Here is a 57,671-nt window from a genome sequence, read left to right as displayed (position 1 = left end):
GGTCGAGTTCGGCGTCGAGGTGGCCGAGGGCGAGAATCACCAGGTCGGCGAGGAGGGGGCGCGCCCGGCCCTCCAGCCAGACCTGCTGGCGCCCCTCGCGGGGACCGCCGACGCGCAGCGCGCGGGTGGGGTGGTGGTGCACGGTGATGTCCGGGGGCAGCTCGGCCAGGGCCCGTTCGTACACGAAGCGCAGGTATCCGCCCTGGAGCCGGCGGTCGGCGAAGGTACGGCCGTCCAGGGCGGCCCACTCGTGCAGCGTGGGCCCCTCGCGCACCGGTCCGTCCATGCGCACCGTGTCGTCGGTGAACATGGTGACGTCCTCGGCGTGCGAGTTCATCCACAGCAGCGGCGACTGCTCCTGGCGCCAGATGCGTCCGCCGCCCGGTGGATGCGGGTCCACGAGATGGATGTCGAGGCCCGAGGCGGCATACAGCTCGGGGGCGTTGGCGGCGATGCGTTCGAGGAGGCCGGTCCCCCGCGGCCCGGCACCCACGATCACCAGCTGGGGCCTCATCGGGTCCCGCCCGTGCCGCGCGCGTAGTGCTTCTCCACGTAGTGCTGGCCGATGCCGAGCACGGTGGTGACGACGGCGTACCAGAGGGTGGCGACCATCAGCAGCGGGATGACCTGGTAGGTGCGGTGGTAGATCAACTGGGCCGAGAACAAAAGGTCGTTGACGGCGATCACGCTGACGATGGAGGTGCCCTTGAGGGTGCCGATCAGCATGTTGCCGGCGGGCGGCACGATGGAGCGCATCGCCTGCGGCAGCACGATCCGCCACCAGCGGCGCCACCGGCTCAGACCGAGCGCCTGGGCGGCCTCGATCTGGCCCCGGTCGACGGAGAGGATGCCGCCGCGCACGACCTCGGCGGCGTAGGCGGCCTCGTGGAGGGTGAGGCCGACGATGGCCACGGCGACCGGGCTGAGCAGGTCGACCGTCTTCACCCCGAGCACCGTCGGGTACAGCGCCCCGATGTTGAACCACAGCAGCAGCTGCACCAGGATCGGGATGGACCGGAACAGCCAGACGTAGCCCCAGCCGACCGCGCGCAGCACGGGGTTGGCGGAGAGCCGGAACGCGGCGAGCAGGGTGCCGAGGGCGAAGCCGAGGACCATCACCACGGCGGTCAGCCAGAGCGTGAGCCACAGTCCGCGCAGCACCGAGCCGGTGGTGAAGTACGCGGCGACCACGTCCCACTGGAACGCCTGGTTGCGCACGACGGAGGTGACGGCGAGGCCGAGCAGGACGAGGACGACGACGGCGGCGGTCCACTGTCCGTAGCGGCGCTGCGGCACGATCCGGGGGACGGCCGCGGGCCCGGGTATCTCCGGGGCGGTGGGTGCTTGGGCGAGGGTGTCGGATGACATGCGAAGGCTCCGTGACGCGATCGGTCGAACGTCGGAACGGGTGGTGCCTTCACACAGGTGCGCCGGACGAGCGGCGCGGTCACGGCCGAGCCCCTCAGCAGGGCCGTACACCGAGAGTACGCAAGCGGTCGCCCACGCTGTCAAGGGTGTCCATAGTGTGGGCGGTACGTCTCAAGTCAGTTGACGCGGAACCGGATGCCTGTTCCACTTGCCCCATGCATCCACAGCAGTGGCTGGTCACCCGCTCCCACATCGACTTCGGTCGCGTGTGGTCCTCCTCCTGTTGAGCTGACCCCCTGCGCTCGCCCGCCTCCGGCGGGCCCGCTTCGCGCTCTGCGCATCTCCGCTCTTCCGCGTTCCCGCGCTTCTCTCGTTGTTCCTCGCCCCACCGCGCCTTCACACGCGCCCCTCCCCTCGCGCTTCCGCACACCCTTTTCCCGTTCAGGAGAACGCCGCCGATGCGTATGCCGAAGTATCGATTTGTCATGCCCTTCACCGCCTTGACCTCGGCCGCCCTGCTCCTCACCGCGTGCGGTTCCGGCTCGGGCACGGGCGGTGCGGACGCCTCGGGGGTGGCGGCCACGCCCGCGGCGGTGCCGACCGCGGACGTGGTGTCGGCAGAGAAGACCGACCCGGCGGCGGCGAAGCTGCTGCCGCCCGGCACCGGCCACCTCACCGTCGCGATCAGCGTCGGCGGCACCCCGCCCGGCACCACCTACCTCGCCGACGGCAGAACGCTGACCGGGCAGGACGTCGACTTCACCAAGGCGGTCGCCAAGGTGCTGGGCTTGAAGCTGACCGTGGACCAGGCGAGTTTCGAGGCGATCCTGCCCGCCCTGGACAGCGGCAAGTACGACTTCGGCGCGAGCAACTTCGGGGTCACCGACGAGCGGCGCAGGACCATCGACTTCGTCACCTACATCAACGACGGCCAGGGCTTCGCCACCCGCAAGGACAGCAAGCTGGGCAAGATCACCGATCTGAAGCAGCTGTGCGGGCTGAACGTGGCGACCGGCGCCGGCACCACCTTCGAGGCCACGCTGGAGGAGAGCAGGCATCTGTGCTCCGACGCGGGCAAGAAGCCGTACCAGGTGCAGACGTACGCCGAGCCGAGCGCGGTCTGGTCCTCGGTGCAGCAGGGCCGCAGCGATGTCGTGATGTCCACGATCAACGGGCTGCGCTACGCCGTCGCACAGCAGCCGGGCCTGAAGTTCCTCGATGAGTTCCACCGCCTGGACGTCGGCTTCGCCTTCAAGAAGGGCACGAGACTCGCGCCCGCCTTCCGGGCGGCGGTGGACCGGCTGATCGCCGACGGGACCTACGACAAGATCCTGAAGAAGTGGGGCACGACGGGCTCGGCGATCACGAAGTCACAGATCTCCCCGCCGGAGATCAAGGGCTGAGCGGGGGTCAGCGGCCCGAGCCGGGCTCAGCAGCCGCAGTCACAGGCACAGCACTCGCAGCATTCGCAGCACTCCATGGCCTCGCAGCACGACCCGTCGCAGTTGCAGTCGCAGGAGGCGCAGCAGCCGTCGCGCCGCTTGCGCGACCACGGCCCCTCGAACGAGTCGGCGCAGCACACCTTGCAGGTGCAGCACACGGCGAGCGCGGCGGCGCAACCGGCCCAGAAACCCCGCTTGTCCGGGCCCTGCGGCCCGCCGCCGTGAGGGGTGCCGTAGGGGTTGCCGTACGGGCCGCCCGGCGCGTACGGCCCCTGAGGTCCCGGATTCCCCGGGTTCCCCGGCGCGTACGGCCCGGTCGGCGGTCCGAACGCGCCCTGCGCGCCCGTGTGTCCACAGGTCGTCGTGCCGAACGCCCGGTCCACCGAGCGCCGCAGCTCGTGCACCAGCAGCAGATGGATCAGCGCGCCGTCGCTGAACTCGGCCTCCTTCAGGGCGAGTCGGACGCCGTGCACCGCGTCGTCGGCGAGCCTGCGGGCCTCGGCGCGGGAGGTTCCGGTGGCGGTGAGCGGGTTCCAGGCGCCGCCGGCCGCGTCGGCCTCCTGGTCCTCCACCGCGTCCAGCAGATGCGCGAGCCGCCCGAAGAGCCGCCCGGCCTCGGCGAGCGGGGCCGCGTTGCCGGGCCGGCCGGACAGCCGCGCGGTGTGCGCGAACGCGGCCGCGGTAGCCGTCTCGGTGGGCTCGGTGACGGTCAGCAGCGGGGTGCCGGGCCCGGCCGGCGTCTCGATGCCGAGCTGCCGGTCGACGGCGTCCACCAGGACACCGGTGTCGAAGCCGACCGCCGCCCCGCCCGCTTCCCCGTCCCGGCTCCAGCTCGCCGCGACCTTGCGGGCGGCGGCGGCCACGGGTCTGCGGGCCAGCAGCCCGTCCCGGTCGGCGACATGGTCGCGGACCTTCGCCGCGGCGAGCACCAGGGAGACGGCGGCCGCGAGCCGCGCGCCCTCGCCCTGCGCGACGGACGCCGTCCGCATCCCGCGCAGCGCGCACGGCCCCGCCAGGCGTCGTCCGCCCTCGCTCCGGCCGAGCTGAGCCTCCGTCAACACGGAGATCAACAAACCGTCATAGTTGGTGACGACACGTGCGAGCTGACCATGGTCGCGGCGCAACGCGAGGCAGAGCCCGCACAGATGCGCCATCCACTCGGATGTGAGGCGGTCACCGAGCCGATGCGAGCACGGTCTGACTATTCCGAACACAGCGTTTCCCCCGTGTGTTGAGGTGGTATCGGCTTCACCCGGACGCACCGGGCATCACCCATCCGCCGCCGACCATCATATTTCACTCACAGTCAGCAGCCGTACGTGTCACAACCCTTGGGGGACAAGGAGTCTCGACGGATCGGCTGTGCACCAGTACCGTCACAAACCCCCCGTGCGGCGACTATCCACTTGGCGCGTTGTCAGCATCATGGATGACCATAGGGGAAGGTGCGGAAGCACGAGAGACCGCTGTGAGAGGAGGCGTCCATGGGATCGGTACGCAAGGCGAGTGCGTGGCTCGGCCTCGTCGACGACAACGATGACGAGCGCTATTACGACGACGACTACGCCGAGGGCCCCACGTCCGGGGACGCCTGGGTGACCGACCCGCGGGTCCAGGTGGCCGCGGACAAGGCCGAGGAGAAGAGCCGGCGGATCGCCACGGTCACCCCGGACAGCTTCCGGGACGCCCGTGCCATCGGCGAGCTGTTCCGGGACGGGGTCCCGGTCATCATGAACCTCACCAGCATGGAGCCCGGCGACGCCAAGCGGGTCGTGGACTTCGCGGCGGGGCTGATCTTCGGTCTGCGCGGCTCCATCGACCGGGTCTCCACGCGGGTGTTCCTGCTGACCCCGGCCGACACGGAGATCATCAGCGGTGACGCGTCCGCGCACCGCACGGACGGCTTCTTCAACCAGAGCTGAGGCGGGGCCGCTCACCGGCCCCGCTCCATCCGGTGGCTCACCGGAACGCGTCGAGCCCGGTGAGCGCCTTGCCCAGCACCAGCTGGTGCATCTCGACGGTGCCCTCGTAGGTGAGCACCGATTCGAGGTTGGTCGCGTGCCGCATCACGGGGTATTCGAGGGAGATCCCGTTGGCACCGAGGATCGTCCGCGCCGTACGGCAGATCTCGATGGCCTCGCGGACGTTGTTCAGCTTGCCGAAGCTGACCTGCTCGGGACGCAGGCGGCCGGCGTCCATCCGCCGCCCCAGATGATGGGCGAGCAGGATCCCCTTGTGCAGTTCGACCGCCATGTCGGCGAGCTTGGCCTGGGTGAGCTGGAAGCCGCCGATGGGCCGCCCGAACTGCTCGCGGGTCTTCGCGTACTCCACGGCCGACTCGAAGCTGCTGCGCGCGGCGCCCATCGCGCCCCACACGATGCCGTAGCGGGCGTGCGAGAGACAGCTCAGCGGGCCGCGCAGCCCGACGACCTCCGGCAGCGCCGCGCTCGCGGGCAACCGCACGTCGTCCAGGACGAGTTCACTGGTGACGGAGGCGCGCAGGGACCACTTGTGCTTGATCTCGGGCGCCGAGAAACCGGGGGTGCCGGTCGGTACGACGAAGCCGCGGATGCCCTCCTCGGTCTGCGCCCAGACGACGGCGACCCCGGCGACCGATCCGTTGGTGATCCACATCTTGCGCCCGTTGAGCACCCAGTCGTCGCCGTCCTTCTTGGCGTGCGTGCGCATGGAGGCCGGGTCGGAGCCGTGGTCGGGCTCGGTCAGGCCGAAGCAGCCGATCACCTCGCCCGCCGCCATCCGCGGCAGCCACTCCTGCTTCTGCTCCTCGCTGCCGAAGCGGTGGATGGCGTACATGGCGAGGGAGCCCTGCACGGAGACCAGCGAGCGGATCCCGGAGTCGGCCGCCTCCAGCTCCAGGCAGGCCAGTCCGTACTGCACGGCCGACGCGCCCGCGCAGCCGTACCCGCTGAGGGACATCCCGAGGGCGCCGATCCCGCCCAGCTCCCGGGCCAGCTCCCGGATCCCGGGCAGCTCGCCCTTCTCGTACCAGTCGGCGACGTACGGCAGCACCCGGTCGGCCGCCCAGCCGCGCACGGTGTCCCGGATCGCCAGGTCCTCCGGGTCCAGCAGATCGTCGATCCCGAGCGGGTCGGCGGCGTCGAACGGGGGCAGCTTCGCGGACATGGGACACCCTCCGGATACGGAAAACTAGCAGCGCTAGTTACGGCTGTGCGGCCGACGTTACGGCGCAGTGTCCCGCACGTCCAGAGGGGTCAGGCGGAGACCCGCGGCTTCTCGGGGACCTGCGGCGTGCCGGAGGCGCGCTGCTTGCCGGAGACACGCGGGGAGGGCACCCCGGCGGCGCCCGGCTCGGCGCCCGCCTCCACGCCGGCCCCCGCCGAAACCCCGGACTCCAACCCGGCGCCGGACTCCGCCCCCGCGCCGGTCTCCGGTTCCGCGCCGGTCTCCGGTTCCGCGCCGCACTGCATGATCCGCGGCAGCCGCAGCGCCATCACCGCGCCCAGCAGCAACAGGCCCGCGCTCACCAGCAGCGTCAGATGCAGCCCGTGCACGAAGGAGTCCCGGGCCACCCGGCGGAGCAGGGTCCCGGTGGGGCCGCCGAGCCGGCCGGCGACGTCGTACGCCTCGCCCAGGGAGTGCCCGGCGGCGGTCGCGTCCGGGGCGGAGACCCCGGGGACCGCGCGCAGCCGGGGCGTATAGGCGGCGTTCATCACACTGCCGAGCAGTGCGATGCCGATGCCGGCGCCCAGCTGGTACGACGTCTCGCCGATCGCCGCCGCCCCGCCGGCCCGGTCCGCGGGGGCCTCGCTGAGCATCGACTCGTAGGCGCCGAACAACGTGGTCTCCAGGCCGAAGCCGAGCAGCACGAAGCCGGACAGCAGCAGCGGGGAGTTGTCGGCGGTGCCCATCGCGGTCAGGGCCAGCACCGCGGCCGCCGTCAGGCAGAAGCCGGTGCACACCATCCGGCGCGGCCCGAACCGGCGCAGCACGCGCGCGCCCAGCAGACCGGCCGCCATCGCCGCCACGGTCAGTGGCAGCAGCCGCAGCCCGGTGGCGAGCGGGGAGAGGCCGAGCACCAGTTGCAGATACTGCGCGGCGATCAGCTCCAGGCCGACCAGCGCGAGCATGGCCAGCACGATGCAGCCCACCGAGGTGCTGAAGGCGGGCCTGCGGAACATGCACAGGTCCACCAGCGGATGCGGCAGCCGCCGCTGGCGCCGTACGAACAGCACCAGCAGGGCCGCGCCGGCCAGCAGCGGCAGCAGGGTGAGCGGGCTCGTGGGGTCCTCGCCGCCGCCGAGCCGCTTCACACCGAGGACGACGCCGAACAGACCCGCGGCCGCCGTCAGCGCGCCGGTCACGTCCCAGGGGCCGTCGGCCGTGCCCCGGGACTCGGGCAGCAGCAGCCGTCCGACGGGGAGGCTGATCAGCATCAGCGGGATGTTGACCAGGAAGACCGAGCCCCACCAGAAGTGCTCCAGCAGGAACCCGCCGAGCAGTGGTCCGACCGCCGCGCCGACCGCGGCGACCGCGCTCCAGACACCGATGGCGAGGGCGCGCTCGCGCCGGTCGGGGAAGACCTGGCGCAGGATCGACAGGGTCGCGGGCATGATCATGGCGCCGCCGACGCCGAGCAGGGCGCGGGCGAGGATCAGCACCTCGGCGGTGTGCGCGCAGGCGGCCACCGCGGAGGCCACGCCGAACAGGGCGTAGCCGAGCAGGAGCACGCGTCTGCGTCCGACGCGGTCGCCCAGGGTGCCGAAGAGGATCAGCAGCGCGGCGCAGACCAGCGGGTAGACGTCGACGATCCAGAGCAGCTGGATGGCGCTGGGCCGCAGGTCCTCGCTGACCGCGGGGACGGCCACGTGCAGCACGGTCGCGTCGAGGGCGACGAGCAGCAGGCTGGCGCAGAGGACGACGAGGACGACCCAGCGGTCGGCACCGGGCCCGGTCGTCCGACGGCGCGGCCGGAGCGCGGCCGTGGTCGTCCCGGACATGTACGTACCTCCCAGATGTTCCCTCGTGCGGGGCGGAGCGACAGGCTCTCCCTTTATGTCGTACGGCCGGGACGGAGCGGTGTTCCCGGACCCCGCTGAACCCACGGGAATGGCTCGTCAGCCTACGCGAGTCCGTCGCGCCCCCACGTGGCGGACCTCTCACCCCGGGGCGGCGGCCCTGTGGGGTGCGCCACGCCGCGGCGGCCCGGCCGCTCCCCGGCGGCCGGCGCGTTCCCCCGTCCGGTCGATAATCGAGCCCGTGACCGATCTCAGCACCGGCGTGGCCGCACCCCACGCCCCGCCCCAGGACCCGCCCGCCGCCCCGCTGCTCCGCCGGGCGGTGCCGGCCGTGCTGGCGTACGCGGCGGTCCGTGCCCTGGGCCTGGTGGTGCTGGCGGTGTGGAGCGCCGCGCGCGGCACGAGCGCGCTGACCCTGCTGACCGCGCGCTGGGACTCCCTCTGGTACACCCGGGTCGCCGAACTGGGCTACGGCTACCAGGTGCGGCTGCCGAACGGCGACATCCACTCGAACCTGGCGTTCTTCCCGCTGCTGCCCTGGCTGGAGCGGCTGCTGCACGCGCTCACCCCGCTGTCGTACCCGCACGCGGGCCTCGTGGTGAGCCTGGTGGCCTCGCTGGCCGCGGCAGCGGGGATCTTCGCGGTGGCGGAGCGGGTGTACGGGCCGCGGGTCGGCATCTGCGCCGTACTGCTGTGGGCGGTGCTGCCGGTCGCGGCCGTGCAGTCGATGGCGTACAGCGAGTCGCTGTTCACGGCGCTGGCGGCCTGGGCGCTGTACGCGCTGCTGACCGGGCGGTGGGTGGGGGCGGGGCTGCTCGCGGCGTTCGCGGGGCTGACCCGGCCGGTGGGCGGCGCGGTGGTGGCGGCGGTGTGGGTCGCGGCCGCGGTCTCGTTCGTGCGGGACCGAAGCGCGGCGCGTGCGGACGGCGCGCGGTCACCGGCAGGCGCCCCCGCGCACTCCACCGTCCGCCGTCTCCTCGGCGTGTCGCTCGCCCCGCTCGGCGCGGCCGGTTACGTCCTGTGGGTGGGCCATCGCACCGGCAGGGGCCCGCTCGGCTATCTGGACGTCCAGGCCGGATGGCGCAACGGCTTCGACGGCGGGTACGCCTTCGCGCGTTTCGTGGCCGAGAAGTTCACGTCGTTCCCCGGCGCGCTCGCGGGCGTCGGCCTGATCGCGGGCGTCGGGCTGCTGCTCTGGCTGTACGTCACCGGCGTGCGCCGGGGCCAGCCGCTCGAACTGCTCGTGTACACCGGTGTGGTGCTCGCGCTCGCACTGTGCGCGTCGAGCTACTTCGGTTCCAAGCCCCGGCTGCTGCTGCCCGCCTTCCCGGTGCTCCTCCCGCTCGCCGCCGCGCTCGCCCGGCTGCGGACCTCCCGATCCGCCCTGGTCACGGTGGGATTGGCGGTCGTCTCCGCGGTGTACGGGGCGTTCTGGCTGAACGGCTCGGGGCCTCCATGATCCACTCCGGCGGGCCGATGACGCCCCGGAGAATTGCGGCCCAGGACCGGGTTAACGCATTTATAAGTGCCATATAAACAACACCCGGCATGATCAAAGGAATTACAGAGGACGGCTCCACCGGATTGCGGAATCCTGTGAAATTCAGCCGCCCTTGAGAGGTTTCCCACATCACATCGTCATCACAAAGACGCTGTTTCGACCGGGACCACAGCTCACTCGCTGTAACGTCGATTGGGTGCGTACCGAACGGAACCTCACCCGGCGTCTGGACCGGGTGTTCGCCAGGCTGGACCGCGAGCCGGAACGGCCGGCCCATATCGATGTGCCGGTGATGAGCCGGCACCGGGTCGTGCTGTTCTCCGCGACCCTCGCCTTCTACCTGGCGATCGTGTGGGCCGTGGTGACCACCTCCTGGCTCGTCCGGCTCGACTGGCAGGTCATGTTCTTCCGGCCGTACCAGCAGTGGCCGCAGATCCACGCCTTCCTCGACTACTACGTGGTGCTCGGCCAGCGCGGCCCCACCGCGGTGATGGTCGCGGCCTGGCTGGGCTGGCGCTCCTGGCGACAGCACACGCTGCGCCCGCTGCTCACCCTCGCCACGTCGCTGCTGCTGCTGAACATCACGGTCGGCGCCGCCAAGTACGGCATGGGACGGCTCGGTCCGCACTACGCGACCGTGATCGGCTCGAACGAGATGGTCAGGGGCGGCGATATATTTCCCAGCGGCCACACCGCCAACGCGGTGGTCACCTGGGGCATCCTGGCCTACCTGGCCTCCACCCCGCGCGCCCGCCGCTGGCTGTCGGCCGTCTCCGCGATCACCTCGCTCGGTGTCGGCCTCACCACCGTCTACCTCGGTACGCACTGGCTCAGCGATGTGCTCCTCGGCTGGGCCGCCGGTCTGCTGATCCTGCTCGCCCTGCCCTGGTTCGAATCACTGATCGCCCGCACCGAGATGTGGCTGTTCGACCTGCGCGACCGCTGGCGCGCCCGGCGCAGCCGGCCCGTGCGCGAACCGGCCGTCCCCGTCGCCCCGGTGGTGCTCACCGGGCCGCGCGCCGCCTCGGCCGAGCAGTCCGCGCCGGCCCGCGAGCCGGTCTCCTCGACCCGCGCCTCCCGGGGCCTGGCGCACCTGGCGCCCGGCCCGCACACGGCCCGTTCGGAGCGCAGCCCGGTCACCCCGGCGGGCCCCCGCCGCCCGCCCGGCGCCGACCGGGCACCGCGCGGCACCTCCCCGGCCCGCCCCCTGACGGGCGGCTGAGGACCCGGGCGGCGAACCCCGGTACGCACACGACGAAGGCCCCGCCCCCTTCCCGGGAGCGGGGCCTTCGCGCCGTCCGCGGGCGCGGCGAGGCCGGTCAGCCCTTCCAGGCGCGGGCCACCCGGCCGTCGCGCACCTCGAAGTTGAGCCGCCCCACGCGGTACTCCATGGTGATGATCGCGCCCGGCGGCAGCGCGCGCACGGTCGACCAGCCGCGCTCCCGGGCGCGCCGCTCGGCCTGCTCGGCGTCGAGGCCGACGTACCCGTCCGGGCTGTCCTGGGGCTCCGCTGGCGGAGTGGGAATCGGTGCCATGGGGCCACGCTAGGGCGACACACGCGGTGACGGAAGCCGGGCGCGGCAGGGTAAGAGCGGGGCCAGACTCCCGTCACACTTCTGTCACAGCTTCCGGGGACCCGTTTCGGTCGAACTTCCTCACACGTTCGGGGGTTTCCGTACCACCCACCGGGGGATTCGAACTGAATTCCCGCGTGTCGTACCACCCCCTCGAATTACCCGGCGGAAAGTGCCGTGGTGAGGATCGGGACGGGCCCGGGAGCATGATTCCCCGGGGGAATCCGGCGCTATGCCACCGGAGCTGACACCGCATGGGAAATTTCACGGATTCCGCACATGCCGGTGCGCGGCCCGGGGCGTGCCGACGCGAAGGGGCGAGCGATGGCGACCGAGACCGCGAGCGCGGCGCCGGGACCGGTGCGCGGCCGGGGGCGGGGGCGGGCGGGCCGGGTGGTGGTGGACTGGCTCACCACCACGGACCACAAGAAGATCGGCCATCTGTATCTGATCACCGGCTTCGGTTTCTTCCTGGCCGCCGGGGTGATGGCGCTGCTGATGCGGGCCGAACTCGCCCGGCCGGGGCTCCAGCTGATGAGCGCGGAGAGGTACGACCAGCTGTTCACCCTGCACGGCACGATCATGCTGCTGCTGTTCGCGACACCGAGCTTCGCGGGGTTCGCCAATGAGCTGATGCCGCTCCAGATCGGCGCCCCGGACGTGGCCTTCCCCCGGCTGAACATGCTGTCGTACTGGTTCTTCCTGTTCGGCGGCCTGATCGTGCTGGGCTCCCTGCTCTCCCCGGACGGGCCCGCCGACTACGGCTGGTTCGCCTACGCGCCGCTCAACGACGCGACGCACTCCCCCGGGGCCGGCCCCGACCTGTGGATCATGGGGCTCGCGCTGTCCGGGTTCGGGACGATCCTCGGCGCGGTCAACTTCATCACCACGATCATCGCGATGCGGGCGCCGGGCATGACGATGTTCCGGATGCCGATCTTCACCTGGAACACCCTGTTCACCTCGATCCTGATCCTGCTGGCGTTCCCGGTGCTGGCGGCGGCACTGCTGGTGCTGGAGGCGGACCGGCACTTCGGGGCGCGGGTGTTCGAGGCGGCGAACGGCGGGGCGCTGCTGTGGCAGCACCTGTTCTGGTTCTTCGGGCATCCCGAGGTCTACATCATCGCGCTGCCGTTCTTCGGGATCGTCACGGAGATCATCCCGGTCTTCAGCCGCAAGCCGATCTTCGGGTATCTGACGCTGGTCGGCGCGACGATGGCGATCACCGGTCTGTCGATCGTGGTGTGGGCGCACCACATGTTCGCCACCGGCGCGGTGCTGCTGCCGTTCTTCTCCTTCATGTCGTTCCTGATCGCGGTGCCGACCGGGGTGAAGTTCTTCAACTGGACCGGCACGATGATCCACGGCTCGCTGTCCTTCGAGACGCCGATGCTGTGGGCGCTGGGCTTCCTCGTGACGTTCCTGTTCGGCGGGCTGACCGGGGTGATCCTCGCGTCGCCGCCGATGGACCTCCATGTCACGGACTCGTACTTCGTGGTCGCGCACTTCCACTACGTCGTCTTCGGCACGGTCGTCTTCGCGGTGTTCGGGGGGTTCGCCTTCTGGTGGCCGAAGTTCACCGGGAAGATGCTGGACGAGCGGCTGGGGAAGATCCAGTTCTGGACGCTGTTCGTCGGCTTCCACACCACGTTCCTGGTGCAGCACTGGCTGGGGGCGGAGGGGATGCCGCGCCGGTACGCGGACTATCTGGCGGCGGACGGCTTCACGGCGCTCAACACCGTGTCCTCCATCGGCGCGTTCCTGCTCGGTCTGTCGACGCTGCCCTTCCTCTGCAACGTCTGGAAGACGGCCCGCCACGGCGAGAAGGTCGACACCGACGACCCCTGGGGCTACGGCCGCTCCCTGGAGTGGGCGACGTCCTGTCCCCCGCCGCGGCACAACTTCGTGACGCTGCCGAGGATCCGCTCGGAGTCGCCGGCGTTCGACCTGCACCACCCGGCGTACGCGGCACAGGCCCCCCAGCCGGAGCCGAGGGGCCATCAGGCGCGGGACTGAGCGCTGCTCAGAAGGCCAGGTGGGTGCCGGGGACGATGAGGTCGGGGTCGCCGCCGATCACGGACCTGTTGGCCGCGTACAGGCGGTGCCAGTCCATGCCGTGGCGAGCGGCGATCCTGGACAGCGTGTCGCCCTCGCGGACGGTGTAGCCGCCGGTACCCCGGGAGGGGTGGCCCGGTGCCTTCGAGGTCGTCGGGGTGGTCGAGGTGTTCGAGGTCCTCGGCGTCCTGGACGGGGCCGGCTTCTTCGTCGTGCTGCCCTTGTCGAGGCTCACCTGCGAGGGGGCGGAGCCCATCGCGCCCGCGCGGCCGGAGCAGACCGGCCAGGCGCCCCAGCCCTGGGCCTGCTGGACGCGCGTCGCGACGGCGATCTGCGCGCCCCTGGAGGCTCGGTCGGCCGTCGAGGCGTAGGCGCCGCCGCCGTACGCGCTCCAGGTGTGGGCGGAGAACTGGAGTCCCCCGTAGTAGCCGTTGCCGGTGCTGATGTGCCAGTTGCCGCCGCTCTCGCACTGGGCGATGCGGTCCCACACCCCGTTGTCCGCGGCGGCGGCGCTGCCGGTCGCGGCCAGCAGCCCCAGCGGGGCCAGCAGCGCGGCGCCGGCGAGTACGGCCGTCGTACGGCCCCTGCGCGCGCTGTCGTCACGGGTGGTGGTACGGCTGATATCGGCACACTCGGACATATGACTCCCTCTCCGACGACCCGGGTTCCCCCGGGCGGAGCGCGCCTCGCCGCGCAGGACCGCGGTTCCTCGCGCCCGCCCCGTCCGTGCCCCCGGTGCCGGCGGTGACGCGTTGCCGGTGCCGGGTGACGGACGAACCCGAGCGGTGCTCGTTGCACACGGCGGAGGAATGTAGGGAAAGCGTGTGCCGGACATCAACCACATGACCGTCGTGCCAGGCCAGTTGGCAGTTACCGCTGGTATCGGCGATTTCCGGACACCCACTACATGCACTGATCTACTGATTTTTCGCCCCTGCCCGGCGACCCCCTGTGACCCACTTCACTCGTTCAAGTAGCTTGCCTCGGCGCGGAGTTGACGATCAGTGTCCGAATCGGCACCCAGGGTGATCGAGTGTGGCGGTTGATTCGAACCGATGCTCCGCCATGCGTGACCCCCACCACAGGACGCCCGTTGTCTTCTTCATGAGCCCGGAACCCTGGGGCTCATCGGCCGGGGGCCACCCGACCGGTCCAGCACGCATCCCGAGGGAGCCACCCGTGCCGCGCATGCTCGACGTCAGCGACGCCGTACGCGCCGAGATCGGCGACGAAGAAGCCGACCGGCTGCTCGCCGGAGAGAACGCCCCGGGCAGTTACGACTGCACGTCCTGCCGCACCCCGGGCGACTCCGAGCAGGAGCGCACCAGCACCGTCCTCTTCGTCGGCGAGGAGACGGCGGTCCTCGCCTTCGCCCACGCCAGCTGCCTGCCCTCGCAGGTCGTCCAGGTGACCGAGGAGCAGTTGCAGGGCGCCGTCCGCTCCATCGGCGCGCAGGCCGAGGGCGGCGCGCCGCCTCGGCCCGTGCCCGAGCAGGCGGTGCTCGGTGTGACCAGCGGACTCGTCCTCATCGAGGGCGAGTTGCACCCCGCCCTGGTGGTCGAGCCCACCTCGCCCATCGTGCGCCCCGGCACCATCGGGCCCGGGGACGACTTCCTGCCGCTCCTCGTCGAGCAGGGCTTCATGCCGGTGACCGAGCTGGCCGCGGTCCCGCCGGTGCTGCACGGCTGGTCGGTGCTGCTGGCCGTGGGCCAGCTGCACGCGGTCCTCCAGCCGGGCCCGACCGGCGGCCACCCGGTCGCCTGGTGGCAGGCCCATCAGCCGCTCCAGGTCACCGACGGCTGGCGGGCCGCGGCCAACAAGCACCAGCAGGTGCTGATGTTCGCCGCGCCGGTGGGCTCCATCGGCCGTCAGCCGCGTGAGGACCTGCTGCGGGACTCCCTCGACAGGGCGGCGGCGGGCGGCAGGCTGGTCGCCGCCGCGCTCCCGCTCGCCGGCACCTGAGCCCGCGCGTCCAAGGGGCCGCGTCCAAAGGAAGGTTGCGAAACCGCATCTCTTCTCGCGCGCTGTCGTTTGGACATACGTGCACGCATACGACACTTCGCCCCGACGGTCCTCGTTCTCCTCCGTTCCGTCCGCCCGGACGGGGCACGAAGGGGCGGGTGGTGCCTCGGCCACGCCGATCTTCGACATGCTCGCCTCGGAGTGGGTCAAGGCCTTCCGCACCCTGCCGGGCGACCGCAGCGGCGAGGAGGGGATGAGGTTCGTCCCCTTCGGCCTGCCGGACCGCACCGGGTGGTCGTACGGCGGCCATCGCGCGGGTTCGTTCAGCAGCTCGTACAGCGCCTACAGCGCGGGGGCCTACAGCGCCCGCCAGCAGTCGCAGTGGCAGCGCGTCGGCACCCTCGGGCGGCCGCAGCAGGACACCGGGATGCACCATGTGCCCGCGGCGCTGCCCCCCGGACCGCGCCGCGGCGCGTGACACCCGCACACACAAGGGCGGCCCCTGCCGGACAGGGGCCGCCCTTCGCGTCGTACCGCGGTTACTTCTTCTTGGCGCCGCGCTTCTCGCGCACCCGCACCGAGATATGGATCGGGGTGCCCTCGAAGCCGAACTCCTCGCGCAGCCGGCGCTCGATGAAGCGCCGGTAGCCCGCCTCGATGAAGCCGGAGGCGAAGAGCACGAAGCGCGGGGGCTTGGTGCCGGCCTGGGTGCCGAAGAGGATGCGCGGCTGCTTGCCGCCGCGGACCGGGTGCGGGTGGGCCGCGACCAGCTCGCCGAGGAAGGCGTTGAGCCTGCCGGTGGGGACGCGGGTCTCCCAGCCGGCGAGGGCCGTCTCGATGGCCGGGACCAGCTTCTCCATGTGGCGGCCGGTGCGCGCCGACACGTTCACCCGGGGCGCCCAGGCGACCTGGGCCAGCTCGGTCTCGATCTCCCGCTCCAGGTAGTAGCGGCGCTCCTCGTCCAGCGTGTCCCACTTGTTGAAGGCGACGACCATCGCCCGGCCCGCCTCCACGGCCATGGTGACGATCCGCTGGTCCTGCACGGAGATGTTCTCCGAGGCGTCGATCAGGACGACCGCGACCTCGGCCTTCTCCACCGCGGCGGCGGTGCGCAGCGAGGCGTAGTAGTCCGCGCCCTGCTGGAGGTGGACGCGCTTGCGGATGCCCGCGGTGTCCACGAACTTCCAGGTGACGCCGCCGAGTTCGATCATCTCGTCGACCGGGTCGCGGGTGGTGCCCGCCATCTCGTTGACGACGACGCGCTCCTCGCCCGCGACCTTGTTCAGCAGGGAGGACTTGCCGACGTTCGGGCGGCCGATGAGGGCGATGCGGCGGGGCCCGCCGATGGCGGTGCCGAAGGACTGCGCGGGCGCCTCGGGCAGCGCCTCCAGGACGGCGTCCAGCATGTCGCCGGTGCCGCGGCCGTGCAGCGCGGAGACGGGGTGGGGCTCGCCGAGGCCGAGGCTCCACAGGTACGAGGCGTCGGCCTCGCCGCTCGGGCCGTCGACCTTGTTGGCGCACAGCACCACCGGCTTGCCGGCCTTGCGCAGCAGTCGTACGACCGCCTCGTCGGTGTCGGTGGCGCCGACCTTGGCGTCGACCACGAAGACCACCGCGTCGGCGGCCTCGATCGCGTACTCGGCCTGGGCGGCCACGGAGGCGTCGATGCCGAGGACGTCCTGCTCCCAGCCGCCGGTGTCGACCACCTTGAAGCGGCGGCCCGCCCACTCGGCCTCGTAGGTGACGCGGTCGCGGGTGACGCCGGGCTTGTCCTCGACGACCGCCTCGCGGCGGCCGATGATCCGGTTGACCAGGGTCGACTTGCCGACGTTCGGGCGGCCGACGACGGCGAGCACGGGCAGCGGGCCGTGGCCCGCCGCCTCGATGGCGCCCTCGACGTCCTCGATGTCGAAGCCCTCGACCGCGGCGAGCTCCATGAACTCCGCGTACTCGGCGTCGCCGAGAGCCCCGTGCTCGTACTCGTGCGCGGCCGAGCCGTCGGGCTGGATGTCGTCGTTCATGAAGTCCGTACCTCGTTGTTCATCGTGGTGATCGGTGGAACAGGCCCTGGTGGGCTTATCCCTCGGTGGGCTGATCCACTACTCAAGTGTCGCCCAGCGCCCGGTCAGGCGCCTGGCGTTTTCCAGGTGGGCGGTGAGCTGCTTCTGGATGCGCTCGGTCGCCTCGTCCAGCGCCCGGCGCGTGCGCCGCCCGCTCCCGTCGCCCGCGTCGAACGGGTCCCCGAAGACGACGTCCACCCGCGAGCGCACCGGGGGCAGCGCCTTTATCAACCGTCCCGGCCGGTCCGAGCTTCCCATGACGGCCACCGGCACGATCGGCGCCCCGCTGCGGACCGCGAAATAGGCGAGGCCCGAACGCAGCGAGGCGAAGTCGCCCTCGCCCCGGGTGCCCTCCGGGAAGATGCCCAGCACTCCCCCGGCCGCCAGGAGGTCGAGGGCCCGGGTGATGGCGGCGCGGTCGGCGGCGGTGCGGTCCACCTTCAGCTGGCCGATGCCGCTCAGGAAGGCGCCCAGCGGGCCGACGAACGCCTCCTTCTTGATCAGGAAGTGCGTCGGCCGGGGTGCCACCCCCATGACCATGGGTCCGTCGATGTTGTGCGAGTGGTTGACGGCGAGGATCACCGGGCCGCTCGCGGGCACCTTCCAGGCGCCGAGCACGCGCGGCCGCCACAGCCCGTACATCAGGCCGACGCCGATGCGCCGACCGACCTCGGCGCCCTTCTCGGAGGGCAGGCCCGCGTCCCGTCTCTCCAGGGCCGGGCTCACTTCCCTGCCCGCTTCTCCTCGACCAGGGTGACGACGCACTCGATGACCTGGGCGAGGGTGAGCTCGGTGGTGTCCACCTCGACCGCGTCGTCGGCCTTGGCGAGCGGGGAGGTCTTGCGGCTGGAGTCGGCGGCGTCGCGCTTGATCAGCGCCTCACGGGTGGCGTGCAGGTCCGCGCCCTTCAGCTCACCGCTGCGGCGGGCGGCGCGGGCCTCCGGGGAGGCGGTGAGGAAGACCTTGAGGTCGGCGTCCGGCAGCACCGTCGTACCGATGTCCCGGCCCTCGACCACGATGCCCCGCTCGGCGCCCACGGCCAGCGAGCGCTGCAGCTCGGTGATCCGGGTGCGCACCTCGGGCACCGCGCTGACCGCGCTGACCTTGGAGGTGACCTCCTGGGTGCGGATCGGGGCGGCCACGTCCACGCCGTCGACCGTGATGGTCGGGGCGGACGGGTCGGTGCCGGAGACGATCTCGGGCTTGCCCGCCACGGCGGCGATGGCGGTCGGGTCCGCCAGGTCGATGCCGTGGTGCACCATCCACCAGGTGATCGCCCGGTACTGGGCGCCGGTGTCCAGGTAGCTGAGTCCGAGCTGTGCGGCCACGGCCTTCGACGTGCTCGACTTGCCCGTGCCGGAGGGACCGTCGATCGCGACGATCACGGGCTTGGCGGTCGGGGCGGCGCCGTTTTCCACGGGGGGACACCTTCCTGGTGCGGTGTGCGGGCGGGGGCGGGGAGCGAGAGCGCCCCGCACAAGGTTACTGGGTGTGGGTCACTCGTCCGGACGCATATCACCGCCGGGCCCCGCCCCGCCCGTGCCGGGCTACTGCCGCAGCGCCCAGCCCCGCTCGCGCAGCGCGTCGGTGAGCGCCGGCACGGCCCCCGGTTCGACCGAGAGCTGCACCAGACCGGCCTGCTGCCCGGTGGCGTGCTCGATGCGCACGTCCTCGATGTTGACCCCGGCGCGGCCCGCGTCGGCGAAGATGCGCGCCAGCTGGCCGGGCTGGTCGTCGATGAGCACGACGACGGTCTCGTAGGCCCGCGGCGCGCTGCCGTGCTTGCCGGGCACCCGCACCTGGCCCGCGTTGCCGCGGCGCAGCATGGCCTCGATGCCGGTGCTGCCGGTGCGGCGCTTGTCCTCGTCGGAGGACTGAAGGGCGCGCAAGGCGCCCACGGTCTCCTCCAGGTCGGCGGCGACGTCGGCGAGCAGGTCGGCGACCGGGCCCGGGTTGGCGGAGAGGATGTCGATCCACATGCGCGGGTCGGAGGCGGCGATCCGGGTCACGTCCCGGATGCCCTGCCCGCACAGTCGTACGGCGGCCTCGTCGGCGTGCTCCAGGCGGGCGGCGACCATGCTGGAGACCAGGTGGGGCATGTGCGAGACGAGGGCGACGGCGCGGTCGTGGGCGTCGGCGTCCATGACGACCGGGACGGCACGGCAGTGCGAGACCAGTTCCAGGGCGAGGTTGAGCACCTCGGTGTCGGTGTCCCGGGTGGGGGTGAGCACCCAGGGCCGGCCCTCGAAGAGATCGCCGGTCGCGGCCAGCGGGCCCGACTTCTCCCGGCCGGACATCGGGTGGGTGCCGAGGTAGGCGCCGAGGTCGAGGCCGAGCGCCTCCAGCTCCCGGCGCGGGCCGCCCTTGACGCTGGCCACGTCGAGGTAGCCGCGGGCCAGTCCCCGGCGCATGGCGTCGGCGAGGAGCCCCGCCACATGGGCGGGCGGGGCGGCGACGATCGCCACGTCGACGGGTCCCTCGGGGGCGGTGTCGGTGCCGGCGCCGAGCGCGGCGGCGGTACGGGCCTGCTCCGGGTCGTGGTCGGCGAGGTGCACGGTGACGCCGCGCCGGGTCAGGGCCAGGGCGGCGGAGGTGCCGATCAGGCCGGTGCCGATGACGAGTGCGGTTCTCACTGGGCGATGTCCTTGCGCAGGGCGGCCGCGGCGCCGAGGTAGACGTGGGCGATGTCGGCGCGCGGACGGTCCGACTCGACGTGGGCGAGGACGCGGACGACACGGGGCATGGCGCCGGCGATGTCCAGTTCCTGGGCGCAGATCAGGGGCACGTCGACGATGCCGAGCGCCCGGGCGGCGGCGGCCGGGAAGTCGCTGCGCAGATCGGGGGTGGCGGTGAACCAGATGCTGATCAGGTCGTCCGCGGTCAGGCCGTTCCGCTCCAGGACGGCGGTGAGCAGGGCTCCGACCCGCTCGCCCATGTGTCCGGCTTCGTCCCGCTCCAGTTGGACGGCCCCCCGGACCGCTCGTACCGCCACGGTGCTGCTCCTCGCTAACCAGTGCTGACAGGTGCCGACAGGTGTTGTCGTGCTCGCCCGTCCAGCCTAGTCAGCCCGCGTGGGCACGGCGCGCGGCGCCCGATCGCTGAGACGATACGTGCGGTCCGGTTCATCCCGGTTTCCACGCTTTCTCTCAGGCATCGGCAACGGTATCCGCATCCCGACATGTGTACGGAGTGGTGACATGAACCAGGGCGCGACGCGGCGCATGGTGATCGCGACGAGCGCGGCGGCGCTCGCGACCGGCTGCGGTGGTGGCAAGAGCGACACGAGCGCGGCCGCCGACGGCACGGACAGCCCCTCGCCGACGGGTCCGACGAGCCCCGCGGCTTCGGCGTCCCCGACCGGTACGGGTACGTCCCCGGAGGCGGACGCGAAGAAGCTCGCGAGCACGGGTGACATCCCCGAGGGCGGGGGCAAGGTCTTCGACGCGCAGAAGATCGTGGTGACGCAGCCGGTGAAGGGGCAGTTCAAGGCGTTCTCGGCGGTCTGCACGCACATGGGCTGCACGGTGAGCCGGGTGCAGAACGGCACCATCGACTGCCCCTGCCACGGCAGCCGGTTCAAGATCGAGGACGGTTCGGTGGCCGACGGTCCGGCGACGAAGCCGCTGGCCGAGCGCCCGATCAAGGTCGACGGAAACTCCATCCAGCTGAGCTGAGGGGCCGCGTAGGCTCCGGGCATGCAGCCCGAGGACCTGGTACGCGACCACACGATCTACGCCTGCGTCATGGGGTCCCGGGCCTTCGGCCTGGCCACGGACGCGAGCGACACCGACCGGCGGGGCGTGTATCTCGCGCCCACCGCCCTGTTCTGGCGGTTCGAGAAGCCGCCGGCGCATGTGGAGGGGCCGGGCGAGGAACAGTTCTCCTGGGAGCTGGAGCGGTTCTGCGAGCTGGCGCTGCGCGGCAATCCGAACATCCTGGAGTGCCTGCACTCCCCGCTGGTGGAACACCTGGACGACACCGGCCGCGAACTGCTGTCCCTGCGCGGGGCGTTCCTCTCCGTGAAGGTGTACGACACCTTCACCCGCTACGCCCTCGGCCAGCGCAGGAAGCTGGACGCCGACGTGCGCACGACGGGCGCCCCGCGCTGGAAGCACGCCATGCATCTGCTGCGCCTGCTGGCCTCCTGCCGCGAACTGCTGCGCACCGGCGAGCTGCACCTCGACGTGGGCGACCAGCGCGAGCCCCTGCTGGCGGTGAAACGGGGCGAGGTCCCCTGGACGGCCGTCGAATCCCGGATGACCCGCCTGGCCACGGAGACGGAAACCGCCCTGCGCCACACCCCACTCCCCCCGGAACCGGACCGAGCCCGGGTGGCGGACTTCCTGTTCCGCACACGCCGTGACTCGGCGTCGGAGCCGCCACGACCGGGGTGAGGCGGACCGGCTTCGGGGGCGGGGGGTACGGCTGCTCGGGGGCGGACGCCGAAAGGGCCAGGCCGGGCCGGCCGGAATGGGCCCGCCCCGTTCCTCAGCTCCCCAGCCTCATCCGTACCACGAAGTCGTGCAGCGCCTCGTGGCCGGTCGCCGTGTCCGGCAGCCAGGACGCGGCCTGGGCCTCGTCGAGGGCTGTGTGCAGGCGTTCCACGTCATCGGCGACGCGGTGCCGGTCGAGGCCGGGGAAGGTGCCGTGTTCCTGGGCGGCCTTGGCGGCGATCAGGTCGGGGATGTAGGCGGGGGCGTCCAACTCCCTTACCAGCGTGGGCAGATGGGGCTGAACCTCGCCGGTGCGCATGAGATGGATGCCGGTGAGCAGGACGCGGAACGTGTAGAGCAGCGGCTTGAGTTCGGCGGTCTTCTCGAACAGGCGCCACTGGGTGACCGCGAACCCCCGGTAGTGGTGGGCGTGATGGCTGGTGATCACGTCCGGGGCGAGCGCGGACAGCTCGCGGTGCGCGTCGGTGGTGCGCACGACCAGCGGCGACAGCAGCTGCTCCAGCACATACCCGTTGCGGCGCAGCATCAGCCGTACGAACTTGCGCAGATCGTGCGTCACGAGGTCCAGCTCGACTCCGTGGTGCACCCACGTCTTCGACCGGGTCTCCTCCGGCTCGCGCAGGCCCACGAGGTCCGCGGCGGGCAGCAGATGGACGCCTCTGAGGTCCACGTCCGAGTCCTGCGAGGGGAAGCCGTACAGATGGGCCCCGGAGACGGTGGCGAACAGCAGGGGATCGGGCTGTCCGGCGACCACGGGCGCGAGGTCTATGTCGAGGTTGTCGATCATGGGCCTAAGCGTCCCAGAGTGTGCCGAGCGCCAACAGATCTTCCCGGTACTCGATCCGGTCGGCCCAGTCCGCCGGCCAGGCGTCCGCACCGAGCCACGCGCCCGCGAAGGCGCCGGTCAGGCAGGCGATGGAGTCGGAGTCACCGGCGGTGCAGGCGGCCCGCCGCAGGGCGGTCAGCGGCTCGTCGGGGAAGAGCAGGAAGCACAGCAGCCCGGTGGCGAACGCCTCCTCGGCGATCCAGCCCTCCCCGGTGGCCCCGCACGGATCGTCCTCCGGGGAATGGGTGCGCACCGCCTCCTGGAGCCGGTCCAGGATGGCCAGGCACTCGTCCCAGCCGCGCGCCGCGAAGTGCTCGGGCGTGGGGTCCTCGGAACGGGTCCACAGATCGCCGAGCCACGTCTCGTCGTACCGGGTGCGGTTCGCGAGGGCGTAGTGACGCAACTCCCCGACGAGTGCGCCCGGTTCGGTGCCCCGCGCCAGCAGGTGGACCGCGCGGGCGGTGAGATCGGACGCGGCCAGCGCGGTGGGGTGGCCGTGCGTGAGCCCGGACTGCAACTGGGCGGCGCCCGCCCGCTGTTCCTCGCTCAGGCCGGGCGCGAGCCCGATCGGCGCGACGCGCATATTGGCGCCGCAGCCCTTGGAACCGAGCCGGCTGGCGTCCTGCCAGGCCCGGCCCCCGTCCTCCAGCAGCCGGCAGGCGGTCAGGCAGGTGTTCCCGGGCGCCCGGTCGTTGTCCGGCGAGTGGTACCAGTCCACGAACTCCTCGCGCACCGGCCGCTCCAGCCGCTTCGGCGCGAGACGGCCGCGCTCCATGGCGGTGCGCAGCCCCCGGCCGAGGGCGAGGGTCATCTGGGTGTCGTCGGAGACGAAGGCGCGCCGCGCGAGCGGCATCTCGCGCCAGGGCCCGAACCTGGCCAGGATCTCGGGCACCTTGGTGAACTCGGTCGGGAAGCCGAGGGCGTCCCCCAGCGCGAGTCCGAGGAGCGAGCCGGTCGCGGGCCGCTTGGACATGTGCATCATCCCCCTTTATCGTCACGGTGACAATAAAGGGGGATGATGATCGACGCAAGGCGCTTTCGAAGCCCGTCCTACAGTTCGACTTCCTTCATCAGCATGCCGACCTCGGTGTTCGACAGCCGCCGCAGCCAGCCGGACTTCTGGTCGCCCAGGGTGATCGGGCCGAACGCGGTCCGCACCAGCTTGTCGACCGGGAACCCGGCCTCCGCGAGCATCCGCCGCACGATGTGCTTGCGCCCCTCGTGCAGGGTCACCTCGACCATGTAGTTCTTGCCGGTCTGCTCCACCACGCGGAAGTGGTCCGCGCGCGCGTAGCCGTCCTCCAGCTGGATGCCGTCCTTCAGGCGCTTGCCGAGGTCGCGCGGGATCGGGCCGACGATGTGCGCGAGGTACGTCTTCTGCACGCCGTACTTGGGGTGGGTCAGGCGGTGCGCCAGCTCACCGTGGTTGGTGAGCAGGATGACGCCCTCGGTCTCGGTGTCCAGCCGGCCGACGTGGAAGAGCCGCGTCTCACGGTTGGTGACGTAGTCGCCGAGGCACTGGCGCCCCTCCGGGTCCTCCATGGTGGAGACCACACCGGCGGGCTTGTTCAGCGAGAAGAACTGGTACGACTGGGTCGCGACCGTCAGGCCGTCGACCTTGACCTCGTCCTTCTCCGGGTCGACCCGCTTGCCCTGCTCGGTGACGATCTCGCCGTTGACCTCGACGCGGCACTGCTCGATCAGCTCCTCGCAGGCGCGCCGGGAGCCGTAGCCCGCGCGCGCGAGCACCTTCTGGAGCCGCTCGCCCTCCTGCTCGGCGCCCGGGAAGGTCTTGGGCAGCTTGATGTCCTTCTTGCCCGCGTACCGGTCCCGGTTGCGCTCCTCGGCCCGCGTCTCGTACTCACGCGAGCGCGAGGGCTCCGTACGGCCGCCCTGCTGGGGCCGCCGCGGGCCGCCCTTGGCGCCGCCGCGCGCCGCGCCGCCGCGCCCGGACTTGGGGCCGTCCTTGGTCGCGCCGGAGCCCACGTCGTAGCGGCGCTCCTCGGGGCGGGGCTTGCTGGGACGGCCCTGCCCCTGGCGCTCGTCCCGGTTGTTGCCGGCGCCGCGGTGGTTACCGCGCCCGCCACTCTTGCCGCTGCCGCTGCTTCGCATCAAAGTTCCGTCTTAGTCGTCTGCGTCCTCTGCACCCGGCGCGTCGGGCGCGTCCGGGTCGAACGACGGGACTCCCTCCTGGGTCTCGGCCTCGATCGCCTCCGCCTCGGGGAGGAAGGGCGCGAGTTCCGGGAGCTCGTCCAGGCCGCGCAGGCCCATCCGCTCCAGGAAGTAGTTCGTCGTCCTGTACAGGATCGCACCTGTTTCGGGTTCCGCGCCCGCCTCCTCGACCAGACCGCGCTGGAGCAGGGTGCGCATCACACCGTCACAGTTCACTCCGCGTACGGCGGAGACCCGGCTGCGGCTGACCGGCTGGCGGTAGGCGACGACCGCGAGGGTCTCGAGCGCGGCCTGGGTGAGCCGGGCCGTCTGGCCGTCCAGGACCAGCCGCTCCACGGCGGGCGCGTAGGCGGCGCGGGTGTAGAAGCGCCAGCCGCCCGCGACCTGGCGCAGCTCGAAGCCGCGGCCCTGCGCGGTGTACTCGTCGGCCAGCGCCCGCAGCGCGTCCGCGATCTGCCGCCGGGGCCGCTCCAGGATCCTGGCGAGGTGCTCCTCGGTCGCGGGCTCGTCCACGACCATGAGGACGGCCTCCAGGGCGGGCCGCAGCTCCAGGCCGGCGACGTCGCCCGGGCCCGCGGGGGCCTCGGTGGTCTCGCTCACGGCTTCCTCTCCTCCTCGGGCCCGGGGAGCTCGGGCGGCCGGTCGAACTCGTCGGTGACCCTCGGCTGCGCCGCCCCGTCCCCGCCGGTCCAGCGCACCAGCAGCTCCCCGAGGGCGGCCTCCTGCTCCAGGGCGACGGCCTTCTCCCGGTACAGCTCCAGGAGTGCCAGGAAGCGGGCCACGACGGTGAGCGTGTCGTCGGTGTCCGCGACGAGCACCCGGAAGCTGGCCTCGCCCAGCTCGCGCAGCCGCTCGACCACGACCTGGGCCTGCTCCTGCACGCTGACCAGCGGGGCGTGGATGTGGTCGACGTACACCCGCGGCTCGGGCCGGGGCTGCATCGCCTTGACCGCGAGCTTCGCGAAGCCCTCGGGCCCGATGCTGATCACGACCTCGGGCAGCAGCTCGGCGTGCTCGGGTTCGAGGCCGACGGTACGGGGGTAGCGGCGGGCCTCCTCGTCGACGCGGGCGCTGAAGATGTCGGCGATCTGCTTGTACGCCCGGTACTGGAGCAGCCGCGCGAACAGCAGGTCGCGCGCTTCGAGCAGCGCCAGGTCGCCCTCGTCCTCCACCTCGGCGGCGGGCAGCAGCCGGGCCGCCTTCAGGTCGAGCAGCGTGGCCGCGACGACGAGGAACTCGGTCGTCTGGTCCAGGTCCCAGTCCGGCCCCATCGCGCGGATGTGCGCCATGAACTCGTCGGTGACCTTGGACAGCGCGACCTCGGTCACGTCCAGCTTGTGCTTGGAGATCAGCTGGAGCAGCAGATCGAAGGGCCCCTCGAAGTTGGCGAGCCGGACCTTGAAGACACCGTCGGGCGCCTCCTCGGGTTCGGCGGCGCCGGACACTTCCTGGTGCGGGCCGCCGCCGTGGGCAGGCGCTGCGCGCGGCGGAACGGGTGGGCGCGGCGGCCCACCGGGCTCCGCCGTGTCCCCGGCCTCGGCCACGGACGCGCCCGGACCCCGGCCGAGCGCACGCCGAGGACCGGCGTTGCCGGAGGGGGAGCGGTCGGACGAGGTCATAGCCCCCGCAGGCTACCGCTAACGCCCCCGCAGCCGCCGTACGAGGATGCTCGCGTCCCCGCGGGACTCCAGGTCGGCCAGCACCACGGCCACCGCCTCGCGCACGATGCGGCCGCGGTCCACCGCGAGTCCGTGCTCGCCCCGGAGCACCAGCCGGGCGTGCTCCAGGTCCATCAGCTCCTCGGCGGAGACGTACACGGTGATCTTCTCGTCGTGCCGCTCGCGCCCGCTGGGCCGCCGGTTCGCCGCCCGGCCCCGCTTGCGCGGCTCGGCTGCGGAACCGTCCGGCGCGGGCCCCCGGCGCCGGGCGCGGGACTCGGCGTCGGCCGGTTCGGCCTCCGCCGCCACGTGCTCCGCGCCCTCGCCGTCCCCGCTCTGCACGGGCACGGCCTGCGGCGCGTCCTCGGCGGCGGCCACGTCGTCGCTGTCCTGCGCGGGTGCCGGCACCCGGGCCTCGGCGCCCCCGGCGCGCCGGGGTGTCGACGGCTGGAGCGCCATCCCCCCTGTCGTACGGAAGAGTTCGTCGGCCCCCGGCAGACTCACTCGGCGTGACACCGGGCGAGCACCTCCCTGGCGAGCTGACGATAGGCGGCGGCACCGACGGAGTTGGAGGCGTAGGTGGTGATCGGCTCACCGGCGACCGTGGTCTCCGGGAAGCGGACCGTACGCCCGATGACCGTGTGGTAGACGTGGTCGTCGAACGCCTCGACCACCCGGGCCAGGACCTCGCGGCTGTGGACCGTGCGCGAGTCGTACATGGTGGCGAGGATGCCGTCCAGCTCCAGGTCGGGGTTGAGCCGCTCCTGGACCTTCTCGATGGTCTCGGTCAGCAGGGCCACACCGCGCAGCGCGAAGAACTCGCACTCCAGCGGCACGATCACCTTGTGCGCGGCGGTCAGCGCGTTCACCGTGAGCAGGCCCAGCGAGGGCTGGCAGTCGATCACGATGTAGTCGTAGTCGGGCAGCAGCGGCTTGAGCGCCCGCTGCAGCGTGGACTCGCGCGCGACCTCGGAGACCAGCTGGACCTCGGCGGCCGACAGGTCGATGTTGGAGGGCAGCAGGTCCATGTTGGGGACCGCGGTCTTCAGCAGGACCTCGTCCGCGGACATGCCCCGCTCCATGAGCAGGTTGTAGACCGTGAGGTCGAGTTCCATGGGGTTGACGCCGAGACCCACCGACAGCGCGCCCTGCGGGTCGAAGTCCACGAGCAGTACCCGCCGGCCGTACTCCGCGAGCGCGGCACCCAGGTTGATGGTCGACGTCGTCTTGCCGACGCCGCCCTTCTGGTTGCACATCGCGATGATCTTCGCGGGGCCGTGGTCGGTCAGCGGGCCCGGGATCGGGAAGTACGGCAGCGGGCGACCGGTGGGACCGACGCGCTCACGGCGCTGGCGGGCCGCGTCGGGCGCGAGCGTGGCCGCGTACTCCGGATCGGGCTCGTACTCGGCGTCGGGGTCGTAGAAGTGCCCCTCGGGCAGTTCGTCGTAGTCGGCGAGTGGGTTGTGGGGCGCGCCACTTCCGTCGCCGGCCATGGCGTTCACGTGATGGCCATCCATGCTCTGGTGTGCTGTCCGGGGCATCTGGGTTCCCGGACTCTGGTGGGCTGCGAAGGTGCGCACAGCTACGGAGCCGACAGCCTCGAATCCCGCGGGCCCCTGGCCCCCTGCGGGCATTCCTGGTTGACCACCCCCGGGAGAAAATGTCGACTCATTCACAAGTCGTCTTACCTCCTTGGTGACCAGGAAACTTCTAGACAAGGTCAGCGTGGCACCATGCCGACGGTTGGCGACTCTATGGCGTGTCGGCGGTCCGCAGCAACACAATCCGCCGGACCCGGCAGGATGTGTCGGCAATGAAACATGTCGCTGTCAAGGGCGTACGGCCGTCGCACAGCAGGTTTCACCGGGGTGCGAATCGGTTGAACGGTTACGTTCGAGGCGAGTTGACCGAGCGTCGCAAAGTGACCATACACACATCCGGCCGGACCTTGTCGGGCAAGGTCCGGCCGGGCGTGGGCGGTTGACGAGACGTGTTGACGAATCGCCTTTTACCAGTGGCGACTCAGTGACTCACCGGGACGCGAGGGTCAGCCGAGCAGCGAGGCCAGCTCGATGTGCTCCAGGCCGTGGGCCTCGGCGACCTCCTTGTAGACGACCTTGCCGTCATGGGTGTTGAGACCCCGGGCGAGCGCGGCGTCGCGGCGCAGCGCCTCGACCCAGCCGTTGTTGGCGAGGGAGACGATGTACGGCAGCGTCGCGTTGGTGAGCGCGTTGGTGGAGGTGTTCGGCACCGCGCCCGGCATGTTGGCGACGCAGTAGAAGACCGAGTTGTGGACCTGGAAGGTCGGCTCGGCGTGCGTGGTGGGACGGGAGTCCTCGAAGCAGCCGCCCTGGTCGATCGCGATGTCGACAAGGACACTTCCGGGCTTCATGCGGGCGACCAGCTCGTTGGTGACGAGCTTCGGGGCCTTGGCGCCCGGGATCAGCACCGCGCCGATGACCAGGTCGGCCTCCAGGACGGCCTTCTCCAGCTCGAAGGTGTTCGACATGATCGCCTTGACCTTCGTACCGAAGATCTTGTCGGCCTCGCGCAGCTTGTTGATGTCGCGGTCGAGCAGGGTCACGTCGAAGCCCATGCCGACGGCGACCTGGGTGGCGTTCCAGCCGGAGACGCCGCCGCCGATGACCACGGCCTTGGCCGGGGTCACACCCGGGACACCGCCGGGCAGCACACCGCGGCCGCCGTTGGCGCGCATCAGCTGGTAGGCGCCGACCTGCGGGGCGAGCCGGCCCGCGACCTCGGACATCGGGGCGAGCAGCGGGAGCGCGCGGTTCGGCAGCTCGACCGTCTCGTAGGCGATGGCGGTGGTGCCGGACTCGATCAGCGCGTCCGTGCACTCCTTGGAGGCGGCCAGGTGCAGGTACGTGAAGAGGATCTGGTCCTTGCGAAGGCGGTGGTACTCCTCCGCGATCGGCTCCTTGACCTTGAGCAGCAGGTCGGCGGCGGCCCAGACCTCGTCGGCGGTGTCCAGGATCTGGCCACCGGCGGCCACGTACTCGGCGTCCGTGATCGAGGAGCCGAGGCCGGCGCCCCGCTCGATGACGACCTGGTGGCCGTTGCGCACCAGCTCGTGCACGCCGGCGGGGGTGATGGCCACCCGGAACTCGTTGTTCTTGACCTCGCGGGGGATGCCGACCTTCACGTCGATCACGGTCCTTGGCTCAGAGGGTTTGGGGGGTGCATATACGGGTGTACCCAGACATGCCCAGGCATACCGGGAGACACCGCGGGGACATGCGGCAGAGCCAGTTTAATGAAGGTGTTCCGCGTGTCTAGCCTTTCATTGCATCAATCTTCATCGGATGCACTGCGGATTTCGCAGGCGTCAGGGTCCCGTTCCGGGCTTGTGGCCTGCTGTGACGGCTGCTGCGGTGCCTCCTCGCTGAGGAGACGCCCGGCCGTCGCCCGGTGCAACCGGGCCGCCGTCGGGTCGCCGAGGCGCTCCAGGGTGTCCGCGAGACGCAGCTGCAACGCGGCCTGGAGGCGGACGTCCTCCGCGCGCCGCGCCCACTCCACCGCGTCCTGGCAGGTGCGCAGCGATTCCTGGGGGCGCCCCGCGTACTCCTGCACCCGGGCCGTCTCGCTCAACGCCCGTGCCAGGGCGGCCACATCGCCGCCCTTGCGGTAGGCCGCGCAGGCCGCCCGCCAGTTGCGCAGCGCCTCGCCGTAACGGCCCGCGTAGGTGTGGGCGGTGGCGATCCGGCCGTAGAGCCGCGCGGCCTCGGCGCGCTCACCGCGGGCCAGCCGGTCGGCCAGCGCGCGCCCGAACCAGTCGGCGGCCCGGTCGTAGTCCCCCAGCTCCAGATGGGCGCCGCCTACGGATTCCATCGCGCGGCCGGTCGCGTACGGGTCGTTCGCCTCGCGTCCGGCGTCCAGCGCGGCCCGGAAGCGGGCCAGCGCGCCCTGGGTACGGCCGGTCTGGGCGTCCAGATCGCCCAGGTTCAGCAGCGCCGCCGCCCGCTCCCGGGGCAGTCCGCGCCGCTCGGCGACATCGAGGACGAGGCCGTGCACGCCGTACAGATCGACGGCGGCGGCCTGGGTGCCGATATGCGCGGCCAGCGCCCTGACCAGCTGCGACAGCAGCCGCCTCGCCAGGGTGTCCAGCTCTCCGTCGGCCACCGCGAGCCGGGCGGAGGCCAGCAGCGCGGGCTTGCGGACGCGCAGCCACTCCGCGGCCGCGCGGGGGTCGGCGAAGCGCAGCGGCCGGGGCAGGCCCTGGATCTTCTCCCGGGAGCGGTCGCTGTCCGTCTCGGTGATGGTCCGGCAGGAGTGCAGCAGCCGTACGGTCCGCTCCAGCATCCGCGCCCGGGCCAGCTGGAGCTCCCCCGGCCGCTCCTGGGCCTCGGCGAGCGAGCGCAGCAGCGGGTGCAGCCAGCCGGGGATGTCGTACTCGGCGAGCGGCGAGTCGGCCGGGCGCAGCAGGCCGAGGGCGACGAAGTCGTCCAGGGTGGCGCGGGCGGCCTCGACGGAGCAGCCGGCCAGCGCGGAGGCGGTCTGGTCGTCGACCGGGCCGGCCGGGGCGAGGCTCAGCAGGCGCAGGGTCCGGGCGGCGGGGCCGGGCAGTGCCTCGTGGACCAGCCGGAAGATCCGGGCCAGCGGGGTGGCGTCCGGCTCCTCCGCGCCCTCCCCCGGGGTGTGCATCCGCCTGGCCAGGTCGGCGACGGACGCCTGGGGGCGGGCGGCGAGCCAGCCGCCGGCCAGCACCAGCGTGGCCGGGTGGCCCTGGCACGCCTCCACCAGGCTCTCGGCGGAGCGCGGGTCCACGGTGATGCGGACCGAGCCGGTGTAGCGGGTGAGCAGTTCGAGCGCGGACTTGGTGTCCAGGCCGCCCAGGGTGCAGGGACGGACGTCCGAGATGCCGGTGAGCGGGCCCTTGGAGACGGCCACCACCAGGCAGTCCGGGGCGTCCGGGAGCAGGGCGTCGACCTGTTCGGCGCCGGTCGCGTCGTCCAGCAGCAGGAGCTTCTTGCGGTCGGCGAGGGCGGTGCGCAGGGCCTGGGCGAGGTCGTCCTCGGCGGCGCCGGCCGGGGCGGGCACGCGCAGCGCGCCGAGCAGTTCGCGGGCGGCACGCTCGACCGGTACGGGGGTGCCGTCGGGGTCGGCGAGCCGGGCGCGCAGCACCCCGTCGGGGTAACGGTGGGCGACCTGGCGGACGAGTTCCTCGGCGAGGGTGGTGCGGCCGGATCCGGGGCGGCCCGCGATCAGCAGCACCCGCGCGCGGGGCGGCTTGCGGCCGGCGAGGGTGTCCAGGCCCGCGCGCTCGATGTCGGCGCGCAACTCCTTCAACTCCCGTGCACGGCCCAGGAATCGGTCCCCGTCGGCCGAGGGCGCGGACAGCCGCGCATCGCCTGTGTCCACCGCCTGATCCGTCACGGGCCACACTCCCGTCCCACACCGCACGCGCAAGCCCGCCGGATCTTCCGGTACGGGCGTTCCAGAGCCTAGTTCACTCTCTGCGACGTTCCGCTCGGAGCACGGCGGGCACGGCGGGGACATCGCCCGATCGGATCAGGCGATGGTCACACCAATGCGGGCGACGGTCCCGGGCGGGATCCGGCGACGGTGGCCAGGACGGGAGGGCCGGGCGCTCAGGACCTGAAGGTGCGGGCGCCCAGGACGTGAAGGGCCCGGCGTTCAGGACGTGAAGGGCCGGGCCGGCCACTCGGCGTCCGCCGGGCGCAGCGCGTCCAGGCCGTCCCCGCCGCGCGCGGCCACCAGCGAGAGGACCCCGACGACCAGGCAGTTGTTGTGCACATCACCGGCGAGGACACGGCGCACCAGCTCGTCGACCGGCACCCGCGCGTACGCCATGTCGGTCTCCTCGTGCTCCACCGCGAAGCGCTCCCCCTCGGCCTCGGAGACCCCCCGGGCGAGGAAGATCCGTACGGCCTCGTCGCAGCCGCCGGGGGTGGTGTACACGTCGGTCAGCACCCGCCAGTCCTCGGCCTTGACGTGCGCCTCCTCGTACAGCTCGCGCTGGGCGGCGTGCAGCGGGTTCTCGCCGGGCACGTCGAGCAGTCCGGCCGGGATCTCCCACAGCTTGTGCCGCACCGGGTGGCGGTACTGGTTGATCAGCAGCACCCGGTCCTGCTCGTCGAGGGCGAGGACGGCGACCGAGCCCGGGTGGACCTGGTAGTCGCGGTGGACCACCGAGCCGTCGGGCATGACCACGTCGTCGGTGCGCACCGAGGTCTTGTTGCCGACGAAGGGGGTCTCCGTCGCCCGGATCTCCCACTCCTCGGGGGTGTCCTTGATCGTCGTCATGCCCTGTCCTTCCCCATGTGCGCAGGTGGCCGGGGCGCGCTCCGTTCGGATGCGCGCGCCCCGGCCACCGTACAGCGCCTGGGTTACTTGGCGATCTTCCGCTCGACCGCCGCCTTCACCAGACCGGCGAAGAGCGGGTGCGGGCGGGTCGGACGCGAGCGCAGCTCCGGGTGCGCCTGGGTGGCGACCAGGTAGGGGTGCACCTCGCGCGGGTACTCGACGTACTCCACGAGCTTGCCGTCCGGGGAGGTGCCGGAGAACAGGATGCCCGCCTTCTTCTCCAGGTCCGCGCGGTAGGCGTTGTTCACCTCGTAACGGTGGCGGTGGCGCTCCTCGACGTACTCCTTGCCCTCGTACACCTCGCGCACGATGGAGCCCTCGGCCAGTTTGGCCGGGTACATGCCCAGGCGCATGGTGCCGCCCATGTCGCCCTCGCCGGCCACGATGTCCAGCTGCTCGGCCATGGTGGAGATCACCGGGTGGGCGGTGGCCGGGTCGAACTCGGTGGAGTTGGCGTCGGCGATCTCGGCCAGGTTGCGCGCGGCCTCGATCACGATGCACTGCAGGCCCAGGCAGAGGCCGAGCAGCGGGATCTTGTTCTCTCGGGCGTAGCGGATGGCGCCGACCTTGCCGAGCACACCGCGGTCGCCGAAGCCGCCCGGGATGCAGATGCCGTCGACGCCGGCGAGCTGCGCCTTGGCGCCGGCCGGGGTCTTGCAGTCGTCGGAGGTGACCCACTTGATCTTGACGCGGGCGCGGTTGGCGAAGCCGCCGGCGCGCAGCGCCTCGGTGACCGACAGGTAGGCGTCGGGCAGGTCGATGTACTTGCCGACCAGGGCGAGGGTGACCTCGTGGTCGGGGTTGTGGACGCGGTCCAGCAGGTCGTCCCAGGTCGTCCAGTCCACGTCCCGGAAGGGCAGGTCCAGCTTGCGCACGACGTAGGCGTCCAGGCCCTCGGTGTGCACGACCTTCGGGATGTCGTAGATCGAACGGGCGTCCGGGCAGGCGACGACCGCGGCCTCGTCGACGTCGCACATCAGCGAGATCTTGCGCTTGATGGCGGTGGGGACCTCGCGGTCGCAGCGCAGCACGATGGCGTCCGGCTGGATACCGATGTTGCGCAGGGCGGCGACCGAGTGCTGGGTCGGCTTGGTCTTCAGCTCGCCGGAGGGGCCGATGTAGGGCAGCAGGGAGATGTGCACCACGAAGACGTTGTCCCGGCCCACCTCGTGGCGGACCTGGCGGACGGTCTCCAGGAACGGCAGCGACTCGATGTCGCCGACGGTGCCGCCGACCTCGGTGATGACGACGTCCACCTCGTCGGTGGCCATGCGCCGGATGCGGTGCTTGATCTCGTTGGTGATGTGCGGGATGACCTGCACGGTGTCGCCGAGGTACTCGCCGCGGCGCTCCTTGGCGATCACCGTCGAGTAGACCTGGCCGGTGGTGACGTTGGCCGAGCCGTCGAGGTCGCGGTCGAGGAAGCGCTCGTAGTGGCCGATGTCCAGGTCGGTCTCGGCGCCGTCGTTGGTGACGAACACCTCACCGTGCTGGAAGGGGTTCATCGTGCCCGGGTCGACGTTCAGGTACGGGTCGAGCTTCTGCATCACGACGCGCAGTCCGCGGGCCTTGAGCAGCATGCCCAGGCTGGAGGCGGTGAGGCCCTTGCCGAGCGAGGAGGCGACGCCCCCGGTGACGAAGATGTGCTTGGTCGTCGTAGATTTGGGCGGCATGGCCAAGAGGGGGCTCCCGTGGTCGCTGGCTGTCGTGCGGTGCGGCTGTACGTCCCGGATCGCTCCGAGGGTGCCGTCGCTGCGGTTCGGGGGTTTTGGGCCCACCGGTCCACGGGCTACCAGGGTATCAGCGCCCGGAGGGGATGGCTTCCGGCCACGCTCCGTACACGGATGCGTCGACTTTCGGCCACCTTCCGCACGGGGACGCGCACGGCGGTGCCCGCACCGGCCCGGACGGGGGAGGTACGACGCCACAGCTCCCCCAGGCGTCCCAGGCATGAGCACAGTCCCGCGGGGAACACACGATCATCACCGGGGGGTCACTCGTTCGGCTCACACGGGTTGCCCGGAGCGGCACGCGGATCCTGTGGGTGCGTCGTATCCTGCTCGGACATTCCCTGCCGGGCCCGGCCGGACGACGGCACACCCCCGCCTGGTTCCCCCGGAACAACGAGAGCGCGGCAGTTCGTTGAGCAAAGACTGTCGTTTTGCCTCAGGGCTCGGCGGGCTGCTTTGCTTCACCGCTCAACGACGCACAACAACGAACCCTTGACCGCACTAGCGACAGCCCCCTCGCGCGGGGGTGTGACGTGGCCGTTCGACTGGAGTTGCACGTGGCCGGGCGCATCGAAGACTACGCACTCATCGGAGACATGCAGACCGCCGCACTGGTCTGCCGGGACGGCACGGTGGACTGGCTGTGCCTGCCCCGCTTCGACTCGCATGCCATCTTCGCCGGCCTGCTGGGCACCGAGGAGCACGGCTTCTGGCGGCTCGGCCCGGCGCACGCGGCCGACGCCGAGCCGCCCACGGCGGCCCGCCGCGGCTACCGGGGCGACTCGCTGATCCTGGAATCGGAGTGGGACACCCCGCGCGGCACGGTCCGCGTGACCGATTTCATGCCCCCGCGTGACGGCGCGCCCCAGCTGATCCGGATCGTGGAGGGCGTCACCGGCCGGGTGCCGATGCGCTCGGCGCTGCGGATGCGGTTCTCCTACGGCCGGGTCGTGCCCTGGGTGCACAAGCACGAGGGCCGCACGGTCGCCGTCGCCGGGCCCGACTCGGTGTGGTTCGACACCGAGGCCGAGACCTACGGGAAGTCCCTGACGACCTACGCCGACTTCACGGTCGCCCCGGGTGACCGGATCGCGTTCACGATCTCCTGGGAGCCCTCGCACAAGCGCCCGCCCGCCCTGCCGGAGCCGGAGCAGTCGCTGGAGGCCACGGAGAGCTTCTGGCGCGACTGGGTCGAGCAGTGCACGTACCACGGGCCGTACCGCGAGGCCGTGATCCGCTCGCTGATCACCCTGAAGGCGCTGACGTACGCGCCGACCGGCGGCATCGTCGCGGCCCCCACCACCTCGCTGCCCGAGGACATCGGGGGCGTGCGCAACTGGGACTACCGCTACACCTGGCTGCGCGACGCCGCGATCACGCTGTCCTCGCTGCTGCGCACCGGCTACCGCGAGGAGGCCCGCGCCTGGCGCGAGTGGCTGCTGCGCGCGGTCGCGGGCGACCCGGAGAACCTCCAGATCATGTACGGCATCGCGGGCGAGCGCGAGCTGGGCGAGGCCGAGCTGGACTGGCTGCCCGGCTACGAGGACTCGGCCCCGGTCCGGGTCGGCAACGGCGCGGCCCACCAGCTCCAGCTGGATGTGTACGGCGAGGTCACCGAGGCCCTGCACCTGGCCCACATGACCGGCCTCGCCCGCAACGACTACGCGTCGCTGCTCCAGCTGAAGCTGATCCGCTACCTGGAGGACCACTGGCAGGAGCCGGACGAGGGCATCTGGGAGGTGCGCGGCCCGCGCCGGCACTTCGTGCACTCCAAGGTGATGGCCTGGGTCGCGGTGGACCGCACCATCAAGCTGATCGAGTCCGGGGACGCGGACGGCCCGCTGGAGCGCTGGCGCGAGCTGCGCGACGACATCCACCGGGACGTGTGCGAGAAGGGCTACGACAAGGAGCGCAACACCTTCACCCAGTCCTACGGCTCCCAGGAGCTGGACGCCTCCCTGCTGCTGATCCCGCAGATGGGCTTCCTGCCGCCGGACGACAAGCGCGTGATCGGCACCATCGAGGCGATCCAGCGCGAGCTGTCCACCTCCGACGGCTTCATCCTGCGCTACCCCACGGAGGGCCAGTCCGAGGGCGTGGACGGTCTGCCGGGCGACGAGGGCGCGTTCCTCGCCTGCTCGTTCTGGATGGCCGACGACCTCGCGATGATCGGCCGCGTCGACGAGGCCCGCAAGCTGTTCGAGAAGCTGCTCGCGCTGCGCAACGACCTCGGACTGCTCGCCGAGGAGTGGGACCCCCGGCTGCAACGCCAGGTGGGCAACTTCCCGCAGGCGTTCAGCCATGTGCCCCTGATCGACACGGCCCTGCGGCTGACGGCGTCGGGGGCGTACGGCGGCTGAGAGCGCCCCGTACGGGGCGGCGGTGCCGGGGCTGAGAGCGCGCCGTGGGCTGAGGGCGCGCCGTAGGAGGCGCCTACGCTGGAAGTCGTGGCTTGCCGTTCCAAGGCGTGGAGGGCCCTCGCCGCTCTCCGTGGCGATCTGGCCGGTGAGGTCCTCGTCCCGGAGGACCCCGGTTACGACGACGCCCGCGCGGTGTTCAACGGGATGGTCGACCGGCGCCCGGCCGTGATCGCGCGGTGCGCGGGCGCGGCCGATGTCGTGCGCGCGGTGCGCTTCGCGCGGGAGCTGGACCTGCCGGTCGCGGTGCGCGGGGGCGGCCACGGTGTGGCGGGCTCCGCGCTCGGTGACGGCGCGCTCGTGGTGGACCTGCGCCGGATGCGCGGGGTCACGGTCGACCCGGCCGCGCGGGCGGTGCGGGTCGAGGGCGGGGCCACGATGCGCGACCTGGACCGGGCGACCCAGCCGTACGCGCTGGCGACGACCGGGGCCCGGGCCTCCGGCACAGGGGTCGGCGGGTTCGTCCTCGGCGGTGGCAGCGGCTGGCTGGACCGCGCGTTCGGGCCGGCCGCCGACAACCTCCTCGGGGTGGAGCTGGTCACCGCGGACACCGGGCGGACGCGGGCGAGCGCCGACGAGAACCCGGAGCTGTTCTGGGCGCTGCACGGCGGGGGCGGCACCTTCGGTATCGCCACCGCGCTCACCCTTGAGCTGCACGAACTCCCGCGGTTCTGCGTGGCGTCGCTGCTCTTCCCGCCGGAGTACGGCCCACCGGTGGCGCGCGCCTTCCGGGAGATCCTGCGCACCGGCCCCGACGCGCTCGGCGGGGCGCTGCTGTACCTCACCGGTCCTCCCACGGATGTCGTACCGCCCCGCCTGGTGGGCCGTCGGCTGTGCCTCGCCCTGCTGACCTACGCGGGCGCCGAGGAGGAGCTGCGGGGGCTCGCCGGACCCCTGCTGGCGCCGCCGCACGAGGCCCAGGCCCTGGGCGAGCTGCCGTACGCCGAGGCGCAGTGCCTGCTCGACGCCCCGGCGGGGCTGCGGAACCACTGGTCCGCGGAGTGCCTGCGCGAGCTGCCGGACGACGCGGTGGACGTCCACTGCGCCCTCGGCGAGCGCATGCCGGTCCCGGCCCTCTCCCGGCACGCGCTGTTCCCGCAGGGCGGGGCGGTCGCGTCCGGACCGCGCGCCTACCCGATGCCGTACCGGGACGCGCCCTGGGTCGTGCACCCGGCCGCCTGCTGGGCGGACCCGGCCGACGACGAGCGGTGCGTCGGCTGGGTGCGCGAGGTCCGCGCGGCCGTCCGGCCCTGGAGCACGGGGGACGTCTGCCCGAACCTCATCGGCGACGAGGGCCCCGAGCGGGTCCGGGCGGGCCTCGGGGAGGGGAACACGCTGCGCCTGGAGAAGGTGAAGCGGCGCTGGGACCCCGACGACGTCTTCCGGTTCGGCCGCGACATCAGGCCGGTGTAGCACTCGGCCGCGCACGGAGATGTTGCTGACGCGTTTTCGCAGGTAGCGTCCGCTTCATGGACAGCGGTACGGACAGCAGGCCCGACACCCACGGCGCGGGGATCACCGTTCAGCGGGCCCTGGAGCTGCCGGGACTGCGCAGCGGGCTGCCGGAGATCGTCGCGGGCGCGGACCGGCTCAGCCGTACCGTGCGCTGGGTGCACGCGGGCGAGGTGCCGAACATCGCCTCACTGCTCAAGGGCGGCGAGCTGCTGCTCACCACGGGCTACGGCCTGGGCACCCGGCCGGCCGAGCAGCGGGCGTTCGTGCGCACGCTGGCCGAGCGCGGGATCGCCGCGCTGGTGGTGGAGCTGGGCCCGCGCTTCAGCCGGCTGCCGGCCGCGCTGGTGGACACCGCGCGTTCGGCCGATCTGCCGCTGGTGCAGCTGCATCGCGAGGTGCCGTTCGTCGCGGTCACCGAGGAGATCCACACCGAGATCGTCAACGGCCACTACGCGCTGCTCCAGCGGGCCGAGGAGGTCCACCGGCGCTGCACCGAGGCGCTGCTGGGCGGCGGCGGGGTGCCGCAGGTGCTGGGCATCCTGGCCGGGTTCAGCGGCAACCCGGTGTTCCTGGAGACCGCCGACGGCCGGCTGCTGTACGCGGCCGGTGAGGGGCCCGAGGGCGCGGACCCGCTCCAGGTGTGGGAGGGGCTGCGCGGCCCGCACAAGAACGCGCCGCCGCCCGCCGGTTCGGTGCTGGTGGACGTACCCGGCGGCGGCCCCGGTACGGCGGGCTCGGTGCGTGCCCGTCTGGTGCTGCTGCCGGTGCGCTCGCCGCTGTCGGCGGTGCACCGGATCGCCGCCGAGCGGGCCGCGGGCATCCTGGCCGTGGTGCTGATGCAGGCCCGGCAGGAGGAGGAGCTGGCGGCGCGCGGGCGCGGCGACTTCCTCACCGATCTCGCCGAGGGCCGTATCTCCGCAAAGGACGCGCCCGCCCAGGCCCGGGTGCTCGGCTTCAAGCCCGGTGGCAGTCCGCTGCTGCCGGTGGTGATGCGGGTCGGGGACCCCCTCTCCCCCGCCGGGGGCGGCTGGGCGGTGCTCGCCCGCGCGGTCTCCGAGGAGCTGGCCGCGGTGGGCCTGCCGGTGCTGCTGGGCGTGCGGCCGGTGGAGGGCCGGGTGCTGGTGCTGCTCGGGCTGCGCTCGGAGTCGGAGCGCGCGGCGGTCGCCGACCGGGTGGCGGCGGCACTGCGGGCGGGCGTCGAGCGCGCCGGGATGCGCAGGCCCGGCACTCCCCCGCCGGTGGTGGTCGTCGCCATGGCGGGCGGCTGGGCGGCGGCCTCGGCGGGGCTGCGGCACGCGGCGGAGACGGCGACGGCCGCGCAGGGCCTGACCGACCGCCCCTGGTACGACGCCCGCCGCCTCGACATCGACCTGCTGCTGTGGCGGCTGCGCGACCATCCGGACCTCGCGGCCTTCGTGGACCGGGCGATCGGCCCGCTGCGCGACCACGACCGGCGTTCCAAGCCGCCGCTGCTGCCCACCCTGGAGACGTATCTCGCGCACGCGGGCCGCAAGGCGGAGACCGCCCGCGAACTCCATCTGAACCGGCAGACGCTGTACAACCGCCTCGCCCGCATCGGCGAGTTGCTGGGCACCGATCTCGACGACCCGCAGACCGTCCTGGCGTTGAGCCTCGCCCTGCGCGCCCGCCGACACGCGCCCTAGCCCTTCAGAGAATGAGGGGCCGGGTCAACTCGTCGTAGACGCTGAGGACTTGGGCGACCGTCTCGTCCTCGCTCGGCCAGCCGGCGGCCTGCCGTGCTCCCTTGCGGCGCAGCAGCTCGCGCCGTGCCGGGTCGGCGAGCAGCCGTCCGACGCGGTCGGCGAGGGCCGACGGATCGCCGTACGGCACGAGTTCGGCGCCGTCGCCCACCAGGTCGGGGATGCCGCCGACCCGGGTGGCCACCAGCGGAACGCCCGCGTACAGCGCCTCCTGGGCGAGGGCGGAGCGGGACTCCCAGCGGCCGGTCAGCAGAGCCAGGTCGGCGGCGCCGAGCAGTCCGGGCAGGTCCTCGCGGTGGCCGAGCAGCCGTACCGGGAGCCGCTCGGCCTCGATGCGCCGCTGGAGCAGGGGCCGCAGCGGGCCCTCCCCCGCGATGACGACCAGCGGCGCGGGGTCCAGGTCCCGCCAGGCGCGGGCCGCGTCCAGCAGGGTCTCGTGGCCGCGGTGCCGGTCGAGGGGTCCGGCGGAGAGGATCAACGGGCGGCCGGTGGCGCCGAGTTCGGCACGGGCCTTGGGCCGCAGCGGGTCGGGGCCGTCGGGCGCGGGGGCGGGGCGGGCGCGGCGGGGCAGGGTCACGGCGGCGAGCCGGGCGTCCCGGGCGCCGGTCCTGCGGGCGCGGTCCACCAGGTCCGGGCTGGTGCCGAGGACCACGGTCGCGGACCGGGCCACGCGCCGCTCCAGCAGGCGCAGCAGATGGGCCCGCGCGCCCTCGGCGTACGTCCGGTCGTGCCAGGTGACGACCAGCGGAGTGGTGCGTCCGCCGAGCGCGAGCACGGCCCGGAAGGAGGCGTGCAGTCCGTGTGCGTGCACCACGTCGGCGTCCGCGCAGGCCGCCCGGAGCGCGGCCACCGAGGCGGGGTCGCTGCTGCGCGGCACATGGATGTGGCCGGCACCGGTCCCGGCGAAGTCGTAGGTACGGTCGGCCTCGACGGGGGCGCACACCGTGACCCGCACGCCCCGGGCGACCAGACCCGCGGTCAGGGAGCGCACATGCGCGCTCCCGCCGGCGTTGCCCCCGCCCAGCACCTGCACGGTGCGCAGCGGCGGCCGGCCGTGCGGTGCGTTGCTGCTCAGGGGGCTCACGAGGCCGGGCTCCTGGTTCGGCGTGGGGCGGTCACGAGGCAACGTACAGAAAGTAGCGGGCGCACGGGGGCGGCGGAATGTGCCCCGCGCGCCTCCCGCGCGGTCGCTGTGCCCGTCCAGCATGTCAGCAGGCAGGGCCCCCGGGGCAATACCGGGTGGGCGCACGGGGCGGCGGGCCGGGGCAATGCGCCGGAGCACATCACCCACACGGGTGAGGAAGTCCGGTTCCGAGGTGACGGGATCCTCCTCGTTTCCCCGAGGTCAGGCGGTCACGACGGCCGCGCCCACCCGGTGACCCGGTCCCCGTGCACGGCGGCGGCCACGACCGCGACGGCGCCCGCGAGCAGTGCGGCGCGCCCGCCGCCCGCCACCACGGCCGCCCCCAGCGCGGCGCCGAGGGCGTGCGCCCCCGTGTCCCCGAGCATCGTGCGCTCGCCGACGTCCTCGCGCAGCACCGCCGCCGCGCCGCCCGTGGCGACGGCCGCCAGTTCCGCGCCGGGTCCCTCGCCGAGCATCCCCGGGGCGCCGAGCGCGAGCACCGCGCCGAGCGCGCGTCCCGGTCGTACGTCGACCAGGTTCACGCCGTGCGCGGCGCCCGCGATGACGACTCCGGCGAGCAGCCTGTCCAGCGGCCGCACCGTCAGCAGCGCGCCCGCGAGCAGGGCTGCGGCGGAGATCCCGCACAACTTGACGGCACCGCTGGTGACTTCGCCCTCGCGCAGGGCGCCGAGGTGTTCCCGGAAGCCGCGTCGACGGTCGCCCGCCGCGTCGTCGTACGCCCCGCAGGCCCCCGCCGCCAACACGGCGAGCCCGGCCGCGGGGTGCACCCGGGCGGCGGCGAGCGCCGTACCGGCCGCCACGGCGGGCCCGGCGTGCAGCTCGACGGTCCGGCCCGCGTGGTTGGTCCGCTCCCAACACGCGGGCCCGCCCGGCGCATTGGCGCGCAACGCCACGAAACCGGCCCGGGTGAGCGCGGCGGACAGCAGGAAGGCGCGGGACTTTCGGGAGCCGGTCCTCCCGACACCCTAAGTCCCGCTACCGGACCGCCGACTCCCGCTCCCGGACCGCCGACTCCCGCTCCCGGGCCGCCGGTCACCGCTCCCGACCCGCCAAGTTGGGCCACCGGTCCGCCGGTTCCGGCTACTGGCCCGCCAAGTCCGGCCACCGATCCGCCGGTTCCGGCTACTGGTCCGCCCGTGCCGTCGCCAGCAGTTCCTCCGCGTGGGCGCGGGCCGCCTCCGAGTCCTCCTGGCCCGCGAGCATGCGGGAGAGTTCGCGGATGCGGTCCTCGCCCTCCAGGACCTTGACCCCGGAGCGGGTCACCGAGCCGTCGTTGGTCTTCTCCACCAGCAGCTGCCGGTCGGCGAAGGCGGCGACCTGGGGCAGGTGGGTGACGACGACGACCTGGGCGCTCCGGGCGAGCTTGGCGAGGCGCCGGCCGATCTCGACCGCCGCCTTGCCGCCGACGCCCGCGTCGACCTCGTCGAACAGATACGTCGGCACCGGGTCCGTGCCCGCGAAGACGACCTCCACCGCGAGCATCACCCGGGACAGCTCACCGCCGGACGCGCCCTTGGCGATGGGCCGCGGCGGGGCGCCCGGGTGCGGGGCGAGCAGCAGCTCGACCTCGTCCACGCCCGAGGGGCCGTAGGCGACCGTACGCCCGCCGACCTCGACGCCCTCGGGATCCTCGGTCTGCCGGATGTCGAAGGAGACCCGCGCGTGCGGCATGGCCAGCGAGGCCAGTTCGGCGGTCACCGCGGCGGCGAACCGCTCGGCGGCCTCGGTCCGGGCGTCGGTCAGCGCCTGGGCCAGCCCGCCCAGTTCGGCGCCGAGCGCGTCCCGCTCGGCGGTCAGCTCCTCGATCCGCTCGTCGTCGCCGTCCAGCTCGGTCAGCCGCGCGGCGCTCCGCTCGGCCCACGCGAGCACGGCGTTCACATCGTCGCCGTACTTGCGGGTCAGGGCGGTCAGGGCGGCCCGGCGCTCCTCGACCGCGGCGAGCCGCAGCGGATCGGCGTCCAGGTCACCGGCGTACCCGGCCAGCTCCCCGGCCACATCGCCGAGCAGGATCCCGACCTCACCGATCCGCTCGGCGAGCACGGCGAGCGCCGGGTCATGGGCGCGCACGGCCTCCAGGGCCCGGTGGGCGCCCGCGACCAGGGCCTGGGCGTCGATGCTCTCGGGGTCCTCGGGGTTGCCCGCGAGCGCGGCGTGCGCGGCCGTAGCGGCGGAGGCCAGCGCCTCCGCGTGCCCGAGCCGCTCGGCCTCCTCGGCCAGCTCCGCGTCCTCCCCGGGCCGGGGCTCCACGGCGGCGATCTCGTCGAGGCCGTAGCGGAGCATGTCGGCCTCCTGCGCCCGCTCCCGTGCCCGCGTGGTGATCTCGTCCAGCTCGACGGCGACGGCCCGCAGCCGGCGGTACGCCTCGCCGTACTTGGCGAGCGGCACCGCGACCGCGTCGCCCGCGTACCGGTCGAGGGCGCCGCGCTGCCGGGACAGCTTCAGCAGCCCCTGCTGGTCGGTCTGCCCGTGCACGGCCACCAGGTCGTCGGCCAGCTCGGCGAGCAGCCCCACGGGCACGCTGCGCCCGCCCAGGTGGGCCCGCGAGCGGCCTTCGGCGGAGACGGTACGGCTGATCAGCAGGGCGCCGTCGTCCAGCTCGGCCCCGGCCTCCTCGGCGCGTACGACGGCGGCGGCGCCCGCGGGCACCGAGATCCGCCCCTCCACGACCGCCTTGCCGGCCCCTATCCGCACGAGCGCCGGGTCGGCCCGCCCTCCGAGCAGCAGCCCCAGGCTGGTGACCACCATGGTCTTGCCCGCACCCGTCTCACCGGTGACCGCGGTGAACCCCGGCGACAACTCGACGACGGCATCGTCGATGACCCCGAGCGACCGTATCCGCATCTCCTCCAACACGGAACAGACCATACGAGGTCCGGGGCGGCGAGCGCACATGCCCCGGCCCTTCTCACTCGGCGAGGTGTCCCCACCCGGGGGCGCGGGGAACCGCGCGAGCGACCACGGACCACCCGCGCCCGCCGACCGAACGGAACCCCGCCGGAAACTAGTGCGCCCCCCGCCACCCCGTCGTCGGCAGGGCGAACTTCGCCACCAGCCTGTCGGTGAACGAGGAGTGATGCAGCCGGGCCAGCCGCACCGGCACCGCCCCCCGCCGCACCTCCACCCGCGCGCCCGGCGGCAACTCGATCGTCCGCCGCCCGTCACACCACAGCACCCCCGGCGGGACGTGCGGCAGCACCTCCACCGCGAGCACCGAGTCCGGCGACGTCACCAGCGGCTTCGCGAACAGCGCGTGCGCGCTGATCGGCACCATCAGCAGCGCCTCCACCTCCGGCCACACCACCGGCCCCCCGGCGGAGAACGCGTACGCCGTGGACCCGGTCGGCGTGGACAGCACCACCCCGTCGCAGCCGAACCCCGTCACCGGCCGCCCGTCGATCTCCAGCACGACCTCCAGCAGCTTCTCCGCGCCGGCCTTCTGCACGGCCGCCTCGTTGAGCGCCCAGTCGGTGTGCACGATGTCCCCGTTGCGGTGCACCACCACATCGACGGTCATCCGCTCCTCGACCTCGTACGACCGCTCCACCACCCGGTCGACCACCCGATCGAGGTCATCGCGTTCCGCCTCCGCGAGGAATCCCACGCGCCCCAGGTTGACGCCGAGCATCGGCACCCCGGAGGCACGGGCGAACTCCGCGCCCCGCAGCAGCGTGCCGTCGCCGCCGAGCACGATCAGCAGCTCGCAGCCGTCGAGGCAGGCCGGGGTCGCCTCCCGCTCCAGCTCCACCTCGTCGGGGAGCGGCAGGTCGCGCGCCTCCTCCTCCAGCACCCGCACACCGATGCCATGCCTGAGCAGGCCCTTGACGACGAGTTCCGCGCTGCGGATCGCCGCCGGCCGCCCGGTGTGGGCCAGCAGGAAAACAGTACGCGCCAGATTCTGTGTCAACGCGGCCCCTCCGCCACTGCACGGTCGACATCGGCCGGGTCCAGGCGGGGGGCGCCGGACCGCAGCCACAGGAAGTACTCGACATTGCCCGAGGGCCCCGGCAGCGGACTCGCGGTGACCCCCCGCACCCCGAGTCCCAGCTCCCAGGCCTTCTCGGCCACCCCTCGCACGGCCTCCGCCCGCAGCTGCGGATTCCGTACGACACCCCCGCTGCCGAGTCGTTCCTTACCCACCTCGAACTGCGGTTTGACCATCATCACGAGGTCGGCGTCCTCCTTCACGCACCGCTTCAGGGCGGGCAGCACCAGCCCGAGCGGGATGAAGGAGAGATCACCCACGACGAGATCAACAGGTTCCCCGTCGATCGCGTCGAGCGTCAACTCCCGTACGTTCGTACGGTCCTTGACGGTGACCCGGGCGTCGCTCTGCAACGACCAGGCGAGCTGCCCGTAGCCGACGTCCACGGCCACCACATGGGCGGCGCCCGCGCGCAGCAGGACATCGGTGAAGCCGCCGGTGGACGCGCCGGCGTCCAGCGCGCGCCGGCCCTCCACCACCAGGCCCAGCGGCACGAAGGCCGCGAAGGCGCCGGCGAGCTTGTGGCCGCCCCGGGAGACGTAGTCGGGATCGCTGTCGTCGGCCTGGACCACGATCGCGGCGGCGGTCTCCACCTGCGTGGCCGGCTTGGTCGCCACGGCCTTGCCGACGGTGACCCGCCCGGCGGCGATCAGCTGGCTGGCGTGCTCACGCGAGCGCGCGAGCTTCCGGCGGACCAGCTCCGCGTCCAGACGACGGCGTGCGACTCCTGCCACGTTCGGTTCAGCTCCTGCTTTGTTCGTACGACGGTGAGGGGACCGGAGGTCCCGGGCGGCCGTCGAGCGCGGTCAGCGCGTCGCGCAGCCCCCGGTGTACATCCTCGTACACCTCGACATGTCCGTCGGTGGCGAGGTGGTCGGCATCGGCCAGCCGCGCCAGCCGGGCGTCCACCTCGGCGTCGCCGGTGGGGGTGCGCGGGAGGTCCAGGGGGGCCGGGGCCGCGGGGTCGTACGCGGGTTCGGACACCGCGTGGGACTCGGCCGGGGGTTCAGCCGGGGGCTCGGGCCGCCCGGCGCTCCCGGCGATCTCGGCCTCGGACACGGACTCGCTCATGCCCAGACGCTACCTCGAACCGCTGGGGTACCGTCGGTGGCGATGGCCACGATCGAGGAGTGCCGCACCGCACTGCGAAAGCTTTCGGACACCCTGGGCGGCGCCGAGGGCGACGTACGGGACGCCGCCGCGCTCGAACGCTCGGTGAGCTGCCACATCACCGACCTGGACGTCACCTTCGCGGGCCGGATGACCGGGGGCCGCCTGGAGGTGGACGAGACCCTGTCCGGGCCGCCGCGCGAGCGGGCGCAGATCCGGCTGGCGATGGCCGGTGACGATCTGCGGGCCCTGGTGGACGGCCGGCTGCACTTCGCGACCGCCTGGGGCAGGGGCCGGGTGCGGCTGGAGGCGAGCCTGCTGGATCTGTTCCGGCTCAGGAAGCTGCTGTGACCGAGGCGGTGGGAACCGCCGTGACCCGCTGAGCGCGTGCCTTGCGCGCGGCCGGCACCACCAGCGGGGTCCCCGTCTCCGGGTCCTCGATGACCTGGCACTTCAGCCCGAACACCTGCTCCACCAGTTCGGCCGTGACGATGTCGTTCGGCGCGCCCTCGGCGATCACCTCGCCGCCGCGCAGGGCGATCAGATGGGTGGCGTAGCGGGCCGCGTGGTTGAGGTCGTGCAGAACGGCGACCAGGGTGCGGCCCTGGGTCTCGTGCAGTTCGGCGCACAGGTCGAGGACATCGATCTGGTGCTGGATGTCGAGGTAGGTGGTGGGCTCGTCCAGGAGCAGCAGCGGGGTCTGCTGGGCGAGCGCCATGGCTATCCACACCCGCTGCCGCTGCCCGCCGGACAGCTCGTCCACGAACCGCTCGGCCAGCTCCGCGACCCCGGTCTGCCGCATGGACTCCTGGACGACCCGCTCGTCCTCGGCGGACCACTGGCGCAGCAGCCCCTGGTGCGGATAGCGGCCCCGGCCGACCAGGTCGGCGACGGTGATGCCGTCGGGCGCGACGGCCGACTGCGGGAGCAGGCCGAGGGTGCGGGCGACCTGCTTGGCGGGCAGCGACTGGATGGTCTGCCCGTCGAGGAGGACCTTGCCCTGGCTGGGCTTCAGCATCCGGGACAGGGCGCGCAGCAGCGTCGACTTGCCGCACGCGTTCGGTCCGACGATCACCGTGAAGGAGTGGTCGGGGATCTCCACCGACAGCTGCTCGGCGATGACCCGCTGGTCGTAGGCGAGGGTGACATGGTCGGCGGACAGGCGGTTCACGGTGCTCCTAGAGAAATCGGTGGCGCTCATATCCGGCCGGCCCGGCGCTCGGTGACCAGCAGCCACAGCAGATAGGCGCCGCCGAGGACGCCGGTGACCACGCCGACGGGCAGCCGGCCCGCGCCGAAGACGCGCTGCGAGGCCCAGTCGGCGGTGACGAGGAGGGCGGCGCCCATGCAGAGGGAGGCCACGAGGTTGGGGCCCGGCGAGCGGGTGAGGCGGCGGGCGAGCTGGGGGGCGGTGAGGGCGACGAAGCTGACCGGTCCGGCGGCGGCGGTGGCGGCCGCGGTGAGCAGCACGGCGCTGACCATCAGCACCAGCCGCACCCGCTGCACCGGCACCCCGAGGGCGCCCGCGGTGTCGTCGCCCATCTCCAGCATCCGCAGGCCCCGGCCGTAGGTGAGGACCAGCGGCAGCAGTACGGCGCACAGCCCGAGCAGCGGCCAGACCTGGTCCCAGTCGCGGCCGTCGAGCGAGCCGGTCATCCAGACGACCGCGCGGGCCGCGTCGACCAGGTCGGCCTTGGTGAGCAGATAGCCGTTGACGGCGGTGACGACCGCGCAGACTCCGATGCCGACCAGGACGAGCCGGTATCCGTGCACGCCCTGCTTCCAGGCGAGCAGATAGATGGCGAACCCGGTGACCAGGCCGCCGATCAGCGCGCCGAGGGTGACCTCGGCGGCGCTGCCGGACAGCAGCACGATCACCACCAGGGCGCCCGCCGTCGCCCCCTGCGACAGGCCCAGCACGTCCGGGCTGCCCAGCGGGTTGCGGGAGACGGACTGGAACAGCGCGCCGCCGAGCCCGAGCGAGGCGCCGACCAGCAGCCCGACGAGGACCCGGGGCAGGCGCAGTTCATGGACGATGAAGTGCTGGTAGGCGTTGCCGTTCCCGGCGAGCGTCTTCAGCACGTCGGCCGCGGGGATCTGCGCGTCGCCGGTGCCGATCAGCGCGACACCGGCGGCGAGCGCGGCGGCCACCAGCACGACGACGACGATCAGCGCACGCGGGTCCAGCCGCAGCGACAGCCCGCCGGGGACGCGTACGGCACGGCTCCTGGGGTGTGTCCTCACAGCTGGGCCGTCCTCCGTCGTCGTACCAGAAAGATGAAGACCGGGCCGCCGATCACCGCGGTGACGATGCCGACCTGGAGTTCCGCGGGGCGGGCCACGACGCGGCCGACGACATCGGCGCCGAGCAGCAGCACGGGCGACAGGACGGCGGCGTAGGGCAGGATCCAGCGCAGGTCGGGTCCGGTGAAGGAGCGCACCGCGTGCGGGACCATCAGGCCGACGAAGACGATGGGACCGCAGGCGGCGGTCGCGGCGCCGCACAGCACGGTGGCGGCCAGCATGGCCAGGGCGCGGGTGCGGTTCAGATGGGCGCCGAGGGCGCGGGCGGTGTCGTCGCCCATGGTCACGGCGTTCAGCGGCCGGGCCAGGGCGAGCGCGAGCAGGGTGCCGGCCGCGAGGAAGGGCAGCACCTGCGTGATGGTCGACCCGCTCGCGGAGGCCAGCGAACCCACGGTCCAGAAGCGCATCCGGCCGAGCGCCGCGTCGTCCATGATCATCACGGCCTGGAGATAGCCGTACAGGGCGGCGCTGATCGCCGTACCGGCGAGGGCGAGGCGGACCGGAGTGGCGCCCCGGCTGCCGCCGAGGAACCAGACCAGCGCCCCCACCGCCGCGGCGCCGAGGAAGGCGAACCACACATAGCCGCTCAGGCTGGTGACGCCGAAGAAGGAGATGGCGGTGACGACGGCTGCCGAGGCGCCGGCGTTGATGCCGAGCAGTCCGGGGTCGGCCAGTGGATTGCGGGTGAGCGCCTGGAGCACCGCGCCGGACAGGCCGAGCGCGGCGCCGGCCAGCAGCCCGAGCACGGTGCGCGAGAGCCGCTCGTCCACGACGACGTCGCCGTACGTGCCCGAGTCGTGGAACAGGCCGTGCCAGACCTGTGCCAAGGTGAGCGCTTTCGCCCCGATCGCGATGCTCGCCACGGCGACCAGCACCAGGAGCGCGACGGAGAGCAGCAGCCCAAGGGGCCGCACCGCCCGGCGGGTTGGGGGCGCGGGGGCGGCCGCCGCGCGCGGTTCCGGAGGACTGTCGACCAACACGAGGTTAGGTTAGCCTATCCTCCTTTGAGGCCGGGATCCCCGGGTACCGGAAGCCGCGCGAGGCCACGGAGGGCCGCCCGCCGCCGATCTGAGACCGACTCAGAGCCCGAGCCGCTCCAGCGCCTTCCCCCCGTCCAGCTCGCAGGAGCCCTCCCCGGCCGCCGTCCACGCCGCCGCGCACAGCGCCCGCAGCCCGTCGAGGGCCTCGCCGTCGCCGTCCAGCTCCAGCCGGGTGTCCCCGGCCGTCGCCGTCCACCCACCGCACCGGAAACCCTCACCCTCTCGGGTGATTTCCGGCTGGCCGGTGAGCAGGCCCCGCAGATCCGCGTCCACATACGTCGGCCGGTGCTCCGGCTTCGCGGCCAGCAGCCGGGCGCCGTCGGTGACGCCGGTCAGCACCAGGAGCGAGTCCACCCCGCCGTTGAACGCGCCCTCGATGTCGGTGTCCAGCCGGTCCCCCACCACCAGCGGCCGCTTCGCGCCGGTGCGGATGACCGTCTCCCGGTGCATCGGCGGCAGCGGCTTGCCCGCCACCTGCGGCTCCTTGCCCGTCGCGATCCGTACGACCTCCACCGCCGCCCCGTTGCCCGGCGCGATCCCGCGCCCGCTCGGGATCGTCAGATCGGTGTTCGACGCGAACCACGGCACACCGCGCGCCACCGCGTACGACGCCTCCGCGAACCGGCCCCAGGTCAGCTCGGGCCCGCCGTACCCCTGCACCACCGCCGCCGGATCGTCGTCCGCCGACTCCACCGGCTCCAGGCCACGCTCGCGCAGCGCCACCCGCAGCCCCTCGCCGCCGATCACCAGCACCCGCGCCCCGGCCGGCACCTGCTCCGCGATCAGCCGCGCCACCGCCTGCGCCGAGGTGATGACGTCCTCGGCCGCCGCCGGTATCCCCAGCTCGGTCAGGTGCCCGGCGACCGCCTCGGGCGTGCGCAGCGCGTTGTTGGTGACGTACGCCAGATGCATTCCGCCGGCGCGGGCCCGCTCCAGGGAGTCGACGGCGTGCGCGATCGCGTGCCCACCCGCGTACACCACACCGTCGAGGTCGAGCAGCGCCGTGTCGTACGCCTCGCTCAGGGGCCGACCACTGCTGTCGGGTCCGGTCCTGACGCCGTCGCTCATATCCGCATCGCTCCTCGATCGCTCGCTTACCCCCGATCATCCCGCATGCCACTGACATACGATGCCGGGATGGACAATGCAGGTCACTCGGAAGCAATGGCGCGCCGGGGCCTGGAACTCACCCCGTTCCGCGGCCTTCGATACGACCCCGACCGGGTCGGCAGCCTGGCCTCCGTCACCTCCCCGCCGTACGACGTCGTGGTACGGCCCGACGGGGTGCACCACCTCCAGTCGGCGGACCCCCACAACATCGTCCGGCTGATCCTCCCCGAGGCCCACACGCCCAGCGAACGCACCGAGCAGGCCGCCGACACGCTGCGCCGCTGGCTCGCCGAGGGCATCCTCACCGCGGACCCCGAACCCGCCCTGTACGTGTACGAGCAGAGCGACGGCGAGGGCATGCTCCAGCGCGGCGTCATCGGCACGCTGCGGGTCTCCGAGCCGGCCGAGGGCGTGGTGCTGCCGCACGAGGGCGTCATGGCGCCGGTGGTCGCCGAGCGCGCCGCCCTGATGCGCGCCACCCGCGCCAACCTGGAGCCGCTGCTGCTGACCTACCGCGGCGACGGCACGGCCGCCGAGGTCGTGGAGCGCACCGCGGAGAAGCCGCCGCTGCTGGCCACCACCACCGAGGACGGCTTCCGGCACCGCCTGTGGGCGATCACGGACGCCGCCGACGTGGCCCTGATCCAGTCCGACCTGGCCCATCACCAGGCCCTGATCGCCGACGGACACCACCGCTGGGCCACCTATCTGCGGCTGCGCGACGAGCAGCCCGCGCCCGGCCCCTGGGACCACGGCCTGGTCCTGCTGGTCGACACGGCCCGCTACCCGCTGCGCGTACGCGCCATCCACCGGCTGCTGCACGGCCTGCCGGTGGCGGACGCGCTGGCCGCCGTGGAGGGCCTGTTCCAGGTACGACACCTCCAGGTACCGCTGGCCGAGGCCCTGGCCGCGCTGGCGGACGCGTCCTGCGCGGGCAACGCCTTCCTGCTGGCCGGTGACGGCGCCTTCCATCTGCTGGACCGCCCGGACCCCGCGCTGCTGGCCCGCACGGTCCCGGCGGACCGCCCGGCCGCCTGGCGCTCCCTGGACGCCACGGTCCTGCACACCGCCCTGCTGGAACACGTCTGGCGCATCCCCGAGGACTCCCCGGCGCACATCGCCTACATCCACGACACGGCCGCGACCGTGGCGAAGGCCGAACGCGACGGCGGTACGGCCGTGCTGATGCACCCGGTGCGCGAGGAGGTCGTACGCGATCTGGCCCGCCAGGGCGTGACGATGCCGCGCAAGTCGACGTCGTTCGGGCCGAAGCCGGCGTCGGGGCTGGTGCTGCGCGCGCTGGAGATCTGATCCCGGGGCGGCTCCGGGCATGCGAAAGGGGGCAGGTTCCGTCGGGAACCTGCCCCCTTTGTTCACTCACCGACGAGCGTCAGTGACGGACGTCAGTCCTTGTCGCGCTCCGCGTCGCGCTTTTCGTCGCCCCGGCCCTCGTCCTCGACCAGGTCGTCGTCGGCGCTGTCGCCGTCGGCCTCGGCCGCGAAGGTCTTGGCCTCGGGGGACTCGGGGGCCTCGACCTCGGCGGTGGCCTTGGGCTCGGCCTGGGCCTCGGCCTCGGCGGAGTCCTCCTCGTCCTCGTCCAGGGCGTCCACGAACTCCACGCCGTCCATCTCGGCGAGCCGGTCGGAGGCGTCGGTGCTGCCGTCCCGGTCGGCCTCGACGGCCTTCGCGAACCACTCCCGCGCCTCGCCCTCGCGGCCGACCGCGAGCAGGGCGTCGGCGTAGGCGTAGCGCAGCCGGGCGGTCCAGGGCTGGATGGAGTTGGAGGCCAGCTCCGAGCTCTGGAGGGTCACGATGGCCGCGTCCAGCTGGTCCATGTCCCGCCGGGCACCGGCCGCGACGAGCCGCATCTCGACCTGACCGGCCTTGTCCAGCTTGTGCACCTCGGGGGCGCCGGCCATGTCCAGCGCCTTCTCCGGCCGGCCGAGCCCGCGCTCGCAGTCGGCCATGACCGGCCACAGCTCCACGCCGCCGGTCATCCGGCGGGCGGCACGGAACTCGGCGAGGGCCTCGCTGTACTTCTGGTTCGCGTACGCCGCGAAACCGGCGGCCTCGCGTACGGCGGCCACACGGGACGCCAGGCGCAGGGCCACCTTGGAGTAGCCGTAGGCACCCTCGGGGTCCTCGTCGATGAGCCGCGCGACCATCACCAGGTTGCGGGCGACGTCCTCGGCGAGCGTCTTGGGCAGGCTCTGGAGCTCCTGCCGGACGTCCTTGTCGATCTCGTCGCCGGTGACGTCCTCCGGGATCGGCAGCCGCTTGATCGGCTCCCGGTCGTGGTGGCGGTCGCGGTCGCGGTCCCGGTCGTCACGGCGGCCGTAGCCACCGCCGCGGCGGTCGTCGCCCCGGCTGTCCCGACGGTCGTCGCGGCGGTCGTCGCGGCGGAAGCCTCCGGGGCGCCCACCACGGTCGTCGCGACGGGGGCCACGGTCACCGCGGTCGTCACGCTGGAAGCCCGGACGCGAGGGACGGTCGTCCCGGCGGTCATCGCGTCGATCGTCACGGCGGTCGTCGCGTCGGCCGTAGCCGCCGCCACCACGGTTGTCGTCACGACGGTCGTCACGACGGAAACCACCACGGTCGTCGTCACGGCGTCCGTAGGAGGGGCGGTCGTCACGGCGGCCGTAGCCGCCACCACGGTTGTCGTCACGACGGTCATCGCGACGGAAACCGCCACGGTCGCCACCCCGGTCGCCGCCTCGGTCGTCGTCACGACGGAACGACGGACGGTCGTCGTCGCGACGGAACGAGGGGCGGTCGTCGCGGCGGAAGCCTCCGGGGCGCCCACCACGGTCGTCGCGACGGGGGCCACGGTCACCGCGGTCGTCACGCTGGAAGCCCGGACGCGAGGGACGGTCGTCCCGGCGGTCATCGCGTCGATCGTCACGGCGGTCGTCGCGTCGGCCGTAGCCGCCGCCACCACGGTTGTCGTCACGACGGTCGTCACGACGGAAACCACCACGGTCGTCGTCACGGCGTCCGTAGGAGGGGCGGTCGTCACGGCGGCCGTAGCCGCCACCACGGTTGTCGTCACGACGGTCATCGCGACGGAAACCGCCACGGTCGCCACCCCGGTCGCCGCCTCGGTCGTCGTCACGACGGAACGACGGACGGTCGTCGTCGCGACGGAACGAGGGGCGGTCGTCGCGGCGGAAGCCTCCGGGGCGCCCACCACGGTCGTCGCGACGGGGGCCACGGTCACCGCGGTCGTCACGCTGGAAGCCCGGACGCGAGGAACGGTCGCCCTCACGGCGATCGTCGCGTCGGCCGTAGCCGCCGCCACCACGGTTGTCGTCACGACGGTCGTCACGACGGAAACCACCACGGTCGTCGTCACGGCGACCGTACGAGGGGCGGTCGTCACGGCGGTCATCGCGGCGGAAGCCGCCACGGTCGCCGCGGTTGTCGTCGCGCCGGAAGCCGCCACGGTCACTGCGGTCACCACGGTCGCCGCGGTAGCCGCCGCGGTCGCCACGGTCCCCACTGTCCCGTCGCCGCTGATCGCGCTCCGGTCGGTCGTCGGGAGAGTTGGTGGACATGGTGACTCCTGTCTTCGGTACCACAAGCATTGTAAAAACAAAAGGACCCCTGGTCCCAGCTGAACGCTGGGACCAGGGGTCCTCCAAAGATTGTTCGGCGGCGTCCTACTCTCCCACAGGGTCCCCCCTGCAGTACCATCGGCGCTGTAAGGCTTAGCTTCCGGGTTCGATATGTAACCGGGCGTTTCCCCTACGCTATGACCACCGAAACCCTAATGGTTTCGAGCGAACAAGCACACTTTGTAGTTATGCGTTCAGCTCTAGCCGGCAACTGTTCGTTGCCTCAGAACTAACACAGTGGACGCGAGCAACTGAGGACAAGCCCTCGGCCTATTAGTACCGGTCACCTCCACCAGTTACCTGGCTTCCAGATCCGGCCTATCAACCCAGTCGTCTACTGGGAGCCTTACCCCATCAAGTGGGTGGGAGTCCTCATCTCGAAGCAGGCTTCCCGCTTAGATGCTTTCAGCGGTTATCCCTCCCGAACGTAGCCAACCAGCCATGCCCTTGGCAGAACAACTGGCACACCAGAGGTTCGTCCGTCCCGGTCCTCTCGTACTAGGGACAGCCCTTCTCAAGACTCCTACGCGCACAGCGGATAGGGACCGAACTGTCTCACGACGTTCTAAACCCAGCTCGCGTACCGCTTTAATGGGCGAACAGCCCAACCCTTGGGACCGACTCCAGCCCCAGGATGCGACGAGCCGACATCGAGGTGCCAAACCATCCCGTCGATATGGACTCTTGGGGAAGATCAGCCTGTTATCCCCGGGGTACCTTTTATCCGTTGAGCGACGGCGCTTCCACAAGCCACCGCCGGATCACTAGTCCCGACTTTCGTCCCTGCTCGACCCGTCGGTCTCACAGTCAAGCTCCCTTGTGCACTTACACTCAACACCTGATTACCAACCAGGCTGAGGGAACCTTTGGGCGCCTCCGTTACCCTTTAGGAGGCAACCGCCCCAGTTAAACTACCCATCAGACACTGTCCCTGATCCGGATCACGGACCCAGGTTAGACATCCAGCACGACCAGACTGGTATTTCAACGACGACTCCACCCACACTGGCGTATGAGCTTCACAGTCTCCCAGCTATCCTACACAAGCCGAACCGAACACCAATATCAAACTGTAGTAAAGGTCCCGGGGTCTTTCCGTCCTGCTGCGCGAAACGAGCATCTTTACTCGTAGTGCAATTTCACCGGGCCTATGGTTGAGACAGTCGAGAAGTCGTTACGCCATTCGTGCAGGTCGGAACTTACCCGACAAGGAATTTCGCTACCTTAGGATGGTTATAGTTACCACCGCCGTTTACTGGCGCTTAAGTTCTCAGCTTCGCCCCACCGAAATGGAGCTAACCGGTCCCCTTAACGTTCCAGCACCGGGCAGGCGTCAGTCCGTATACATCGCCTTACGGCTTCGCACGGACCTGTGTTTTTAGTAAACAGTCGCTTCTCGCTGGTCTCTGCGGCCACCCCCAGCTCGAACAGCAAGTGTTCTCACCAGATGTGGCCCCCCTTCTCCCGAAGTTACGGGGGCATTTTGCCGAGTTCCTTAACCATAGTTCACCCGAACGCCTCGGTATTCTCTACCTGACCACCTGAGTCGGTTTAGGGTACGGGCCGCCATGAAACTCGCTAGAGGCTTTTCTCGACAGCATAGGATCATCCACTTCACCACAATCGGCTCGGCATCAGGTCTCACCCTGCATGAGTGGCGGATTTACCTACCACTCGGGCTACACCCTTACCCCGGGACAACCACCGCCCGGGATGGACTACCTTCCTGCGTCACCCCATCACTCACCTACTAACCGCTCGGTTCAGCGGCTCCACCACTCCCCTCAACTCCGAAGAGATCAGGGCGGCTTCACGGCCTTAGCATCACGATGCTCGATGTTTGACGCTTCACAGCGGGTACCGGAATATCAACCGGTTATCCATCGACTACGCCTGTCGGCCTCGCCTTAGGTCCCGACTTACCCTGGGCAGATCAGCTTGACCCAGGAACCCTTAGTCAATCGGCGCACACGTTTCTCACGTGTGTATCGCTACTCATGCCTGCATTCTCACTCGTCAACCGTCCACAACTACCTTCCGGTGCTGCTTCACCCGGCAGACGACGCTCCCCTACCCATCACAACACCCGTTAGGGCTACATGCTGCAATGACACGACTTCGGCGGTACGCTTGAGCCCCGCTACATTGTCGGCGCGGAATCACTAGACCAGTGAGCTATTACGCACTCTTTCAAGGGTGGCTGCTTCTAAGCCAACCTCCTGGTTGTCTGTGCGACTCCACATCCTTTCCCACTTAGCGTACGCTTAGGGGCCTTAGTCGATGCTCTGGGCTGTTTCCCTCTCGACCATGGAGCTTATCCCCCACAGTCTCACTGCCGCGCTCTCACTTACCGGCATTCGGAGTTTGGCTAAGGTCAGTAACCCGGTAGGGCCCATCGCCTATCCAGTGCTCTACCTCCGGCAAGAAACACACGACGCTGCACCTAAATGCATTTCGGGGAGAACCAGCTATCACGGAGTTTGATTGGCCTTTCACCCCTAACCACAGGTCATCCCCCAGGTTTTCAACCCTGGTGGGTTCGGTCCTCCACGAAGTCTTACCTCCGCTTCAACCTGCCCATGGCTAGATCACTCCGCTTCGGGTCTTGAGCGTGCTACTGAATCGCCCTGTTCGGACTCGCTTTCGCTACGGCTTCCCCACCCGGGTTAACCTCGCAACACACCGCAAACTCGCAGGCTCATTCTTCAAAAGGCACGCAGTCACGAGATGCAGCAAGCTGCATCCGACGCTCCCACGGCTTGTAGGCACACGGTTTCAGGTACTATTTCACTCCCCTCCCGGGGTACTTTTCACCATTCCCTCACGGTACTATCCGCTATCGGTCACCAGGGAATATTTAGGCTTAGCGGGTGGTCCCGCCAGATTCACACGGGATTTCTCGGGCCCCGTGCTACTTGGGTGTCTCTCAAGCAAGCCGCTGACATTTCGACTACGGGGGTCTTACCCTCTACGCCGGACCTTTCGCATGTCCTTCGTCTACATCAACGGTTTCTGACTCGCCGACCAGCCGGCAGACTGGTCAAGAGAGATCCCACAACCCCGCACACGCAACCCCTGCCGGGTATCACACGCATACGGTTTGGCCTCATCCGGTTTCGCTCGCCACTACTCCCGGAATCACGGTTGTTTTCTCTTCCTGAGGGTACTGAGATGTTTCACTTCCCCTCGTTCCCTCCACTTGCCCTATGTGTTCAGGCAAGGGTGACAGCCCATGACGACTGCCGGGTTTCCCCATTCGGAAACCCCCGGATCAAAGCCTGGTTGACGACTCCCCGGGGACTATCGCGGCCTCCCACGTCCTTCATCGGTTCCTGGTGCCAAGGCATCCACCGTGCGCCCTTAAAAACTTGGCCACAGATGCTCGCGTCCACTGTGCAGTTCTCAAACAACGACCAGCCACCCATCACCCCGAACCCACCAGGAGTTCGAGTGCACTGGGGCCGGCGACTGAGGAGAAGATCAGATCATTCCCTCAGACACCCAACAGCGTGCCCGACCAGAACCCGTCCGAGGATCATGCGTTCCACACTCCGAAGAGCAGTACTAACAGCCCCCGACCCGAACATCCGGCCGAGTAGTCAACGTTCCACCCATGAGCAACCAGCA

At 71.8% G+C, this 57,671-nt stretch carries 49 protein-coding genes and 2 rRNA genes (1 of these 51 only partly in view); 15 read left to right on the top strand and 36 right to left on the bottom strand.

Annotated elements, in window-relative coordinates; genetic code table 11:
* Together QHG49_RS27460 and QHG49_RS27455 are read right to left on the bottom strand one after the other, a co-directional pair.
* Positions 1-514, bottom strand: the start of a protein-coding gene (locus QHG49_RS27460; protein ID WP_301491647.1) for an FAD/NAD(P)-binding domain-containing protein. 1,244 nt of this gene lie to the left of the window's left edge; 514 of the gene's 1,758 nt are visible here — the first part of the coding sequence; it begins with the start codon at positions 512-514; its stop codon lies beyond the left edge, outside the window.
* Complete coding sequence (locus tag QHG49_RS27455) at positions 511-1,368, bottom strand: amino acid ABC transporter permease (protein ID WP_159700069.1); 858 nt, start codon at positions 1,366-1,368, stop codon at positions 511-513. Before QHG49_RS27455 ends, QHG49_RS27460 begins: the two co-directional genes overlap by 4 nt.
* Before the next feature lie 485 nt (positions 1,369-1,853).
* On the opposite strand from QHG49_RS27455, the gene QHG49_RS27450 reads away from it, so the two are divergent.
* A complete protein-coding gene (locus QHG49_RS27450) occupies positions 1,854-2,771 on the top strand; it encodes an ABC transporter substrate-binding protein (protein ID WP_145483452.1) in 918 nt (305 codons plus the stop codon).
* Positions 2,772-2,797: 26 nt separating this feature from the next.
* Here the strand turns inward: QHG49_RS27450 and QHG49_RS27445 are convergent, their stop codons facing one another.
* Positions 2,798-4,024 (bottom strand): DUF5685 family protein, encoded by a 1,227-nt coding sequence (locus tag QHG49_RS27445; RefSeq protein WP_301491646.1) that lies wholly within the window; start codon positions 4,022-4,024, stop codon positions 2,798-2,800.
* 270 nt (positions 4,025-4,294) lie between these two features.
* On the opposite strand from QHG49_RS27445, the gene QHG49_RS27440 reads away from it, so the two are divergent.
* Entirely contained in the window at positions 4,295-4,732 is a 438-nt protein-coding gene (locus QHG49_RS27440) for a cell division protein SepF (RefSeq protein WP_145483447.1), read from the top strand.
* Between the two features lie 37 nt (positions 4,733-4,769).
* On the opposite strand, the gene QHG49_RS27435 is transcribed toward QHG49_RS27440, so the two are convergent.
* On the bottom strand, positions 4,770-5,954 hold the full coding sequence (locus QHG49_RS27435) for an acyl-CoA dehydrogenase family protein (protein ID WP_159700078.1): 1,185 nt from the start codon (positions 5,952-5,954) through the stop codon (positions 4,770-4,772).
* 89 nt (positions 5,955-6,043) lie between these two features.
* Positions 6,044-7,789, bottom strand: coding sequence for an MFS transporter (locus QHG49_RS27430; protein WP_301491645.1), 1,746 nt, complete (start codon positions 7,787-7,789; stop codon positions 6,044-6,046).
* Between the two features lie 259 nt (positions 7,790-8,048).
* On the opposite strand from QHG49_RS27430, the gene QHG49_RS27425 reads away from it, so the two are divergent.
* The gene (locus tag QHG49_RS27425) at positions 8,049-9,266 is read left to right on the top strand and encodes a glycosyltransferase family 39 protein (protein ID WP_370530514.1); all 1,218 of its coding nucleotides are present in this window, start codon (positions 8,049-8,051) and stop codon (positions 9,264-9,266) included.
* 238 nt (positions 9,267-9,504) lie between these two features.
* Positions 9,505-10,530 (top strand): phosphatase PAP2 family protein, encoded by a 1,026-nt coding sequence (locus tag QHG49_RS27420; RefSeq protein ID WP_145483435.1) that lies wholly within the window; start codon positions 9,505-9,507, stop codon positions 10,528-10,530.
* Between the two features lie 97 nt (positions 10,531-10,627).
* Here QHG49_RS27420 and QHG49_RS27415 read toward each other — a convergent pair whose 3' ends face one another.
* Positions 10,628-10,843: an I78 family peptidase inhibitor gene (locus QHG49_RS27415; protein WP_085564047.1), complete on the bottom strand. Its 216-nt coding sequence runs from the start codon at positions 10,841-10,843 to the stop codon at positions 10,628-10,630.
* Between the two features lie 363 nt (positions 10,844-11,206).
* Here QHG49_RS27415 and ctaD point away from each other — a divergent pair, with 363 nt between their 5' ends.
* Positions 11,207-12,898: a cytochrome c oxidase subunit I gene (gene ctaD, locus QHG49_RS27410; RefSeq protein ID WP_301491644.1), complete on the top strand. Its 1,692-nt coding sequence runs from the start codon at positions 11,207-11,209 to the stop codon at positions 12,896-12,898.
* A gap of 7 nt (positions 12,899-12,905) precedes the next feature.
* On the opposite strand, the gene QHG49_RS27405 is transcribed toward ctaD, so the two are convergent.
* Complete coding sequence (locus QHG49_RS27405; RefSeq protein ID WP_159700087.1) at positions 12,906-13,577, bottom strand: transglycosylase family protein; 672 nt, start codon at positions 13,575-13,577, stop codon at positions 12,906-12,908.
* A gap of 539 nt (positions 13,578-14,116) precedes the next feature.
* Here QHG49_RS27405 and QHG49_RS27400 point away from each other — a divergent pair.
* Positions 14,117-14,899, top strand: coding sequence for a hypothetical protein (locus QHG49_RS27400; protein WP_145483427.1), 783 nt, complete (start codon positions 14,117-14,119; stop codon positions 14,897-14,899).
* A gap of 79 nt (positions 14,900-14,978) precedes the next feature.
* Entirely contained in the window at positions 14,979-15,377 is a 399-nt protein-coding gene (locus QHG49_RS27395; RefSeq protein ID WP_145483424.1) for a hypothetical protein, read from the top strand.
* A 61-nt stretch (positions 15,378-15,438) separates the two neighbouring features.
* Here the strand turns inward: QHG49_RS27395 and der are convergent, their stop codons facing one another.
* From der to aroH, 5 genes are all read right to left on the bottom strand, one after another.
* Positions 15,439-16,920, bottom strand: coding sequence for a ribosome biogenesis GTPase Der (gene der, locus QHG49_RS27390; RefSeq protein ID WP_145483422.1), 1,482 nt, complete (start codon positions 16,918-16,920; stop codon positions 15,439-15,441).
* A gap of 78 nt (positions 16,921-16,998) precedes the next feature.
* Positions 16,999-17,724, bottom strand: a complete 726-nt coding sequence (locus QHG49_RS27385; RefSeq protein WP_370530513.1) for a lysophospholipid acyltransferase family protein — start codon at positions 17,722-17,724, stop codon at positions 16,999-17,001.
* On the bottom strand, positions 17,682-18,377 hold the full coding sequence (cmk, locus tag QHG49_RS27380; protein WP_145483419.1) for a (d)CMP kinase: 696 nt from the start codon (positions 18,375-18,377) through the stop codon (positions 17,682-17,684). The genes QHG49_RS27385 and cmk overlap by 43 nt, the downstream gene beginning before the upstream one ends.
* 129 nt (positions 18,378-18,506) lie before the next feature.
* Positions 18,507-19,592, bottom strand: a complete 1,086-nt coding sequence (locus QHG49_RS27375) for a prephenate dehydrogenase (RefSeq protein ID WP_145483416.1) — start codon at positions 19,590-19,592, stop codon at positions 18,507-18,509.
* Positions 19,589-19,951 (bottom strand): chorismate mutase, encoded by a 363-nt coding sequence (aroH, locus tag QHG49_RS27370; protein WP_145483414.1) that lies wholly within the window; start codon positions 19,949-19,951, stop codon positions 19,589-19,591. Before aroH ends, QHG49_RS27375 begins: the two co-directional genes overlap by 4 nt.
* A 205-nt stretch (positions 19,952-20,156) precedes the next feature.
* On the opposite strand from aroH, the gene QHG49_RS27365 reads away from it, so the two are divergent.
* Both QHG49_RS27365 and QHG49_RS27360 read left to right on the top strand, forming a co-directional pair.
* Positions 20,157-20,633 (top strand): Rieske (2Fe-2S) protein, encoded by a 477-nt coding sequence (locus QHG49_RS27365; RefSeq protein WP_145483411.1) that lies wholly within the window; start codon positions 20,157-20,159, stop codon positions 20,631-20,633.
* 21 nt (positions 20,634-20,654) lie between these two features.
* Positions 20,655-21,353 (top strand): DNA polymerase beta superfamily protein, encoded by a 699-nt coding sequence (locus tag QHG49_RS27360; protein WP_301491643.1) that lies wholly within the window; start codon positions 20,655-20,657, stop codon positions 21,351-21,353.
* A gap of 94 nt (positions 21,354-21,447) precedes the next feature.
* Here the strand turns inward: QHG49_RS27360 and QHG49_RS27355 are convergent, their stop codons facing one another.
* The 11 genes from QHG49_RS27355 to QHG49_RS27305 all read right to left on the bottom strand — a co-directional run bounded on the left by QHG49_RS27355 (position 21,448) and on the right by QHG49_RS27305 (position 34,087).
* Positions 21,448-22,200: a DNA polymerase beta superfamily protein gene (locus tag QHG49_RS27355; protein WP_301491642.1), complete on the bottom strand. Its 753-nt coding sequence runs from the start codon at positions 22,198-22,200 to the stop codon at positions 21,448-21,450.
* Positions 22,201-22,204: 4 nt separating this feature from the next.
* On the bottom strand, positions 22,205-23,212 hold the full coding sequence (locus QHG49_RS27350) for an ADP-ribosylglycohydrolase family protein (protein ID WP_301491641.1): 1,008 nt from the start codon (positions 23,210-23,212) through the stop codon (positions 22,205-22,207).
* A gap of 77 nt (positions 23,213-23,289) precedes the next feature.
* A complete protein-coding gene (locus tag QHG49_RS27345) occupies positions 23,290-24,351 on the bottom strand; it encodes a pseudouridine synthase (protein ID WP_145483400.1) in 1,062 nt (353 codons plus the stop codon).
* Positions 24,352-24,363: 12 nt separating this feature from the next.
* The gene (scpB, locus tag QHG49_RS27340; RefSeq protein ID WP_145483397.1) at positions 24,364-25,011 is read right to left on the bottom strand and encodes an SMC-Scp complex subunit ScpB; all 648 of its coding nucleotides are present in this window, start codon (positions 25,009-25,011) and stop codon (positions 24,364-24,366) included.
* Positions 25,008-26,030 carry a ScpA family protein gene (locus tag QHG49_RS27335; protein WP_301491640.1) on the bottom strand — a complete coding sequence of 341 codons (1,023 nt, stop codon included), beginning with the start codon at positions 26,028-26,030 and terminating at the stop codon, positions 25,008-25,010. The genes scpB and QHG49_RS27335 overlap by 4 nt, the downstream gene beginning before the upstream one ends.
* Positions 26,031-26,048: 18 nt before the next feature.
* On the bottom strand, positions 26,049-26,585 hold the full coding sequence (locus QHG49_RS27330; RefSeq protein WP_159700108.1) for a hypothetical protein: 537 nt from the start codon (positions 26,583-26,585) through the stop codon (positions 26,049-26,051).
* Positions 26,570-27,703, bottom strand: coding sequence for a ParA family protein (locus QHG49_RS27325; RefSeq protein WP_145483388.1), 1,134 nt, complete (start codon positions 27,701-27,703; stop codon positions 26,570-26,572). The genes QHG49_RS27330 and QHG49_RS27325 overlap by 16 nt, the downstream gene beginning before the upstream one ends.
* A gap of 413 nt (positions 27,704-28,116) precedes the next feature.
* On the bottom strand, positions 28,117-29,241 hold the full coding sequence (gene ald / locus QHG49_RS27320; protein WP_201300533.1) for an alanine dehydrogenase: 1,125 nt from the start codon (positions 29,239-29,241) through the stop codon (positions 28,117-28,119).
* A 137-nt stretch (positions 29,242-29,378) separates the two neighbouring features.
* Positions 29,379-31,463, bottom strand: a complete 2,085-nt coding sequence (locus QHG49_RS27315; RefSeq protein WP_301491639.1) for a tetratricopeptide repeat protein — start codon at positions 31,461-31,463, stop codon at positions 29,379-29,381.
* A 261-nt stretch (positions 31,464-31,724) separates the two neighbouring features.
* Positions 31,725-32,354, bottom strand: coding sequence for an NUDIX hydrolase (locus tag QHG49_RS27310; RefSeq protein ID WP_145483379.1), 630 nt, complete (start codon positions 32,352-32,354; stop codon positions 31,725-31,727).
* 83 nt (positions 32,355-32,437) lie between these two features.
* Positions 32,438-34,087 carry a CTP synthase gene (locus tag QHG49_RS27305; protein ID WP_145484105.1) on the bottom strand — a complete coding sequence of 550 codons (1,650 nt, stop codon included), beginning with the start codon at positions 34,085-34,087 and terminating at the stop codon, positions 32,438-32,440.
* 614 nt (positions 34,088-34,701) lie between these two features.
* Here QHG49_RS27305 and QHG49_RS27300 point away from each other — a divergent pair.
* From QHG49_RS27300 to QHG49_RS27290, 3 genes are all read left to right on the top strand, one after another.
* The gene (locus tag QHG49_RS27300) at positions 34,702-36,504 is read left to right on the top strand and encodes a glycoside hydrolase family 15 protein (RefSeq protein ID WP_301492939.1); all 1,803 of its coding nucleotides are present in this window, start codon (positions 34,702-34,704) and stop codon (positions 36,502-36,504) included.
* A gap of 87 nt (positions 36,505-36,591) precedes the next feature.
* On the top strand, positions 36,592-37,974 hold the full coding sequence (locus QHG49_RS27295; protein ID WP_301491638.1) for an FAD-binding oxidoreductase: 1,383 nt from the start codon (positions 36,592-36,594) through the stop codon (positions 37,972-37,974).
* A 56-nt stretch (positions 37,975-38,030) separates the two neighbouring features.
* Positions 38,031-39,680: a PucR family transcriptional regulator gene (locus tag QHG49_RS27290; protein WP_145483372.1), complete on the top strand. Its 1,650-nt coding sequence runs from the start codon at positions 38,031-38,033 to the stop codon at positions 39,678-39,680.
* 4 nt (positions 39,681-39,684) lie between these two features.
* Here the strand turns inward: QHG49_RS27290 and QHG49_RS27285 are convergent, their stop codons facing one another.
* The 6 genes from QHG49_RS27285 to QHG49_RS27260 all read right to left on the bottom strand — a co-directional run bounded on the left by QHG49_RS27285 (position 39,685) and on the right by QHG49_RS27260 (position 45,934).
* Complete coding sequence (locus QHG49_RS27285) at positions 39,685-40,821, bottom strand: glycosyltransferase family 4 protein (RefSeq protein ID WP_301491637.1); 1,137 nt, start codon at positions 40,819-40,821, stop codon at positions 39,685-39,687.
* 269 nt (positions 40,822-41,090) lie between these two features.
* Entirely contained in the window at positions 41,091-41,768 is a 678-nt protein-coding gene (locus tag QHG49_RS27280) for a hypothetical protein (RefSeq protein WP_301491636.1), read from the bottom strand.
* 235 nt (positions 41,769-42,003) lie between these two features.
* Positions 42,004-43,746 carry a DNA repair protein RecN gene (gene recN, locus QHG49_RS27275; RefSeq protein WP_145483365.1) on the bottom strand — a complete coding sequence of 581 codons (1,743 nt, stop codon included), beginning with the start codon at positions 43,744-43,746 and terminating at the stop codon, positions 42,004-42,006.
* A gap of 136 nt (positions 43,747-43,882) precedes the next feature.
* The gene (locus QHG49_RS27270) at positions 43,883-44,785 is read right to left on the bottom strand and encodes an NAD kinase (protein ID WP_145483362.1); all 903 of its coding nucleotides are present in this window, start codon (positions 44,783-44,785) and stop codon (positions 43,883-43,885) included.
* Positions 44,782-45,597 carry a TlyA family RNA methyltransferase gene (locus QHG49_RS27265; RefSeq protein WP_301491635.1) on the bottom strand — a complete coding sequence of 272 codons (816 nt, stop codon included), beginning with the start codon at positions 45,595-45,597 and terminating at the stop codon, positions 44,782-44,784. The genes QHG49_RS27270 and QHG49_RS27265 overlap by 4 nt, the downstream gene beginning before the upstream one ends.
* Before the next feature lie 7 nt (positions 45,598-45,604).
* A complete protein-coding gene (locus QHG49_RS27260; protein WP_236576250.1) occupies positions 45,605-45,934 on the bottom strand; it encodes a hypothetical protein in 330 nt (109 codons plus the stop codon).
* A 42-nt stretch (positions 45,935-45,976) separates the two neighbouring features.
* Between QHG49_RS27260 and QHG49_RS27255 the strand changes: the two genes are divergently transcribed.
* The gene (locus QHG49_RS27255) at positions 45,977-46,324 is read left to right on the top strand and encodes a sterol-binding protein (RefSeq protein ID WP_145483355.1); all 348 of its coding nucleotides are present in this window, start codon (positions 45,977-45,979) and stop codon (positions 46,322-46,324) included.
* Here QHG49_RS27255 and QHG49_RS27250 read toward each other — a convergent pair.
* From QHG49_RS27250 to QHG49_RS27235, 4 genes are all read right to left on the bottom strand, one after another.
* Positions 46,308-47,174: an ABC transporter ATP-binding protein gene (locus tag QHG49_RS27250; protein WP_186337797.1), complete on the bottom strand. Its 867-nt coding sequence runs from the start codon at positions 47,172-47,174 to the stop codon at positions 46,308-46,310. The two genes, QHG49_RS27255 and QHG49_RS27250, sit on opposite strands and share 17 nt — an antisense overlap.
* The gene (locus QHG49_RS27245) at positions 47,171-48,217 is read right to left on the bottom strand and encodes an iron chelate uptake ABC transporter family permease subunit (protein ID WP_145483348.1); all 1,047 of its coding nucleotides are present in this window, start codon (positions 48,215-48,217) and stop codon (positions 47,171-47,173) included. Before QHG49_RS27245 ends, QHG49_RS27250 begins: the two co-directional genes overlap by 4 nt.
* On the bottom strand, positions 48,214-49,257 hold the full coding sequence (locus tag QHG49_RS27240) for an iron ABC transporter permease (protein WP_159700129.1): 1,044 nt from the start codon (positions 49,255-49,257) through the stop codon (positions 48,214-48,216). Before QHG49_RS27240 ends, QHG49_RS27245 begins: the two co-directional genes overlap by 4 nt.
* Before the next feature lie 99 nt (positions 49,258-49,356).
* Positions 49,357-50,385 carry an HAD-IIA family hydrolase gene (locus tag QHG49_RS27235; RefSeq protein WP_301491634.1) on the bottom strand — a complete coding sequence of 343 codons (1,029 nt, stop codon included), beginning with the start codon at positions 50,383-50,385 and terminating at the stop codon, positions 49,357-49,359.
* A gap of 69 nt (positions 50,386-50,454) precedes the next feature.
* On the opposite strand from QHG49_RS27235, the gene QHG49_RS27230 reads away from it, so the two are divergent.
* Complete coding sequence (locus QHG49_RS27230) at positions 50,455-51,738, top strand: DUF1015 domain-containing protein (protein ID WP_145483340.1); 1,284 nt, start codon at positions 50,455-50,457, stop codon at positions 51,736-51,738.
* A 92-nt stretch (positions 51,739-51,830) separates the two neighbouring features.
* Here the strand turns inward: QHG49_RS27230 and QHG49_RS27225 are convergent, their stop codons facing one another.
* A complete protein-coding gene (locus QHG49_RS27225) occupies positions 51,831-52,700 on the bottom strand; it encodes a hypothetical protein (RefSeq protein WP_301492938.1) in 870 nt (289 codons plus the stop codon).
* Positions 52,701-52,721: 21 nt separating this feature from the next.
* Between QHG49_RS27225 and QHG49_RS27220 the strand changes: the two genes are divergently transcribed.
* Positions 52,722-54,047, top strand: coding sequence for a hypothetical protein (locus QHG49_RS27220; protein WP_301493014.1), 1,326 nt, complete (start codon positions 52,722-52,724; stop codon positions 54,045-54,047).
* A 29-nt stretch (positions 54,048-54,076) separates the two neighbouring features.
* On the opposite strand, the gene rrf is transcribed toward QHG49_RS27220, so the two are convergent.
* Together rrf and QHG49_RS27210 are read right to left on the bottom strand one after the other, a co-directional pair.
* A 5S ribosomal RNA gene (gene rrf / locus QHG49_RS27215) occupies positions 54,077-54,193 on the bottom strand.
* Between the two features lie 104 nt (positions 54,194-54,297).
* A 23S ribosomal RNA gene (locus tag QHG49_RS27210) occupies positions 54,298-57,418 on the bottom strand.
* Between the last annotated feature and the right edge of the window lie 253 nt (positions 57,419-57,671).

The sequence above is a fragment of the Streptomyces sp. WP-1 genome (genome assembly GCF_030450125.1).
Classification (GTDB): domain Bacteria; phylum Actinomycetota; class Actinomycetes; order Streptomycetales; family Streptomycetaceae; genus Streptomyces; species Streptomyces incarnatus.
This window is presented reverse-complemented; position numbering and strand designations above follow the sequence as displayed.

What these genes read in the sequence shown, in the direction of transcription:
- QHG49_RS27415 (WP_085564047.1), bottom strand. Translation starts at nt 10,843, where the DNA reads ATGGCACCGATTCCCACTCCGCCAGCGGAGCCCCAGGACAGCCCGGAC.
- QHG49_RS27325 (WP_145483388.1), bottom strand. Translation starts at nt 27,703, where the DNA reads ATGCCCGCAGGGGGCCAGGGGCCCGCGGGATTCGAGGCTGTCGGCTCC.
- QHG49_RS27230 (WP_145483340.1), top strand. Translation starts at nt 50,455, where the DNA reads ATGGACAATGCAGGTCACTCGGAAGCAATGGCGCGCCGGGGCCTGGAA.
- der (WP_145483422.1), bottom strand. Translation starts at nt 16,920, where the DNA reads ATGAACGACGACATCCAGCCCGACGGCTCGGCCGCGCACGAGTACGAG.
- QHG49_RS27335 (WP_301491640.1), bottom strand. Translation starts at nt 26,030, where the DNA reads ATGACCTCGTCCGACCGCTCCCCCTCCGGCAACGCCGGTCCTCGGCGT.
- QHG49_RS27360 (WP_301491643.1), top strand. Translation starts at nt 20,655, where the DNA reads ATGCAGCCCGAGGACCTGGTACGCGACCACACGATCTACGCCTGCGTC.
- QHG49_RS27290 (WP_145483372.1), top strand. Translation starts at nt 38,031, where the DNA reads ATGGACAGCGGTACGGACAGCAGGCCCGACACCCACGGCGCGGGGATC.
- QHG49_RS27255 (WP_145483355.1), top strand. Translation starts at nt 45,977, where the DNA reads ATGGCCACGATCGAGGAGTGCCGCACCGCACTGCGAAAGCTTTCGGAC.
- QHG49_RS27345 (WP_145483400.1), bottom strand. Translation starts at nt 24,351, where the DNA reads ATGCGAAGCAGCGGCAGCGGCAAGAGTGGCGGGCGCGGTAACCACCGC.
- QHG49_RS27435 (WP_159700078.1), bottom strand. Translation starts at nt 5,954, where the DNA reads ATGTCCGCGAAGCTGCCCCCGTTCGACGCCGCCGACCCGCTCGGGATC.
- QHG49_RS27450 (WP_145483452.1), top strand. Translation starts at nt 1,854, where the DNA reads ATGCCCTTCACCGCCTTGACCTCGGCCGCCCTGCTCCTCACCGCGTGC.
- QHG49_RS27430 (WP_301491645.1), bottom strand. Translation starts at nt 7,789, where the DNA reads ATGTCCGGGACGACCACGGCCGCGCTCCGGCCGCGCCGTCGGACGACC.
- ctaD (WP_301491644.1), top strand. Translation starts at nt 11,207, where the DNA reads ATGGCGACCGAGACCGCGAGCGCGGCGCCGGGACCGGTGCGCGGCCGG.
- QHG49_RS27235 (WP_301491634.1), bottom strand. Translation starts at nt 50,385, where the DNA reads ATGAGCGACGGCGTCAGGACCGGACCCGACAGCAGTGGTCGGCCCCTG.
- QHG49_RS27350 (WP_301491641.1), bottom strand. Translation starts at nt 23,212, where the DNA reads ATGTCCAAGCGGCCCGCGACCGGCTCGCTCCTCGGACTCGCGCTGGGG.
- recN (WP_145483365.1), bottom strand. Translation starts at nt 43,746, where the DNA reads ATGGTCTGTTCCGTGTTGGAGGAGATGCGGATACGGTCGCTCGGGGTC.
- QHG49_RS27365 (WP_145483411.1), top strand. Translation starts at nt 20,157, where the DNA reads ATGAACCAGGGCGCGACGCGGCGCATGGTGATCGCGACGAGCGCGGCG.
- QHG49_RS27250 (WP_186337797.1), bottom strand. Translation starts at nt 47,174, where the DNA reads ATGAGCGCCACCGATTTCTCTAGGAGCACCGTGAACCGCCTGTCCGCC.
- QHG49_RS27310 (WP_145483379.1), bottom strand. Translation starts at nt 32,354, where the DNA reads ATGACGACGATCAAGGACACCCCCGAGGAGTGGGAGATCCGGGCGACG.
- QHG49_RS27405 (WP_159700087.1), bottom strand. Translation starts at nt 13,577, where the DNA reads ATGTCCGAGTGTGCCGATATCAGCCGTACCACCACCCGTGACGACAGC.
- QHG49_RS27305 (WP_145484105.1), bottom strand. Translation starts at nt 34,087, where the DNA reads ATGCCGCCCAAATCTACGACGACCAAGCACATCTTCGTCACCGGGGGC.
- QHG49_RS27355 (WP_301491642.1), bottom strand. Translation starts at nt 22,200, where the DNA reads ATGATCGACAACCTCGACATAGACCTCGCGCCCGTGGTCGCCGGACAG.
- QHG49_RS27260 (WP_236576250.1), bottom strand. Translation starts at nt 45,934, where the DNA reads ATGAGCGAGTCCGTGTCCGAGGCCGAGATCGCCGGGAGCGCCGGGCGG.
- QHG49_RS27455 (WP_159700069.1), bottom strand. Translation starts at nt 1,368, where the DNA reads ATGTCATCCGACACCCTCGCCCAAGCACCCACCGCCCCGGAGATACCC.
- QHG49_RS27440 (WP_145483447.1), top strand. Translation starts at nt 4,295, where the DNA reads ATGGGATCGGTACGCAAGGCGAGTGCGTGGCTCGGCCTCGTCGACGAC.